Consider the following 57671-nt stretch of genomic DNA (forward strand, 5'->3'; position numbering starts at 1 on the left):
TTAGCCCAGGCTCTTATACCATTACCATATTAGATGCAAATGGTTGCGTTTTCCTTACTAACCCAATCACCATAGATCCGACCAACCCACCGGAAGATCTGGATTTTGCATTGAGCAATATTGACTGTAATTTCCAAACCGGGGATTTGGTTGTAACCGCCACTAATGGCACACAGCCCCTTACATTTGAAATTATTGCCCCTTCATCCGTTTCCCCCGACAGCAGTAGCGGCAATACCGCAACCTTTAACAACCTGGCTGCGGGCACCTATACCTTCCAGGTCTCAGACGTGGATGGTTGTAGCTATACCGAGAACTATACCGTCCCTGAAATAAGCCCTATTCAGGCCAATGGTTCCTTGTTCAGCAATGTAACCTGTTTTGGGGATGCCGATGGCAGAGTAGTGGTTCGCGTAAGCAATTTTGTCTCCACCTACAGTTATACCGTTAATGGAAATACCCCTGTTACCGGGCAGTCCGGAAGCATTATCAACCTTACCGGGCTTACTGCTGGGGACTATGAGGTTGAGGTTTTTGATGAAACTACCGGCTGTAGCGACCTGGCCAATGTAACCGTTACAGGCCCTGCCACCCCCCTCGCATTCACTTTTGATGCCACACAACCGAGCTGTGTTACAGATGGATTTGTAACTATTAGTGCCTCTGGTGGGTGGGATGGCTATGAATACGAGCTGGAGCAGCCCGACAACAGTATCCTGGGCCCCCAGACAAATTCACTGTTTTCAGGGCTTACTCAGGCAGGCACCTATACCATTACCGTACGTGACGGCGGTGGGTGTGAACTTACGGACACCTTTGTTCTGAACACCCCTCCCTTACCCACAGTAAGCCTTGATCCTACAACGGACCTGTGTTTTGACCCTTCAAATGGGGTTAGTTTAACAGCTACTCCAAGCGGAGGAACGGCACCTTACACCTATAGTCTCAATGGCAGTCCGGCACAAAGCAATAATGTCTTTACAAACCTGACGCCTGGTTCATACACGGTAGTACTCACCGATGCTAACGGGTGTACCGCAACCTCAGCCGCCGTAACGGTGGAGCCCCAGCTAACAGCAACAGGGGTTCTCACCAAAGAACTGGATTGTTCTGCATCTTCGGATGCTGTTATTGACATCACCATCAATGGTGGTTACGCCCCCTACACCTATGAAGTAAATGGAGGGGCAAGCACCCCGGTAGTTGGAAATACCATTACCTATACTACCCCTACAGCCAACACCTACACCTTCACCATTACTGATGCGGAAGGTTGTGTTGCCCAAACCAGTGTTGTAGTTGCTCCGATCAGTAACCCGGTAGCAACCCACACGCCTGCAAACCCAAGTTGTGACAGTGCATCAGACGGTTCCGTAACCATAAATATCGACCCTAACTTCGGCACACCGGCCTATGAGGTAGATTTTGACGGAAGCGGATTTAGTGCTCAGACAACTTATAATGGCCTTGCTGCAGGAACCTATTCCTATACGGTACGAGACGCCAAGGGTTGTACGTACACAGACAGTGTTACCCTTACGGCTCCTGCCCCGATTACGGCCGACGCTGTCCTCATCCAGGCCTATACCTGTCTGCAGGACGGTAGCATACAGGCACAGAACGTGAGCGGTGGTACTGCTCCTTACAGCTACAGCATTGATGGTGTAAACTTCGGTGCCGCAGATACCTTTACAGGCCTTACAGATGGTACTTACACTATTTTTGTAAGGGATGCTAATGGGTGTGTTTTCATCACTGCCCCTGTTGTGATTCCACCACTGGATCCTCCAACCGACATCAGTTTTGTGGCAACCCCGCCAAACTGCCCAACCCAGACCTCAGATGTAACCCTAACGGTTACCGGGGGAACAGGAGCTATTACTTATGAAATAATTGCGCCTGCCGCTGTTAATAACGGGGCCAGCAATGTATTTACAGGACTTGCCCCAGACACCTATACCTTCCGGGTAACAGATGCCAACGGCTGTGCCTATGACGAAAATCTTACAATCAATCCGGTTTCTCCTATTCAGGTAACAGGCATTCCGGTTAATGATGTTTCCTGTGTGGGAGCGTCCGACGGTGCTGCAGATTTCAATGTGTCCGGATTCAGCGGAACCTACGCATATACTGTAAACGGAGGCGCTGCAATTACGGGTCAGTCAGCCGCAACTATTAACCTTACAGGGCTTCCGGCAGGAAACCATACGGTAGTGGTAACGGATGAAGTTACCAATTGTACAGACACTGATACCATTACCATCAATGAACCTGCACTGCCTCTTTCCTTTACCTTTACCGTAACACCATTGACTTGTGTCGCAGACGGCTCGGTTACCATCAGTGCAACGGGAGGATGGGGAAGTTATACCTATGAACTGGAGCAACCAGACAGCAGTGTTCTGGGGCCACAATCCAGCAATGTATTTAATGGCCTTACGCAGGTTGGCAACTACACCATTACCGTAACCGATGCAAACGGATGTATCCTGACCGACACTTTTAACCTGGCGGCCCCGTCCAACCCGGTTGCAAGTATTGATGCCACTTCCAACCTTTGCTTTGATCCTGCTACAGGAGCTACAATTGTAGTTGGCGTTTCCGGAGGTTTGGCACCTTACTATTACAGCATGAACGGTGGTGCCACCCAGACTTCCAACACCTTTGCAGGGCTGGTTCCCGGCAACTATACGTTTACGGTTACGGACAGCAATGGCTGTACAGACACCATTGCTCAAACCATTGAACCACAGATTAACGGTAATGCCGTACTAACCAAAGACATAGACTGTACCGTATCACCCGACGCCATTTTGGATGTAACCGTCAGTGGTGGCTACGCCCCCTATACCTATGAAGTAGATTTCAATGGAGGTGGGTTTACCCCTTATGCCGGCGGCTTCCCGTATACAACAGCAGCGGACGGTACCTACCAGTTCCGTATTACCGACAGTGAAGGTTGTGTGGGTCTAACCAATATTGTGACGGTAAGCCCCGCGGTATTGCCCCAGGCAACCGCCTCAACCATTGATCCTACCTGTTTTGGTGATTCCAATGGAATTGTTGAAATAGAAGTAGATCCTAACTTCGGACAGGCCCCATATGAAATAAACTTCAACGGCCTCGGATTCAGCAACCAGACGGTTTATACCGGCTTGCCTGCCGGCACTTATAACTATACTGTGCGGGATGCCAAGGGCTGTTTGTTTAATGACAGTGTTACGCTTACAGATCCTGCGCTTTTTGACGCCACTGTTACTGTTACCGATGTATCCTGTAGCGGGGTGCCCGGTGGGGGAGACATTCCCGGGAGTATTGATATTTCAATCATCAGTGGCGGAGTCCCTAATTTTACCTATACGCTCTACGACCAGTCTAATAATATTGTACCTGTAACCGGTTCCAATCCAATAGTCAATACCCCAAGTACGAATGTGACCTTTGACGGCCTGCTTTTCGGGGACTACTATGTGCGGATCATCGATGCCAATGGATGTGAGTTTTACCAGAACCCTGTTCGGGTACGAGCCAATCCATTCTTAAGCCTGGATTCATCAGTGATTGCAGACTGTGCAACTGGTGGTACGGTAACCGTATCTGCCGATGGTGGTTCGGGAGATTATACTTTCAGCATCTACGGACCCGGAACCGCTCCTGACAGTGAAACAGCCGGTCCGGGCCCTCTGGAAGAACAAGCGGTATTCGGTGGCCTGAATGCAGGGCAAACCTATATTTTTGAGGCAATTGACAATTCAAGCCTTTGTACAAGTTACATCGAGGTTGCCATCCCTGCCCTTTCAGGTATTGAAGTAGTTCCATTTCCCTCTGTTACCGATGTAACCTGCTTTGGGGACAATAATGGCTCCATCGCTTTCCAGTTCCAGAATTTTGATGCTTCTGTGACGGATGTGAATTACAGTATTCTGGAAGCTCTGACCAACAACCCGACCGGTGTTAGCGGTACCGTTAGCGGACCAGGAGGAGGACCAACTCCTCTGGAAACCATCAACGGACTTTCCCCGGGAGACTATGTGCTTTACTTTGAAGAAGCTACCAGTCCCTTCTGTTCCAACACGTATGAGTTCAGGATAATTGAACCTTCCCCGATTACCTTTAACCTGGTAGACCTGAACAATGCAAATTGTAATGAAGATGCCCAGGTTACTGTACAAGCTACGGGAGGAGCCGGTGGCTTTACCTATGCCTTTGTCAGGGATGGGGTGCCGCCTGTGCCAGGAGATTTTGGGGCCAGCAGCTATGTAGAACTGGATCCGGCAATAGATACTGACTGGGATGCCTATGCAATGGATGTTAACGGATGTATGACGCCTCCGCTGGATATTACCATAAGCATGGATCCGGAACCGGTTATCTCCGGAGTCGCCAATAACTGTCTGGCTACAGAAGGTAACTTTGAAATTGAAGTAACCCTGGATGTTGCCGGAGTAGGGCCCTATTTCCTCAGCCTTAACGGCGGGGCTTTTCAGGCGTCAACCCTTGCAAATGCCGGAGACACCTACACCTTTACCAATCTCAACTCAGGAAACTATACTGTGGAAGTGAGGGATTCCAACAATTGTGGGAATACCATAAATATTGAAATCTACCCTCCTTCCTCCCTGAGTACCGAAGCGCTGGTTCAACCTACCTGTGCCTTGAATGACGGGCAGATTTTGCTTACCGCTTACGGAGGCTCCGGAGTATACGAATATGAATTATTCCTGGGAGCCGTTAGTGTTACTGGTGCTCCACAGGCCTCACCGCTCTTTACAGGTCTTGGGCCGGGTACTTATAACGCAGTTGTATATGATTTGGTAGCAACCGGTTGTAACGCCAGCTCAACTATCGTCCTAACAGTTCCGACTAACGTCTCCTTTACGGCAACAGCTACGGATGTAAGTTGTATTGGCGATTCTGACGGTACCATTACCGCAGTGCTTGATCCGGGTATGGACAACCCGCCTTATACCTATCAATTGTTTGATGCTTTAGGAGTATTGCCGCTTTCAGCCGTACAGACCAATCCAGTATTTACAGGCCTTTCGGCGGGTGATTACACCGTTCGGGTGACCTCAGGGCGGGCATGTACAGCAGATGAATTAGTAACTGTTGGTGAGCCTACGGCAGTAACGGCAAATGCAACGGCCACAGATTTTGCCTGTGCTCCGGATAATTCCGTTAATCAGGCCGTAATAACCGTAACTGCTGGTGGTGGAACAGCCCCGTATTTATATAGTATTGACGGAACGAATTTCTTTAGTTCGAACACCTTTAGTATCACGGATACCGGAGCAGTACAAAACTTTACTTTGACCGTAAGGGATGCAAATGGATGTATTGCCACAGATACTATCAGCATCAATCCATTGCCTGAGATTACCGATGCTGTGGTTTCTCAATTGACGGCCATCAGCTGTACCAATGACGAACAGGTAAGGATAACGGTTACCGGAGGTTCCGGGGATTTTGATTTTGATTTGCTCCCACTGGGAACTGTCCCCACACAGTCTCCCGGTGCCGGGGTATACACGGCAGATTTTACCTTAACGGCTCCCGGAGATTACACCTTCAGGGTAACCGATAACGTAACCGGTTGTTACTTTACAACCCTGCCATATACTATTGCCCCATACGACCTGATCGATGTGGTGGCAACAGCCATAACCCCTGTAGATTGCTTCGGAAATACTACCGGAGAACTTGAAATCCAGATCAATGATTACGTTGGGAATTATACCTATGAGGTTTTCTTTGCGGACGGGACTCCGGTTACAGGAGTAGTGCCTACGGACACCTCGGTAAACCCACGAACCATTTCTAGCCTGCCGGCAGGCAATCTGTATGTTGAGGTAATCGCCACAGATGCACCTTTCTGTGATGCCACCTCCAATACAATTACCATTGCCTCCCCGGATGCTCCCTTGAGCCTGACCGTGATTGCAAACACTAATGCCAACTGTTTCGGAGGAGCCCAGGTAAGTGTACTGGCGGCTGGGGGAACCCCTGCATATGCTTATGCTTTTGTTCCAACGGCCACCCTTCCGGTACCTGGAGATTTCGGGCCATCGGCGAGTGCAGTACTCAACCCGGCTACCTATCCTGCAGATTACGACGTTTATGTACAGGATGCCAATGGGTGTACAACCTTTATTACGATAACAGTTGATGAGGATCCGCTGCCAACAGTAACAGCCCCTCCTTATGCAACAGATCAGTGTACCTCTGACGGTACTTCCTACAACTTTACAGTGGTCGGAACCGGTCTGGCCCCATTGACCTACAGTATTGGTGCAGGCTTCCAGAGCAGCCCCGCCTTTACGGTAAGTGCCCCGGGCACTTATACTGTAACCGTACGGGATGCGAATGGATGTTTGGCTACAGATACAATTGATATCCTGCCTCCGCTGGGGATCACTCCTGTTGCCAGTGCCCAGCCTTCCTGTGCACTGAACGATGGGGAGATAACGATAACCGCCAGTGGTGGATCCGGCATATATGAATACGATCTGCTTGATTCAGGAGGAGCCAGTCTAACCGGCGGAGCCCGACAAGCTTCAAGTGTGTTTACAGGGCTCGCACCGGGCACTTATACCGCAGTTGTATTTGATACCAGCGGAAGTGGATGTGATGCCCAGGCACCGGTAAGTTTAGAAGACCCTACTCCGGTAGCATTCACTACTTCAGCACTGGATGTAAGTTGTAATGGCGCCGCTGACGGTTCCATAGAGGTAACTCTGGATCCGGGTCAGGATAATCCACCATATACCTATGAGTTATATGATAGCAGCATGGCACTGGTAGGTGGTCCTCAGGCCAGCCCACTGTTTACAGGGCTACAGGCCGATTCCTATACCGTACGCGTCATTTCTGACAGAAACTGTGAAGCAACCCAAATACAGGCAGTTGGCGAGCCAGCACCTGTTGTTGTTAATGCTTCGGCAACAGATTTTAGTTGTGCGGCTAACAATACGGTTTCTGAATCTATCATAACGGTGACCGCCTCAGGTGGTACAGCGCCTTACTTATACAGTATTGACGGTGTGAATTTTGTAACAGGCAATACCTTCAATGTTGCAGATACGGGAGTATCTCAGACCATTGATGTATATGCCAGGGACGCCAACGGTTGTGTCAGCACAACATCGGTTAACATAGAGCCCCTTAACAGCTTTACAGCTGCTGTTTCGCAGCTAACCGCTATTACCTGTATCAATCCGGAGTCTGTTCTTATTGAGATAACGGATAACGGCGATATAAGCAATGTATACACCTTTGAGTTATTGCCCCTCGGTAACCCCAACGGAATCCAAACGGGTGCTCCTGCCTACAACCAGGCTACCTTCGAACTCAGTGTACCGGACACCTATGTGTTCAGGGTAACAGATACAACAACAGGCTGTTATGTAGATACGGCCCCTTATGTGGTGCCTCCTTATGACCTGATGGACCCTGTAGCTGTGGCCAATACTCCGGTTAGCTGTTTTGGGGATGCTAACGGTTCCATTTCCCTGGATATTACCAATTATACCGGAAGCTATGATTACGAGGTTTTCGACGCCGCAGGAGCCAGCACCGGGATTATCGGTAGTGCGTCCACAGCAACCAACCCGCTTGTCATTAGCGGCTTGAGCGGCGGGAATTATTTTGTTCGAATCACCCAGACGGGAACCCCTTTCTGTAGCGAAGATTCGAATATCATTACCATCCAATCACCTCCTAGCGCCCTTACGGCAATTGTACAGGAAGTTGCTCCGGTAACCTGTTCGGATGATCTGGGTGAAATTCTGGTGGATCCGGAAGGCGGCTACGCTCCTTTTGATATTGTACTTACCCATACGGGTACCGGACAGGTATTTACAGCCAATGGGGTACAGGATTATATTTTTACAGGACTTTCTTCGGGCTCATATACCGTAGAAGTAACCGATGCTGGTGGTTGCGTTTATAACGATGCCATAGACCTGCTGCCTGCTGTTCCCGTAACAGCTGATATTACTGCTGCACCGGCTATGCTGGCTTGTTTTGGAGACACCAACGGCGAGGTAACAGCCGTAAATGTAGTCGGGGGATCTGGAACCTACCAGTACCAACTGAATTACTATGACGCCTCCGGTGCGGTGGTGGAATACACTTCCGGTTTCCAGACGAATCCAACTTTTACAGGCTTGGGTGCCGGGATCTACAGTATTACCGTGTCAGATTCCTGGGGTTGCGAGGTGGAAACCGTTCAGGTAACCATTAGCGAGCCTACCGAGATAATGAGTAACCTGGTGCAGACTGCCATGATGACCTGTACCAATAATGCCGAGATAGTGCTTACAGCCACCGGCGGCACAGGGCCCTATGAGTACAGCACGGATAATGTGACCTTCCTGCCTATGTCAGGCGGAAACACTCATACGTTTACGGTTACTGATGGGGTGTATCAATACTATGTAAGGGATTCTTTCGGCTGTTCAGCCACAATCTCCAACCAGGTTAGTATTGAAGCTGTAGCGCCATTGATGATCGATATTGACGATAGTGCTGCCATGATTAATTGTACCGGAGAAGCTACTGCCTCCCTGTTTGCCACGGCAACAGGTGGTCTGGGCAACTACCAGTACGAGTTATATACAGATGCCGCACTCACCAACCTTCTGGCCGGCCCTCAGTCCAGTGGTGACTTCAGCAACCTTCCCATGGGAAGTTACTGGATACGGGTAACCAGTGTGGATTGTGAAACGGTTTCAAGTGAAACGATTATCATGGAACCCGTTCCCCTGCAAATAGACAGGGAGGAGTTTACCAATGTTACCTGTGCGGGAGAAGAGGATGGTACTATTACGGTAGAGGTTTCCGGGGGAACCGGGAATATCCTCTATGCCATCAGTCCGAACCTGAACCAGTTTGATGATGTCAATACCTTTACCGACCTGGCCCCTGGAGTATACGATGTTATTGCACAGGATGTGAACGGATGTTTTATCCCATTCCAGTTCACCATCACGGAGCCACAGCCCCTGGATATTAGTGCCGTTGCTACTCCTGAGATTTGTATCGGAAGTGCCGACGGAATCATCGACATCACCATTTCAGGAGGTACGGCCCCTTACAGAACTGCCTTTAATTCCAATGCAGATGCAGATTTTGTGCCGGCCCAGACCACCTTTACGGACCTGGCAGCAGGAACTTACGTAATCTTTGTAAGGGATGCCCAGGATTGTGAAACCAATGTGATCGTGGAAGTGGAACCCGGCGTGAATTTGAACGCTACGGTTACCCCAATTTATGTGTGTACTGATAACCTGCCGGATAATTATCTGGAAGTGGTATTGGAAGATCCTTCCGTAGCTGCAGATGTGATGTATGCCCTGGACTCCACCGACCCTGCTGATATGCAGCTGGATGCAGACTTTAGCAGCCTTGCGCCCGGACCGCATTACCTGGCAATTTCCCACGCCAATGGCTGTGTGCTGACCATTGACTTTGAAATCACTGCTTTTGACCCGCTTACACTGGTGCTGGAGCAGCAGAATATCAATGAAATTACAGCCATTGCCACGGGTGGTGTGCCGGATTACACCTTCTATTTCAACGAAGATGACAATGGTACTGATAATACCTGGTATATCACGGAAACCGGCACTTATACAGTGCGGGTGGTAGACCAGAACGGCTGTATGGTTGAGGCTCAGATATTTATGGAATTTATTGATATAGAAATCCCTAATTTCTTCACCCCGGATGGGGACGGAATGAACGATTTCTGGATTCCGGAGAATCTTGAAGGCTTCCCTGAGATACTAATCAAAATTTATGATCGTTATGGTAGAGTAGTCGCTGAACTCGCATATGGTATGCAGGGATGGGACGGAATGTACGACGGCAGGGAATTGCCATCCGGAGACTACTGGTACGTAGTGAAATTAAATGGCGAACGCGATAATAGAGAATTTGTAGGGCATTTTACCCTATACAGATAATTTAATAACCCAATAAACAATGCGTAAGGGACTCTTGATATTTGTGCTGATGATGGGGATGCTCCGCCTGGGAGCACAGGAATTGAATTCTCCCCAACTGTCTCAGTACCTGGCAGACAACCCTTTCGTGTTAGCTCCTACTTATGCAGGGATTGGGGACCATGTCAAGATCCGGCTCAATGGCCTCAGCCAGTGGGTGGGTATCAAGGATGCTCCCCAAACCCAATCTTTGGCCGCCGATGCCCGTATCGGCAATAAATCGGGGCTGGGTGTCTTTCTTTACAATGACAAGAATGGATATACCCGGCAGCAGGGGGCACGTCTGTCCTTTGCCCACCACCTTACCCTGGACCGCTATGAAGACGAGTTCCTCTCCATGGGAATTTCCTATAACTTCAACCAGTTCAGGATCGATATAGAGGAATTCAGGAACCTTAACGGGGATCCTTCGGTAACAGATGATCGTTCTACCAGCAACCACAACTTTGATGTTGGGGTTATGTACCGTAAAAACAAGTTTTACGTAAGTGTGAATGCATCCAATTTACTGGACAAAGACCTGAGAAGCTTTAACCCTGTATTTGAGCCCAACCAGCTGCGTAACTATTACGTGTATACCGGTTTTCGCTATTCAAAAAACAAAAACAGCCGGGTAGAAATTGAGCCTTCGGTGCTGTATAAGCTCTTTGAAAGTGACGGGCGTTCCGAAACCGACCTCAACATGAAGGTCCGGCTTTATGATTTTGAAGATTATTACTACGGGGGGATCAACTATCGTTTCCTCAATGACCAGGTCGGTAAGCCACTTTATATCGCGCCCTTCGTTGGGTTTAAAAAGAGTAATTTTTACTTTGGGTATTCCTTTCAGATCATCCTGAATGAGATTCTGGCTTATAGTTATGGTACCCACGTTATTACAGTTGGGATGGACCTATTTCAGGGCCTTAGTAACTGCCGTTGTACCTATTGATCTTTCTTCCGCTTCCTTTTGCTTTTTTGCACTAGCTTTGCACTGATATGGAAGGCTTAATTGAACTTAAAAATATCCGGGTATACGCCTATCATGGTTGCCTGGAAGAAGAGTCTCTGATTGGATCGGATTACCGTGTAGATTTAACGGTGGGTGCAGACCTTGCCAGGTCTGCAAAAACGGATTCCCTGTCGGATACCGTAGATTATGTGCTGCTCAACAAAATTGTTGTGGATGAAATGCACAAACGTTCTAAATTACTGGAAAATGTGGCCATGCGCATCCTGGATCGGATATTTGAAGAGGAACCAGCCGTGGGGTATGCCGAGGTCGCGGTCTCCAAAATAAACCCACCACTGGGCGGAGATGTTCAACAGGTTAGCGTTTGTCTTTCGAAAAAGCGCTGATAATTTTTAAGGAAGCGCGAAAAAATAGTAACTTTGTGCACTTTTTAAAGGCATCGTGGCCGAGTGGCTAGGCACAGCTCTGCAAAAGCTTGTACAGCGGTTCGAATCCGCTCGATGCCTCAGAAAAACCCTGAATCACTTCAGGGTTTTTTTATTCATTAATAAGTTCGATTCCCTTCTCGATACTGAGTTTATCCTTGGGCAAAAATCCTTTGACAATCATTACAAGGCCGCAAATGATCAGTACAACCCCAAGGATTTTCTTAACCATTCCTATTCGTTCTCTTGTAAGTTTTTTCCGTAATTGTTTAGCCAGTAAGATTTTGAGGATATCCGTAGTCAAATAAGCCCCTAGCATAGCTGAAAAGAAAGTGATGATCCGATCGGGCTGATTATCCAGGCTTGGCCCGACAATTATGATTATCCCCAACCAGAAAACCAGTACTCCTATATTGATAAAATTCAAAAGGAAACCTTTTACAAACAAGCCCAGGTAGTCACTACCTTTAGTAACAATACGGGGTTCTTTTCCCTTGAAGTCGGAACGGAAAACAGTGGTAAGCCCATATACAAGCAGGATTACACCTCCAAACACGTACAATCCCGGCTGGTTGCTGAGGTTTTCAAGGAGTTGAAAACTGGAAAAATAGGCGATTACCAGAAAAAGAATATCTGCCAGAACAACCCCCAGATCCAAAGCGAGGCCGGCACGAAAGCCTTTGGTGGCTGCTGTCTCCAATAGTACAAAGAATACAGGCCCTACCATAAAGGCCAGTAAAAAGCCCAGTGGTATCGCTGCCTGTATATCCTCCATCATAATGGCTTACATCCTTTTAATAGTTCCCCCGAATACTGTTTTTTCGTCCATTTTAGCCGGATTACCGAACACCAAAACCTTTCCGCCGGCTTTTACCGTAGCCTGAACATAGTCGGTAGCATTAACTTCTGCAGTAGAACCTGCATTTACATTTACCGTACAAAAAGCGGTTTTAAAAGCTTTTCCGTTGTAAATACCTCCAGTATTGATCTGAACGTCCTGGTTTTGAGATTTTCCATCCGCAGTTATAATTCCCCCGGACACTGCCTTTACCAGGAACTGGGTAACGTCTGCCTTTACCCTTATCTCTCCTCCCTCCTGAGCTTTTACCTCCAGCACCTCCTGTTTGATAAGTCCTTCTGAAATGATTCGGGCATCTTCATTTACATCTATTACCAACAGGGGTTCTTTATAGAAAACATCCACAAAAGTCCGGTAGCCACTGAATATTTTTGTGATCTGCATCCGGATCTTCAAAACCCCATCATTATTGACAATAGCGACCTGTTCAGTGTTGGCCCCCCTGATAACCGCTTCGTTTTTGTCGCTGCGAATCAAAGACACAGAGATCCCGTCAAAGACCTTTATCTCCTGAAACGATTCCAGCTCTTGTGTGCTCTGAGCTACAAGTGCCCGCTGGCCCGAAAAAACCAAAAGGAGTGTTGCTATGAAGAATGTCTTACGGTACAAATACATTCTGTTTGTTTTTTCTGCCCGGATTAAAAGGGGTTATTTCTCCATTACCAGGCTAAAATCAAGGTGACGTTTTACTAAATCTGTATTCTTGACCATAACCGTTACCTCATCTCCAAGCTGATACATTTTACCTTTCCGTTCCCCAACCAGTGCATACTGTTTCTCATCAAAGGTATAATAATCGTCTTTTATATCCCGTATCCGAACCATACCTTCACACTTGTTTTCGATGATCTCCACATAAATCCCCCATTCGGTAACCCCTGAAATAACTCCCTTAAAGGGGCTGTCACGGTGGTCTTCCATAAATTTTATCTGCATGTATTTTATAGAATCCCGCTCTGCACTGGCTGCCAGACTCTCCATTTCTGAAGAGTGTTTTGATTTTTCATCATACTCTTCAGCCTTAGGGGGTTTTCCACCTTCCAGATAATGCTGTAATAGACGATGCACCATTACATCAGGGTACCGCCTAATCGGAGAAGTAAAGTGGGTATAATAATCAAAAGCCAACCCGTAATGCCCGATGTTATCCGTACTGTACACGGCCTTACTCATACTGCGAATGGCCAGTGTATCTACCAGGTTCTGTTCTTTTTGCCCCTTTACATCCTCCAATAACTGATTCAGAGAACTATTGAGCGCCTTTTTATTTTTAAAATTTAGCTGATGTCCAAAACGCTTGACGATTCCATTCAGGGCCATCAGTTTATCTTCATCCGGCTGGTCGTGAATCCGATATATAAAAGTTTTTTGAGGTTGCTGTTTTCCAATAAACTCGGCTACTTTCCGGTTGGCGAGCAGCATAAATTCCTCAATAAGCTTGTTGGCATCCTTACTTTCCTTAAAGTATACCCCAACCGGCTCATTATCTTTATCCAGTTTGAACTTTACCTCTAATTTGTCAAAGGAAATGGCACCGTGATCCATCCGCTTTTTGCGCATTATTTTTGCCAGGCGGTCCATGGTCTCAATGGCCTCCACTACTTCAGCAGCTATTCTGTACCCCCCCTCTCGTATCGAAATATCTGCTGGAATATCTGCTTTTTTACTTTCAATTACATGCTGCGCCTCCTCGTAGGCAAAGCGTTCATCCGAATGGGTAACGGTTCGGCCGAACCACTGGTTGCGGATCTCAGCCTGCGGACTCAACTCAAAAATAGCTGAGAACGTAAGCTTATCTTCATGAGGCCTCAGGGAACAGGCATTATTCGACAGAATTTCCGGAAGCATGGGTACCACCCTGTCCACCAGGTAAACAGAGGTTGCCCGGTTGTAGGCCTCCTCCTCAAGCAGAGTGTCGGGTTGCACATAATGGGATACATCTGCAATGTGAATACCCACTTCAAAATTGCCATTTCCAAGCTTTCTGAAAGATAAAGCATCATCAAAGTCTTTGGCATCCTTTGGGTCAATGGTAAAGGTTAGTACATCCCTTAAGTCTTTTCTTTTGGAAATTTCTGCAGGATGTATTCGGGTATCCAGCCTGTCTGCATCCCTTTCCACTTCTGCCGGGAAGGTGTATGGCAAACCGTATTCCGCCAGGATAGAATGTATTTCTGTATCGTGCTCACCTGGCTTTCCAAGTATTTCTGTAATCTTTCCGTAGGGTGAATCAGCATCATCCGGCCAGCTTGTAATTTCTACAACAACCTTTTCGTGGTTCTGGGCCCCATTCAGGTCTGAAAGTGATACAAAAATATCAGTATACATTCGGTTGTCCGTTGGACGGACAAAGGCAAATGATTTATACAGATCCACTATCCCTACAAAGCTGGTCTTTTTCCGGCTGATAATTCGGGTAATTTTCCCTTCAGGCCGGCTTCCCTTTCGTTTCTGGAATAACTGTACCTCCACTGTATCTTTGTGAAAGGCTCTATTTATATTAGGATAGTTAATAAATATATCCTGATCCAGCTCTTCTGTAGTGATGTAGGCATTTCCCTGAGAATTTACATCAACCACCCCTGTATAGGTATCCGGGCTGTGTTTGGCTTTGAATTTACCTCTTGATACTTTTTCAATCCTGTCTTTGGCAGTTAACTGCTCTAATTTCTTGATGAGGATATTACGTCTTTCGGTATCTGTGATTTCGAGTTTGGAAGCAATTTGCTTGTAGTTATAGCTGTTCTTTGGATCTGCTTCTAAAACCGTAAATATTCCTTTAGTAACTTCGTTATTCAAATGATTTGTTGCCCTTTTCTTTTTCTTCGACATTAATCTTTTTATTTCGGCGCAAATTACGAATAATATTGGCAGCAGTCCGTTATAGCCCTCATAATGCGCTGTTAAGAAATAAACATTCTATTATTAATCATTATATATTCTTTAATTAAAATAAATAAAATGGTCTATTATGATTGCTTGTTAATTGCGGTAAAAAATTATTGGTAAAAATTTGATTTATCCACAGTTAAAAAATTATTGACAATTTTTAAAATAAGAATAAGATAAGGATCAAGTAATTAGGCTATTTATTAACGTGTCTTTATAACAGGAATGAACAGGAATTTCTTTACAAATTTTCATTATCTGTTTGTTTATTTCTCTTAAAGAACTCACGTTCTTTTTCTGATAAATTTTCAGAATAACAGTTGCAATTAGATATTTAATTTCACAATGGACAAATTCGGGTTGAAATCAAAATGCAATTATTAAATAGTTATTCAAAATTCTCAACAACAACCCACTTTTTTAAGTTATTCATAGATAACACTTTAGGTGAAACATCTTTTTTATTGTTAACACTTGGATTTCGGATGATTCAAAATCGGTTTTGTACCTTTATAGGTGTTATAAATAGATGCAAATGAAAATTTCAATTGGGAATGACCACGCAGGCACAGAATACAAGCTGGCCATTATCGGATTGTTAAAATCTATGGATATTGAAGTCGAAAATTATGGTACAGACGGCACAGACAGTGTTGATTATCCCGACTTTATCCATCCTGTAGCCGAGGATGTGTCTTCGGGCAAGACAGATTATGGAATTATAATTTGTGGCAGCGGCAATGGCGCCACCATGACTGCCAATAAACACCAGAAAGTCCGGGCTGCGCTATGCTGGAATAAGGAGATCGTATCCCTGGCACGAGAACATAACAATGCCAATATTCTAAGTTTGCCGGCGCGTTTTATTGCCATCCCCCAGGCGCTCGATATGGTAAAGACCTTTTTAAACACTCCTTTTGAAGGAGGAAGGCACCAAAGAAGAATAGATAAGATTCCTTGTTATTGAAAAGGGTGCTTAATAGCTACCAATTCTAAAGCCTTTACAATATTATGGGGCATCACCACCACCATCATTCCAGTGAGATAAAAGGCAAAAATCTGCTGATTTCCATTATCCTGAATATTGTTATTACCGCGGCACAGCTGGTTGGGGGAATCCTTTCCGGGAGTCTGGCGTTGCTGTCAGATGCCTTGCACAATTTTAGCGACGTTATTTCTTTGATTATAAGCTATATAGCTAATATTCTATCCAGAAAAGAAGCTTCTACCAATAAAACATTCGGATATAAAAGAGCTGAGATCATTGCGGCCTTTGTTAATTCTGCCACGCTTATTGTAGTGGCCATCCTCCTGATCAAAGAAGCCATTGAACGGCTTATAAGTCCGGAACAAGTAGGCTCCGAGATTGTTATCGGCCTTTCCTTATTAGGTATTCTAGCCAATGGTTTTAGTGTGCTTCTCTTGAAAAAGGATGCAAACCGGAATATGAACATGAAATCTGCCTATCTGCATCTTTTTACAGATATGATGGCGTCAGTAGCAGTGCTGGTCGGGGGGATACTGATGTTTTTCTATGGCTTGTACTGGATAGATCCCTTATTAACGGTGCTTATTGCATTTTATTTGGTTTATATGGGTTATGACCTGCTCAGAACCTCCACCCGGGTATTGATGCTTTTTACACCTGAAACCATAGAGGTTCAGAAAATTGTTGAAAGTATTGCAACCATAAAACCTGTTAAGAATGTACATCATCTACATATTTGGCAGTTAAATGAAGATGAGGTTCATCTCGAAGCCCATATTGATTTCGAGGAAGATATAAGCCTGTCTCAATTCGATTCTATCTTGCTGGCTATTGAAGAAAAGGTTTATCATGAATTTGGAATAAACCATGTCAATATCCAACCTGAATACGGTAAATGCGACAGTAAACAACTAATAGTTCAGGACTGAATGAGAATACAGGTTAAATCATTTAGCGAGCTGAGCGTGGAAGAATTATACGCCCTCTTACAGTTGCGTTCCGATATTTTTGTGGTGGAACAACAGTGTATTTACCTGGATCTGGATGGCAGTGATTCAAGGGCGGTTCATGTTCTGGGGTATGAGGGAACAGAACTGGTAGCCTACACCCGTATATTCAGGGCAGGCGATAATATGGAACTGGCCAGTATTGGGCGGGTAGCCGTACAAAAAAATTACAGGGGCCAGGGCAAGGGAGTGGAAATAATGAAAGCCTCTCTTGAGGCTATTGCATCAGAATTCAAGGAAAAGGATGTGGCTATTTCAGCACAGACCTACCTTATTGAATTCTACGAAGGGCTTGGGTTTAAAAAAATAGGGGATATCTATCTGGAAGACGATATCCCGCATATTAAAATGATTCGTACCCCTGATTAGGAAATTTTAATCGGCTGTTTGTTTCCAAGGTTGAGCTCCTCCAAAAGTGTGTCTGTAAACTTGTAGTGACCTCTGAAGGTAATGATTCTGAAGCGGTTGGATTTCATTCGACTCAGCGTATCGAGGAAAAGCCATTTAGACTTAAGCATCACCGGTTTTTCCGATTTCAGGCTGATGTCAAAAAAATATTTCTGACCATTCTTGGTAGCCGTTATGTCTGGCGTTACAGGATTGCCAGTGCTTTTCTTAATGTAGGACTTCGGGGTTTCATAACCCTCCATATCTGCTTTGATATTGTCAAACCCCCGGGACTGAAGATGTTCTACGGACCGTTCCAGAACATCCAGATTATCTTGTTTTTCTAGTTTTATCATAACTAGTAAAATAATAAAAAATAGGAGAAATGCAAATTTTAGAAGGGGTTTAACAAAGATTTAATGAATTAAAAATCAATTCTTTAATCCAGATAAATAGTCTTTCCCTCCCGGATGGACCGGTCTGCCGCCAATACAATTTTTAAACTGTTGACCGCATCTGTCAAATGAGCGGATAAATCCAGATCACTTTTGATGGCATCGTAAAAGAACTGTTGTTCCAGCTCACAAAGTTGTTGATGAGTGGGTTCATCTTCCATTTGAAATAAACTATCTGCATGAAGGAAGTCTCCCTGAGCGTTTGTCGCAGCCTGATGCAATCGCAGTACGCCTGTTTGTGTGTGCCCTTCCAGGTCATCTGTTGCCTTTTCCGGCAAATCTTCCATTGAAACGGACCCCAGGGGTCCCATTACATCTTTAATGAAATGTGCATTAGCGCTGATCATTGGCCCCCAGCCAGCCTCATACCAACCTACGGAGCCGTCCTCGAAGCGAACCTGCAATTGTCCGTAATTGTACATCTCCGGTCCGATTTCGCCACTCAGGCGCGCTCCAATAGCGTTTACACTCAGGGGCCGGGAAGCGGTCATCTGACACATTACATCCACATAATGAACCCCGCAATCTACTATTGGTGACATAGATTGCATCAGTTGCCGGTGCGTATACCATTGAGGCCCGGAACTCTGTTGATTGAGATTCATACGCATTACCAGTGGTTTTCCCAGGGTCTTTGCCAGTTCAATAAAGCGGTTCCATGAGGGGTGCACCCGGAGAATATAGCCTACCACCAGTTTTAAATCTTTGTCTTTTGCCAGTCTGAGAAGCCCTGAGGCCTCTTCAGCGGTTAGTGCAATGGGCTTTTCAACAAACACATGGCAGCCTGCGTTCAGGGCTTCTTTAACCAGGGGACCGTGGCTGTCCGGATATGTATTGACGGAAACGGCTTGTGCGTTGGAGTGCTTAAGAGCTTCCTGCAGACTGGAAAAAGTAGGGTATCCCCCAAGTTTTTTTGAGAGTTTGTTTCGGCTTTCCGGACTCCGGCTGACCAGGGCTGCAATTTCAAAGCCCGGAAGTTGCTGGTAGGCCAGGGCATGGCTGCTGCCCATATTGCCGCAGCCTACAACAATAACAGGGATCTTATTTTTCACTTGTCTTCAGGCTAAATGCGATTATTTTATTGCCTTTGGGTGTCCCGAGTTTTTCACCCCCGCAGGCCAGGGCGATGAATTGCCTTCCATCCGTCTCGTAGATAGCAGGGGTTGCAAAGGCCGGAACTGGCAACTTGTATTCCCATAATAGTTTGCCATTATGACGGTTAAAAGCCCTGAAGTAACCATCTTTGGTAGCTGCTATAAAGAGCAGCCCATTTTCTGTAACTACTGGTCCGCCATAGTTTTCCGAACCGGTTGGGGCCCGTCCTTTTTCCTTCAGCTCAGGGGTGTCACCCAAAGTTACCGACCATATATATTCCCCCGAATTAAGGTCAATAGCATGTAGCGTTCCCCATGGCGGGTTAATAGCCGGCCGGCCGTTTTCATCCAGGAATTTATGGTAGCCCAGGTGCTTGTAAGGCAGTTCTGGCTGAGCCAGACCAGCGTCGGCTACCCGTACTTCCTTTTTATCTTCTTCTCTGTTATAGAGGAAAGCCAGTAGAGCTTTTTCCTGCTCGGGCTTAATCTGTGGAAAACCAGGCATCATTCCTTTTCCCTGTCGGATCAGCAGGCTCACCTCTTCAGTACTTTTGCGCAACTCCAGCCCCTGAAGGGAAGGAAACCCGCTCTGTGGCATCCCTGAACGGTCTGCCCGGTGACAAACCAGGCAATAGGTATTGTAAAGCTGGGCCCCTAAAGATCCTTCCACTTCGCTTTCGGTTTCTGACATCTGGAGGAACCAGGCCATTTCATTAGAGTTAACGTAGAGGATGCCCTCTTGCGGATCTGCAGCAGCCCCTCCCCATTCTGCACCCCCATCGTAGCCCGGCAATAATAATACAGGATCCAATCCGGGCGGGGCGTAAAGCCTTCTATCTAAGGAACGCAGCAGCGCTTTGAGACCTTCGGGATTGGGTGCATAAGGGCTGATATCATTTTCAGTGAGGGATTGGGCCTGGCGCGCAAAAGGGAGGGGTTTTTTCGGAACGGGTTGAGTGGGCCAGGCAGCTTCCCCACGCAGGTCTGATTCCGGGACCGGACGTTCTTCAATTTCAAAAAGCGATTCACCAGTGAAACGATCAAACACGAAGACGTAACCCTGTTTGGTTATCTGTGCAACTGCCGGTATAGTGGCACCCTGGCTGTTTTTAACGGATAAGAGGTTCGGCGGCGCCGGAGGATCCCGGTCCCAAAGATCGTGATGGGTAAACTGGTAATGCCAGATCCGCTCCCCTGTATTGGCATTAAGGGCAAGCAGGCAGTTTGAATAAAGATTGGCCCCTTTTCGATTGCCGCCGTAGAAATCCGGGGCAGCAGAGCCAGTAGGGACATATATAATTTCATTTTCCGCATCCAGGGCCATCCCGGCCCAATTGTTGGCTCCTCCGATAAGGCTGTTGCGAACATTTTCCAGCTCCCATGTTTCTGCCCCGGCTTCACCGGGATAGGGCAGGGTGTGGAATACCCATGCCAATTTCCCTGATAGCACATCAAAAGCCATAATATCTCCGGGGGCAGCCCCGGCCCCCTCTGCCACCCGGGTAGGCATAATAATAAGGTCCTTGTAGATGGTCCCCGGACTGCTTGAGGTTACAAACTTATCACGGGCATCAGTCGGCAGCCCGGATTTCAGGCTTATTTTTCCGGATTCACCAAAAGAATCTACAGGCTTTCCACTAAGGGCGTCCAGAGCCCATAAATCCGAGCCGATGGTATAGTAAATACGCCGGTCTTCTCCCTTTTCCCAATAGCTGACCCCCCTGCTGGTGGCATACCAGGCATTCAGGCTGTCGCCAAAGACCCACAGTTCCTTTCCGGTTCTGGCATTAATGGCAAATGGCCGCATTGCCGCGCTTACACCATACAAGACAGAATCAACAATTATGGGATTCATTTGCATCTGTCCGGTATCCGGGGTTTCATATTCCCAGGCAACTTCCAGCTGTGTAACATTATCAGGGCTAAAGGCCGAAAGAGTGCTGTAGTGACTCCTTCCGGGATCCCCCAGATAATGGGCCCATCCTGTATAAGAATCCGGGTTAGTAAGCCCCTTTTCGGGCTGACATCCGAATACTAAAACAACAAGGAGGAGGCAGAAAACATACCCAAAACAATAATTGCGCATGGCGGTGGGTTTACCACTTAAAAGTAGCGAATTCACAGCAAATGTGTGGAAGGAATTAACCAATAGAGAACAATTCCCTGCTGCTTTGTCGCACCGCCGAAAGATATCCGGTTCCGAAAAGGTTAAGGTACACCAGTAGGTAGTATAACTGGTAAAGCTGCTGTCTTTTTTCCCAACCGTGTTTTTGGGGTCTCAGGCTGTAATACCCCCGGTAGAAGCTTTCCGGAAAACCACCGAAAAGGCGGCTCATCGCCAGGTCTACCTCGGCATGCCCGCAATAAACGGCAGGGTCGATAAGAAAAAAACGGCCTCCTGAATACTGATAGTTTCCACCCCAAAGGTCTCCGTGTAGCAAAGAGGGTTGCACCTCAGGTGTCATGTTTGCAATGGCATCCAGTAAAATATCTGCCTCAGCAACCCATGCATTTTGAAATAGACCCTTTTTTACTGCCAGCTGATATTGCGGCAGTAATCTTTCAAACACGTAAAAGGAGGCCCAATCAGGATGGGGGTTGTTTGGCTGGGGAAGGGATCCGATAAAATTAGGCCTGGCCCATCCAAAACCGGGCTGTTGTTGATTGTGCATACAGGCCAGGTCCCTGCCAAAGGAACCGAAGTCTCCGGGAGGGGAATCAGGCTTCAGATATTCCAATAGCAGTACCGCCCCATTTGGAATACGGGAACAGGCCAACACTTCGGGAGCCGGGAGGCAATTGAGCCTGCCAATGGCCAGCAGGCCTTCCTTTTCTGCATCCAGCATTTTAAAGGCATTTTCCCCTTTCAGCACCTTGGCAAACAGGTCTCCCTTCTCTGTTTTCAGCTGCATGGCTTCTGCAATATCCCCGCCACTAAGCCGGATGGCAGTTTTAATTTTTATTCCAAAGCTGGTGCTGATGTGTTCTATGAGAGAGGTGTCGCCCATTTACAAAGCAAACTTTTGACCCTCACGGGCGATGTTGTAACCTGCAGCCTCAATGGTTTTGGAGGCGCTGCTTTGGGGGTCCAGCAACGGATTGGTGTGGTTAAAGTGGATGAAATGTATCTTGCTTCGCTCTGCATCAGGCAATCCATCCAGAAGATTCCGAGATTCCACCACAAAAGGATGGGGGATTTCAGCCATGTCCCGGTACCCCAATTCTGCAGCATCGTAAAAGGTGGCATCTATAAAGGCCAGGTCAACGCTTTTAAGTTTTTCTATCAGGGAGACTTTCCAACGATCCCACTTATCGATATCCGGGATAAATAGCAGGCTTTTGTCCGGGCCTCTGATTTCAAAACCAACCGTTTCGGAGTATTCATCCCGATGCGGAACCCGGAAGGGAATTACCATTAATTCATCAGATAGTACCTGGGGTTGCTCCTCCTGTAGCGGATGCAAAACAATATTTTCTAATTCAACCAGCTGATTCCAGGGGCCGTTTTCCCTTAGGAAGCTTTCCATGCCTGGCATGGCAAAAACAGCTATTCCTTGAGCATTTAGTGCTTCCCTTCCCAGGAACATCAGGCCGGAATAATGCCCTATATGGGCATGTGTCAGGAATATGCCATCTGTGCGTTTGCCAGACCCAAAACCAGCATAATCGCTCAATTCCTGAAGTTGTGAACCCAGGTCCGGAGTGGCTTCAAACAGATAGGACTTTTGGGTATTTCGGTCGATAAGCCCAAGGGAAACGACCTTTCTGGAAGCGTCTTGATTCTGCCACAGCATCTTACAACAATCCCTGTTGCAGCCAATATGCGGGGAACCTCCATCCTGTACGTTCCCAAGGATTACCAATTCAACTGCCGGGGAAGACTCCGCTTCAGGAACGGGGGAGGGCTTTTCCCGCTCTGCCCCCATACACCCCAGTAACAGGATCAGGGACACAAAAGCCGAAAGTGCACTGCCCTCAGTTTTCATAGCCGCCTATTGCAGGATCTTTTGGTAGCTTGCAGGGTTGGCAAGCACTTCTCTCGCAGTAGTAATGGCCTCGTCGTGATTCAGGTAGAAATCGTAGAGCCCCTCGCGATAGGCATAGCGCTTGACTATTTCATCTTCAAGCTTTTTCCCGATCTCACGGGAATAGCGATTAAGCCCACTCAGTTTGCTCTTGTCAATATCGGCCAGTAATTTTTCAAAATCGGCCTTTATTTCCGGCGTAAAGATCAGGGCTTCCTTATCTGTAAGGGCATCCCGCAGCGATTTCTCTGTTTTGGTTTCGAAGGAAAAATCACTTTCACTTACAAAGGAGATAAAATCCTGATACAACCCATCTGACATACTAAAGTCTGCAGGCTTTGTTTCCGGATGGCTGTAATAATAATTTGTGGCAAAATCAAAAATAAGGTTGTTGCCGTTCAGGGCGTCTATGAGTTCATTAGAGCGCAGGGCCGTAATCTCTATATCGGGCATAACCCCGCCGCCATCTGTAACTTTGCGGCCGTTGCGGGTGGTAAACTCCTGGAATTCGGTGTTGCGAACTGCCTTTCCGGAAGCATCCCGGTTCCAGTAATCAAGGGCCTGTATACAACGTCCCGAAGGCGTGTAGTAACGGCTTATGGTTACTTTTAGCTGGGTGCCGTAGGTGAGTTTCAAAGGCCTTTGAACGAGGCCCTTTCCAAAACTCCGGGCTCCTACAATTACCGCCCGGTCCAGGTCCTGAAGCCCGCCGGATACTATTTCACTGGCCGAGGCGCTCTGGCCGTTTACCAGCACTACCAGTGGGATGTTTTCGTCAACTGCATTTCCGCGGGTCCGGTATTCCTGGTTGAATTTTTTCACCTTGGATTTAGTGGTTACGATCAGCTCTCCTTTAGGGACAAAAAGGTTGGTTACGTTGATGGCTTCGGAAAGCAGGCCTCCAGGATTGTTTCTCAAATCCAGAATCAGGCGTTCGGCACCCTGGTCTTTTAACTCCAGAATGGCATCTTTGGTTTGGTCTGATGCCTTTGCATTAAATCGGGAAAGCACAATATAGCCTGTTTTATCATCGGCCATTTTGTAGAAGGGTACCGCATCGATTTCAATAGCATCCCGTTGAATGGTTGCCGTGTTGATTTTCCCTTGTCGCCTGTAAGTAACCTGAACATCAGAATTGTTCGCACCCTTCAGCAGGTCTGCCGCGTCATCCTTGAAATCGGCAACGGAAATATCCCCGATCATGATGATTTCATCTCCGGCCTTTAGGCCGGCCTTATCTGCCGGATAACCTTTATAGGGCTCCACAATCAGTAATTTGTTTTCATAGGAGCGCACCAGCGCTCCAATCCCGGAATATTCCCCTGCATTGTTGATTTTATATGCCTCAACATCCTGCTCGTTTAAAAACTGCGTATAGGGGTCCAGGTCTTCCAACATGTTTTTGATCGCCGTATCCATTAACTCAGCGGGATTGGTCTCATCCACATAATTCATGTTGAGTTCTTTGAACAGGGTCGTAAAGATCTCTATTTGTTTGGCGATTTCGAAAAAATCGCTCTTAAAGCCAGAGGCCGTGAGCAATACTGCAACGGCGATCAGAGGGATAAGGACTTTAGTTTTGATGTATTTTTTCATTTGAACAGAACTTTTGCAACAGCTGATAAACAGCCTTTTCTAATTGATGGTATTCCGGAAGCTTTTTTCCAAGGTATAAAAATACCAACGCATAGCTTCCTTCAGTATTGTTAAAAAATTGTGGCTTTTGTGTCCGATAGGCTTCCCGGAGGTGTCTTTTGATACGATTTCGGTCTACTGCTTTTTTTACAGACCTTTTTGGTACTGCAAAACCGGCACGGAACCCTGGGGGGTCTGATTTTTCTGCCGGGAGGTAGTAGAGGCTCAGCGGAAATGCTTTTAATTGCTTGCCCTCCCGAAAAAGCAACTCCCAGCGTTTTTTGCCGGACAACCTTTCAGATTTGGGAAAGCGGGAAGTAACCATGCTTCAAAAGTACCAAAATATTCCGGTTGGGGCAGGCTGATAATTATCATATAAAACCCTGTGTTCAAGCAGTAACTTGCCTGAATCAACCAAACCCAGACAGACGGGTCAAATCTTGGATTCTTATGGGAATTTTAAGCGTTAAGCCCCTTAACACCAGTGCTGACAGAGCCGAATACATCAAACAGTTACTGACCGATATTAAAACACTGGAAACCATGCTAAAGGAGCAGGTTTTCGAGAATGAGGCCATCCATATTGGGGCGGAACAGGAGTTTTGTCTCGTAAACGAGGATTGGGAGCCTTCCAATCAGGCTCCCGAAATCCTGAAGGAAATAGACGAAAAGCATTTTACAAATGAACTGACATGCTACAATCTGGAAATAAACCTGGACCCCCTGAGGCTGGAAGGCAGCTGTTTTTCGCAAATGCACAAGCAACTGAACGCCTTGCTTGACCGGGCTCAAGAGGCTGCTGATGTGTTTCAGAATAAAATTATCATTACGGGAATCCTGCCTACTATTCGCACGGAACACATGGGCGAAGACTATATGACCCCTGCCAAACGGTATAAAGTGCTCAATCAGGCAATTAAGGCAATCAGAGGGGCAGATGTGGAATTACATATCCGGGGGGTGGACGAGATTAACCTGCATCACGACTCCATTATGTACGAAGGCTGTAATACCAGCTTCCAGGCCCATTTGCAGATCAATCCGGAGACCTTTGCCGACACATACAACTGGGCCCAGGCCATAGCTGGTCCAATCCTGAGTATTTGCACCAATTCTCCCATGCTGATGGGACGGGAATTATGGGCGGAAAGCCGGATTGCGCTGTTTACCCAGAGTGTCGACACGCGTAAGAGCACTTTTCTATTGAATGAACGAGAATCCCGGGTGGGTTTTGGAAGTGCCTGGGCAAGCGGTAGTCCGGCCGACTTTTTTAAGCAAACAATTGTTCGCTTCAGAAGTCTTATCACCGCAGATTTTGATAAGGAGGACAGCTGGCAGCAGTGGAAAAAAGGGAGCACCCCCAGCTTATCTGCCCTTAGTCTTCACAACGGAACTGTCTACCCCTGGAATCGTCTTTGTTACGGCAGCGGCAAAGGGAAACCGCACCTGCGAATCGAAAACCGTTACCTCCCATCCGGGCCCACCACCTCGGATGAGATCGCCAATATGATGTTCTGGGTAGGGGTAATGCAGGGAAAACCCGGAAAATGGGATGATATCCACACAAAAATGGATTTCAGGGATGCCAAACACAATTTTTTCAGTGCTGCCCGATATGGAATGGGGGCTCAATTCCATTGGGACGGGAAGGTTCTCCCGGGCCGGGAGCTCCTTTTGGAGATCTTCCTGCCCATAGCCTATAAGGGATTGCGCAAACTGCGGGTGGACTCGGCCGATATTGAGCGTTACCTCGGTATCATTGAAAATCGTATCTTCAATCAGAATGGCTCGGATTGGATGGTGCAGTCTTTCAGGAACCTGAGAAAACAGCATAATATTCCGGATGCATTAAAGGAAATGACCGCTAGTCTTTTCGAACGTTCTTATAAAGGATATCCTGTGGATGCCTGGAAGCCCGCAAGCGGTAGCCAGTACAGGCTCAACCGAAATGAGCCACTAGTCAGGGACCTGATGAGCACCCGTATTATTACGGCACAGGAAGAAGACAGCGCGGCCCTGGTGGTTCACCTGATGAAATGGAACCGAATCCACCACCTGCCTATCCTCAATTCGGACAGTGAATTTTCAGGTTTGCTGAGCTGGAAAGACGTATCAGGGATTGCCAATACAGAAAGAATATACGATACCAGCATCAGGGCGTTGATGAAAAGCTTGGTGCTTACCATCAAGGGCGAGACTCCGGCTGCTGAGGCAAAAAAACAAATGGAAGAATTAAAAATAAGTTGCCTGCCAGTTTTGCAAGGTAACACCCTGGTTGGGATACTAACATTGAATGACTTTGACAAATAGCAATATTACAGTGGAAAAAAGCCGACCGGTAATGGCAACAAACCGGCTTATCGGAAAGACGGGGACTTCAAAAGAAGGCCCGACCCTTGTTGTTTTTGGGGGAATTCACGGAAATGAACCTGCCGGGGTTAAAGCACTCAATGAGGTTTTTAAACAGCTTAAGGCTGCCGGCACCCCTCCAATCAGGGGTTCTTTTATAGGGATACGCGGCAATCCAGCTGCCTTAAGCGCCAACAAGAGGTTTTTAAAATCGGACCTGAATCGATTATGGACCAAGCCAAACTTAGCCCATATGCTCCTGAAGCGTCCGGAAGATCTTGAGCATGAGGAGGCTGAAGCCCTGGAAATCAGAGAACTGCTCTTTTCCATCCTGAAGCGAAACAGCCCACCCTTTTATTTTATAGACTTACATACTACTTCCAGCCCCACTCTTCCTTTTATTACCATTAATGATGCGATGATAAACAGGAAGTTTTCCAGGCTGTTTCCGGTTCCTGTAATACTCGGGATCGAAGAATTTCTGGAGGGCCCTATGCTAAGCTATATCAATGAACTGGGGTATGTTTCCCTGGGATTTGAATCCGGACAGCACCAGGACCCGGAGGCAATTGTGAATGCCCGGGCGTTTATCTGGCAAACGCTCATTTACACCGGTTTGCTGGAAGATTCTGAGGTGCCCCTGCTAAAGGAAGAAATAGGACATCTAAACAAAGCAAGTGGTGGCAACCGCACTTTTTACGAGGTATACCACCGGCACCTTTTGGACCGGACCCATGACTTTCGCATGGAAAAAGGGTTTGCCAGTTTTCAAAAAGTAAAAAAAGGCGAGCTCCTCGCTAAAAGCAGAGGGGGAGACATTCACATGTCAAAAGACGGGATGATATTTATGCCGCTTTACCAGGAACAGGGGGAAGAAGGCTTTTTCCTGATCCGTCCCATTCCGGACTGGGCGCTGCAATTTTCAGCCTGGCTTCGAAAAAGGAGGTTTCAGGATTTCCTGCACTGGTTACCCGGGATTAGCTGGCAGGATCCTGGCGGCGACAAAATCAAGGTTAACCTGCGGATCGCCCGCTTCTTCAGCAAGCAAATCTTCCATTTATTGGGATACCGTAGTAAACAGGCAGATGAAACCCACCTGATACTGAGTAACCGGGAACGCAATGCCCGAAATTCAGACTACTCCGTCACCAGCTGGTACCGTAATAAAGCCTGAGACCTATTCGGATGCCTGCCAGAGGTTATTTGAAAGATCCACATCTGCCATAAGCTGAGAGGGATCGATCACAACGGCCTGGATCTGGTCTATAGGGGCGTCCACCTCTATGGTATAGATGGGTCGCGCCCAGGGCCAGTCTTCGAGGACTTTGCGCTCAATCCCAGGATATGGGTTTCCTTTCTCGCCCCGCATCATCCGCAGCGGCATATACAGCAGTTTCCGGCTTCCGTCCTTATATACCAGCAGTAGGTCTATTGGCATGGGCATTTGCCCGATGCGTTCCAGCTCAATAGCGGTTTTGTTATTCCCGCCGGCTGATACTGACCGAATTCCGTAATCAATAGTATTGGTGGTCTGGGCAAAATCAGTCAGGTACCAGTCTAGTTCAAATCCGGAAACCTTCTCCGCACTCCGCTTGATATCATTGGGGGTGGGGTGCTTAAATTTAAAGTCCTGGAAGTATTTCCGCAGGCTCTCCATCAGCTTGTCCTGTCCGATTACATAACCCAGTTGCGCCAGGAAGACAGCACCCTTACTGTAGGCAGAAGTCCCGTAACCGGAATTAAAGTCATAACGGTCTGCATGGGTGGAAAGCGGCTGCTCCCTGCCCGATTCGACCAGGCGGTAATAACTCCTGTAGGAGCCTTCAAAAGGATTGGATTTTTGCTGGTCCATTATCTGATTCATACACAGGGCAGATATAAATGAAGTAAAGCCCTCATCCATCCACTCGTGTTTTGATTCGTTGGTGGCCAATAGGTGCTGGAACCAGGAATGGGCCAGTTCATGGACCATCACCCCCACCAGGCTTCCAAAACTGCGCTCTCCGGTAATCAGCGTGCTCATGGGATATTCCATTCCGCCGTCACCTCCCTGTACAACTGAGTATTGTTCATAAGGGTAGGCACCTACATTCCGGCTGAAGAACTCCATGGCTTCAGCTGTTTTGGGCTGTAACTTTTTCCAGTTTTCTTCCAGCTCCGGTTTATTTTTATAAAAGAAGTGCAACAGCGGGCCATTGGTTACCCTGAGGGTGTCGTGGCGATACTCAGGATCTGCCGCCCACATAAAGTCGTGTACCTTGGGGGCCTTAAAATGCCAGGTCAGGGTTTTTCCTTTTGTGCGCTTAACTTTTGTTCCGGGCGCCTGGTATCCATGCCCTATTTCAGACGGGTTTTGCAGGTACCCCGTACCGCCTACCACATAGTCTTTATCAATTGTGAGCTTCAGGTCAAAGTCTCCCCAGACCCCGTGGAATTCCCTGGCAATATACGGATGGGCGTGCCAGCCTTCGAAGTCGTATTCGGCCATTTTTGGGTACCACTGGCTCATGGACAAGGCAACGCCTTCCCTGTTATCGCGGCCCGATCTCCTGATTTGCAGCGGGACCTGCCCCTCAAATTCCATTTCAAAAATGCTGCTGGATCCCGGGGGGATGGGTTTCGCCAGGGAAACAACCAGGACGGTCCCCTCCAGCTCATAGGAAACAGCTGTTCCGTCCTGCAACAGTTTTGATGCTCTCAGGTACCCGATTTCATTTGGCTGCAGGTTGGCTATCCGGCTTTGCCCATTAGCCATCATCCGTCCGTCCGGGTCTTCTATGGATTGCAGGCGCAGATCCATTTCACTGCCCGGTTGAAAAGCGTTGAAATACATATGGTAGAAAACCCTGCTGAGGGTATCGGGAGAATTGTTGGTATAAGTCAGTTTCTGGGTCCCGGTGTAACGGTAGGTCTCCACATCCATGTTGACCTCCATCTTATAATCCACATGTTGTTGCCAGTATGCCTGGTTTCCCTGTGCCTGCAGCAGGCCGGTTCCCATTAAAAGATAAAACAGGTATTTCATGTCTTCTTATTTTTTAGATAATTCAACTGTTCCGGCTGCAACCCTGTCGGACAGGATGAGCGCGTTATAAGCATTTGCGATTTTTCCCGATTTGGAGGCTGCGGCAAAATCCCTTGAATTTTCCTGGGATCCGCCCAGGATCACAGGTGTTTTCAGGGGAAGCCCGGATTGCATAATGATTTGTTTGACCTGGGAAGCAGATAGTTTGGGGTGCCTGGACCAGATAAGTGCAGCCAGGCCGCTCACCGCTGGCGCCGCCATGGAGGTGCCCCCCTGAAAGGTGTACTCATTTTCGGGCATTGTGGAATAGATCTCCCCTCCCGGAGCAAAAATATCCACATTGCTGGTCCCGTAATTTGAAAAAGAGGAGATCATCTCTGATCCGTATTCGGGATCCAGAGCCCCTACCGTTAAAACATTATTGGCAAATTCGGCTTCAACCCCCAATTGGTCGTTCGGATAATTCTCATTTTCAGGATCATCAAGGTCCAGGGCATCGTTCCCGGCGGCGTGGACGATCAGTACATCTTTCTGGGCTGCGTACTTAATGGCTTCATAAACCCATTCTGCATTGGGTGAAAAGGATTTGCCAAAACTGGCATTGATTATCCGGGCCCCATTATCAACCGCATAGCGGATACCCAATGCAATATCCTTATCGTATTCATCCCCGTTAGGCACAGCACGGATGCTCATAATTGCCACATTATTGGCAATGCCGTCTACTCCTAATTTATTGCCCCTTTCGGCAGCTATGATCCCGGCCACGTGGGTACCATGCGATTCATCTTTAACCCGGTTTTTCGGGTTGCCATTCCCGTAGTTCCTATCGTTGAGGTCGTAAGGATTATCTCCTACAGGGTTGCGGCCATTAAAATCTACATTGAGGTGGTACTTTACCCGTTCGTTAAAATAGGTAACGCCTTCTTTGATCTGTTTGATTATTTCATCGATGCTGTCATCGAAGCTATACATTTGTTTTAAGACCGCCTGGTGCTGTAGCAGTGCGGCATCTGTGGTTTTAATGCCGTTAACATCCTCTTTGGTGTAATTCTCTGTATCTAAATGGGCCTTAACGGCGGCATCTGCATTCTGCACAGCCTGCAGAATTTGCTCATAGCGCTGCAGGTTGGAACTGGCTTCGTTAAGCTGTTCCTCCAGGGTGCTTTTGGCACGGGCCTGTAGGGCAGCATCCCCTAATTTTAATCTGAGGATACGGGCGTGTTCAAGTTGCTCATAAACAGATTCGCCCAGGAAATTGTAACCGTGTACATCGTCTATATAGCCATTGTTGTCATCATCTATTCCATTTCCTGCTTTTTCATCCTCGTTGGTCCAAAGCACTCCATCCAGGTCTTCATGGTCCAGGTCAATCCCGGAATCCAGGACCGCTACAATTACTTCTTTTCCCTTTTTATTTCCGATGAGTTCGGAATAAGCGCGGTCTACACTCATTCCCGGAATGGTATCCAGGACTAGGTCTGCATGCCCCCAGCGCTGAGACTGTGCTTCGCTTAATTCCGACACCTTCAGGGGGACTGTGTCTATTTTTTCCATGGGGGTGCTCACCAACTGCGTAGATCCACAGCCGCTAAGGATTATCGCTGCCGCCCACAACAGGGCAGTAGGTTTAGGAAGGAGATTTTTCATATAAAAGTTATCCATTTAATTCAATTAAAATTTGCGCCGGGGAAAGGGGTGCTGACTACTTCAAAGCAACCCCGGTCCGCCATTGTTATATAACAAAGGGTTCCGTCCCGGCCCGCAAAGGTAAGATTGCTGGGCTTTTTACCCTTCAAAAAGTATTCCTTTAACAATTTTCCTTCCGGATTCAGCACCAGCAGGCTACCCTTGTCATACCGTGCAATGTACAGATTTCCTTTGCTGTCACATCGCATGCCGTCCAGGCCGTAATCTTCAAAAGAGGCAAAAAGCTCTTTTTTGAGCAGGTCCCCGCTGTCCGAGAGGGTATACCGCCATATTTTGCGTTGTACAGACTCATTCACATAGAGGTAGCGACTATCCGGGCTGAGGGTGATCCCGTTGGTAGTGCCCATTCCGGTTTCCAAAACAGCAATGCTGCGATCCGGCATAACCCTCCAGAGCTTTCCGCTGCCTTTTTCCCAATTCGGGTCACTCAGGTAGATGCTTCCGTTGGGATGTATGCAGAGGTCGTTAGGCTGGTTCATCTCCGGGTGCGCAGCCCAAATTTCGGGCTGCCTGCTCCCGTTGGGAACCCGGTACACCCGATGGGCTGTGTAATCGGCAATAAACATATTACCCTTCCTGTCAAACTGTATACCATTACCTGTGCTTCCTTCAGGCAGGCGCAGAAATAATTCAGCCGTTCCATCCGGGCTGACCTTCCCTATGGTACCTTCCTCCTGAAAATTAACAGCATAGATATTTCCGGAAGCATCGGTTGCCGGTCCTTCGATCCCGGCGGTGAAGGTATGCTCAGGGAGCAGGTCTGAACTATCCGGCCCACAGGACGCCAATGTAACGGCCAGGGCGAAAACGGCAACAATAAACCTGTTATAGGTCATCAAAAGCGAAGGTTTTATCAAGGCGGACACCTTTTTCGGTATGCTTTAGCAGGGCACACTGGTTATGGGCGTCATGTTCAAAAAAGAGGATAAAGTTTTTATCGGCAGCGCGTTTTAAGAACGCATCTTTTTCTTTTAAAGTGAGCAAGGGGCGGGTGTCATACCCCATAACATAGGGCAGGGGGATATGGCCCACGGTGGGCAGCAGGTCTGCCATAAATACCAGGGTATGTCCTTTGTATGAAATATGGGGGATCATCTGCTTGTCTGTATGCCCGTCTACATACAACACGCCAAATCCCAGTTCCGTCCGGTCCTGGTAGGCCCCTGTGCTTCGGTTTAGAAACCGCAGTTGCCCCGACTCTTCCATCGGCAGGAGGTTTTCTTTTAGGAAAGATGCTTTTTCCCGTGCGTTGGGCTGTGTGGCCCACTGCCAGTGGGCTTCATTGGTCCAGAACTGCGCATTTTTAAAGGCCGGTTCGTATCCCGTCCGGTCTTTGTTCCACTGTATACTGCCCCCGCAATGGTCAAAATGCAGGTGGGTCATAAAAACATCAGTAATGTCGTCCCTATGGAAGCCGGCAGCTTTCAGCGATTTATCCAGGCTGTGTTCCCCCCAGCGGTAATAGTAACTGAAGAATTTTTCGGATTGCTTGTCACCCAGGCCTGTATCGATCAGCACCAGCCTGTTGCCATCTTCAATGAGGAGGCACCTGGCGGCTATGTCGATCATGTTATTCGAATCGGCCGGATTGGTGCGGTTCCAGAGCGATTTGGGAACCACGCCGAACATGGCCCCGCCATCGAGCTTAAAGTTTCCGCATTCTATAGGGTAGAGCCTCATCAGGGTAAAAATACAATGGTTTCTGAAAGTGCCGGAAGGATTAACAGGGATTTTAACAAATTCTGAGCAGTGATATGTCCCTGAAGAGAAAGTGAAGAACAACAATATTTGTCAGCGGATTAGGAGAACTGAGGATATTCGTTATTTTTGGAGGAATCACCAAGCCGAACCCTATGATTGAATTAGCCATGATTGTAATATTGGGAATTGTAGCCCAATGGGTAGCCTGGCGGCTAAAGCTCCCTGCAATTCTCCCGCTTATTCTCATCGGCTTGCTGGTAGGTCCTGTTTCTACTTTGTACACGGCAGACGGGGCCAAGCTAATTGAACCTATCTGGAATGGCAAAAAAGGGCTTTTCCCGGGGGATGGCCTTTATTATTTTGTTTCCCTGGCGATCAGTATCATCCTCTTTGAAGGCGGGCTTACGCTAAAGCGTTCTGAAATTGCCAATGTTGGCCCCATCATAACCAAACTGATCACCCTGGGGACGCTTACCACCTTTATCGGAGGGGGGATTGCCGCTCATTACATCATGGACCTCAGCTGGCAGATTTCTTTCCTCTTCAGTGGCCTGATCATTGTAACCGGGCCCACCGTCATTACACCGATCCTTCGGAATATCCCCTTAAAAAAAGACGTTTCCGCAGTCCTGAAATGGGAAGGCATCCTAATTGACCCTATCGGGGCATTGGTTGCCGTACTGGTATTTGAATTTATAAGCGTGGGGGAGGGGCAGGCCTACACCAAAACCGCCCTTATCGAATTCGGGAAGATACTGCTGTTCGGGACCACCTTCGGTTTTACTTTTGCACACGCCCTGGCTTTTGCCATAAAAAGGAATTTTATACCGCACTACCTGCTCAATGTAGTTTCGCTTTCAGTGGTGCTGTTGGTCTTTATTGAATCCGACATCTTTGCCCATGAATCGGGCCTGCTGGCAGTGGTGGTGATGGGGATGGTACTGGGCAATATGAACCTGCCCAACATCAAGGAACTGCTGTATTTTAAAGAATCCCTGAGCGTACTGCTCATTTCCATCCTTTTTATACTGCTGGCAGCCAACATCAACCTGGAAGACGTAAAACTGATCTATAACTGGGATACCGCCATCCTTTTTGCAATTGTCGTTTTTGCGATCCGTCCGGCGGCGGTGTTCCTGAGCGCCTACAAATCCAATCTGAAACTCAACGAAAAACTCTTTATTGGCTGGGTTGGGCCCAGGGGGATTGTGGCGGCGGGTATCGCATCACTTTTTGGCTCTAAACTTATTGCCAAGGGGGAACCCGGGGCGGAAATCATTACCCCCCTGGTCTTTACAATTGTGCTTGGAACGGTTCTGCTGAACGCCACTACGGCTCGTCTCTTCGCCAAATTGGTAGGGGTATTCCTTAACAAATCTGAAGGTATCCTGATCGTGGGGGCTTCCAAAGTCTCCAGGTTAATCGGCAGGTACCTGCAGCGCAATAACCGCCATGTGGTACTTATAGACAACAACCGCTCCAATGTGGAAAAGGCCAAAAACCTGGGTCTGGAAGCACTTACGGCAAATATCTACTCAGACAACCTCACGGATAATATTGAATTGAACGATGTGGGATACCTGATGGCCCTCACCGCAAATTCGGACATCAACAGTTACGCCATTGATAAATTCAGGTCTGAGTTCGGTGAAAATGGCTCCTTCCGTATTGTCAGCAGCGATGAGATGGCCGATCCTGAGAACAACCCGAAAGAAGGACTCTTCTCGCACACGGACGATTTTATTAAACTGATGGAGACCACCCGCAAATATCCGGCCATCCACGAGATAGAACTGACCAGTGAAGAACATTACCACGGGCTGATAGAACTCACCAGGAAAGATGATGATATAATTCCGCTTTTTATTAAAACCCCTAGCGGGTCACTCGAAATTATCGGGTCTTTTTCAGATAATGTTCAGGAAATAAGGGAAGGCTTTAAGCTGGTCTACCTGGGAAAAATGTTTGACCTGGATGTGGAAGATGAGGAAGAATCTGTAGTGATAACCGAGAGTGACTGATTCACTACACGTTTTAACCGTAAAAAGGCAGGGTCTTACTAATATCAACCTTAATATCTTCCAGAGCTATCTTAAAGGCATCCCCGGCCAGTAGTTTGTAGAAATGTATGGAAGATTCGCGCTTTATTTTGCCTTCCAGCAGTTCCAGATCTACCTCGCCCCCTTCCTGCTGCCAGGTAAATACAGAGTTCTGCTTTAGCTGAATAATTTTATGGGCGGCTGTAAAATGGGCAATATAGGTAGTCATGCAGGGGGATTAAAATTACTGGAACGAACCCGCTGTAAGAAAATTGTACTGTAAATGTAAGTTTTTTAAAAAAACCGGAAGCTAGTCATTGAGCTTTAAAACGGCCATAAAGGCTTGCTGCGGAATTTCCACGTTACCAACCTGGCGCATGCGTTTTTTACCTTTTTTCTGTTTCTCCAGTAATTTACGCTTACGGGAAATATCCCCTCCGTAACATTTAGCGGTTACGTCTTTACGCAGGGCTTTTATGGTTTCCCTCGATATTATTTTAGAGCCGATGGCTGCCTGTATGGGGATATCGAATTGTTGCCGGGGGATGAGCTCCTTGAGTTTTTCGCACATTTTTTTACCGATATGGTAGGCGTTGTCAAAATGCACCAGGGCCGAGAGGGCATCTACCGGTTGGGCGTTTAACAAGATATCTACCCGTACCAGCTTGGATACCCGCATCCCGATGGGGCTGTAATCGAAAGAAGCATAGCCCTTGGAGACGGTTTTAAGCCGGTCGTAAAAATCGAATACGATTTCCGCCAGGGGCATATCGAAATTGAGCTCCACCCTTTCGGTGGTCAGGTAGGTCTGATTGGTGATCTGCCCGCGTTTTTCGATACAAAGGGACATCACATTACCGACAAAATCTGCCTTGGTTATTATGGTTGCCTTGATGTAGGGTTCCTCAACGCGGTCTACGGTAGAAGGGTCCGGCAAGTCTGAGGGGTTGTTAACAATAAGCGGGACCTCCGGGTTCTTGGTAGTGTAAGCGTGATAGCTTACGTTGGGAACGGTGGTGATCACCGTCATGTCAAATTCCCGCTCCAGGCGTTCCTGAATGATCTCCATATGCAGCATCCCCAGGAATCCGCATCGGAACCCAAAGCCCAGGGCGGCACTACTCTCAGGGGTAAACACCAGGGAGGCATCATTGAGCTGTAATTTCTCCATGGAGGAGCGCAGCTCTTCAAAATCTTCTGTATCTACCGGATAAATCCCGGCAAAAACCATTGGCTTCACATCCTCAAAGCCTGCAATGGCATTTTTAGTAGGGTTAACGGCATCGGTGATCGTATCTCCCACTTTTACTTCCCGGGCATCCTTGATCCCAGTGATCAGATATCCCACATCCCCCGCGGAAATACTGTTTTTTGGCTGTTGCTTTAGCTTTAGGGTGCCTACCTCATCGGCATAGTATTTTTTGCCGGTTGCCACGAATTTGATCTGCTGCCCTTTCTTTATTGCCCCGTTTATTACCCGGAAGTAGGTTTCCACTCCTCTGAAGGGGTTGTAAACAGAATCAAAAACAAGGGCTTGTAAAGGCTGATCCGGATCTCCGGCAGGAGCCGGGATTCGTTCTATAATGGCCCGCAGGATTTCTTCAATCCCGATACCCGTTTTGGCACTGGCCGGGATCACTTCTTCCGCCTTGCAGCCCAGCAGGTCCACTATATCATCCGTTACTTCTTCAGGATTGGCACTGGGCAGGTCTACCTTGTTGAGTACCGGAATAATTTCCAGGTCGTTTTCCAGGGCCAGGTAAAGGTTTGAGATGGTTTGCGCCTGAATGCTCTGGGCGGCATCCACTACCAGCAGCGCCCCCTCACAGGCGGCGATAGAACGTGAAACTTCATAGGAGAAGTCTACGTGGCCGGGAGTGTCAATCAGGTTTAAAATATATTTTTCCCCCTGGTATTCATATTCCATCTGAATGGCGTGGCTCTTGATGGTAATACCGCGCTCCCGCTCCAGGTCCATATTGTCCAGCAACTGATCCTGCCGTTCCCGATCGGTTACCGAACCGGTAGAATCGAGCAGCCGGTCGGCCAGGGTACTTTTCCCGTGGTCGATATGGGCGATGATGCAGAAGTTGCGAATGTTTTTCATAGCAGCCAAAAATAGGGCCCAAAGATACTCAATTGACGGATCAATCCTGCCATTCGGCAATAAATAGATTGGTGTCGCGTGTTCCCCCGTTATTTCGGTTAGAGGAAAAGATAAGCTTTTGGCCGTCATTTGAAAAAACCGGGAAGGCGTCAAAGGTTTTACCATGGGTAACCCGCTCCAGGCCGGTTCCGTCTGTGTTGATCATATACAGGTTGAAAGGAAAGCCTCCTTCTGCTTCAAAATTACTGGAAAACAGGATCTTCTCCCCACTGGGATGGAAAAAGGGGCTCCAGTTGGCATTGCCCAGAAAGGTTAGCTGTTTAAGGTTGCTTCCGTCTGCATCACAGATAAAAAGTTCCATTTCCGTCGGCTGGACCAGGCCCTGGGCCAGCAACTCCTTGTATTCTGAAATTTCGGCCTCGGTTTGCGGCCGGGAAGCCCTGAAGATAATTTTGCTGCCGTCAGGCGAGAAAAAGGCCCCACCGTCGTATCCGAGCCCATCGGTGATTTGCTTTACATCGGAACCATCCAGGTTCATGGTGTAGAGCTCCAGGTCCCCGCTGCGGTCTGAAGTAAAAACGATTTTATCCCCCTGAGGCGAAACAGTGGCCTCGGCGTCGTATCCGGGCTCATCGGTAAGCTGGGCCGTAATATTCCCTTCGAGGTCTGCCACGAAGATGTCAAAGGAATCGTAAACAGGCCATACGTACTTACCATTTTTACGAAGTGGTACTTCCGGGCAGGCGGCGTCTCTTAAATGTGTGGAGGCGTATACAATATGTTTATTATCGGGCAGGAAATAACCACAGGTGGTTCGCCCCATACCTGTGCTTACCATAGGAGGCTGTTTATTTTCAAAACGCTCCTCAGCGCCCATTATAAACATCTGGTCGCAGCCCACGCCCCATTTCTCGTAATTGGATTGGAAAATGATGTGGGAATCGTCAAAACTCCAGTAAGCTTCTGCATTGTCGCCGCCGAAGGTTACCTGCCGTATGGATTTAAAGTGTTTCTCTCCGGGATAGATAAGGGAATCTGAGGTAATTGCCATTGGACTTTGCGATTCGCCTGTTTGCTCCGCTTCCGTTTTTCCCTGTTTACAGGAAATAATCAAAATACCTGAAAGCATTAAAAGAAAGATTCTCATGGTTGTGTATTTTTGGACAAAAATAACCGCTAGTTATGAGGTATTATACATTTTTTGCCGGAATTCTATTTTTAAGTCTTTCCTGTAAGCAGCAGGCTCCCGAAATCAGTATGCAGGAAGATGTGCGCATCCTGGCCAGCGACTCCCTGGGCGGAAGGGAGACCGGTACCGAAGGCGCCCGGATGGCTGCCGAGTACCTGGAAAAACGGATGGCAGACCTGGACCTTTCCCCGGCTGGGACCAAAGCCGGTTACCGGCAGGAATTCAGCTTTCGGGACAAGACTGACCCGCATGCCGAAGTTTCCTTTGAAAAAGCTTCAGACAGCAGCATTAACGGGATTAACCTGATAGGCTTGCTGGACAATGGCGGCTCCCGCACTGTAATTATCGGCGCACATTACGACCATTTGGGAATGGGCGGCAACGGCTCTCTGCACCGGGGGGATGCAGCCATTCATAACGGTGCGGACGACAATGCCAGCGGGGTAGCGGTGATGCTCCATCTGGCAAGGGCTCTAAAGCAGTCGCAAACGGCTAAGGATAATTATTTGTTCATCGCTTTTTCCGGGGAGGAAATGGGCCTTTTAGGCTCCAACTATTTCGCCAAGAACCCTACACTTTCCCTGGATGAGGTCCCTTTTATGATCAATTTGGATATGGTGGGCCGGATGAGGGAAGACCGTACGCTATCCATCAGCGGAACGGGTACCAGCCCCATCTGGAAACAGGAATTGAACGCACTGAACCCGGGCTTTAAACTCGTACTTAGCGAATCAGGCGTGGGGCCATCGGACCACACCTCCTTTTACCTGCAGGATATCCCGGTATTGCACTTTTTTACCGGGCAACATGAAGATTACCACAAACCCTCAGACGACGCCCCCAAACTGAACTATTCTGAAATGGATGCGGTATCCGATTATATCCTGAAGCTATTGCAGTCTATGGAGCAGCAGCGGGAAGTTGCCTTTCGTAAAACCAAAAACGAAAGCGAGGAAGTCCCCCGTTTTAAAGTAGCCCTGGGGGTGATCCCGGACTACCTCTTTGATGGGGAAGGGATGCGTATCGATGGGGTAAGCGAAGACAAACCCGCCCAACGCGCGGGCTTGCAGAAAGGCGATATTGTGATACAGTTGGGAGACAGCACCGTAACGGATATGATGAGCTATATGAGAGCCCTTTCTGTCTTTGAGGAAGGCGACAGTACCCGGGTAGTGGTAAGTCGTAACGGAGAGCAGGTGGAAGCCTCCATTAAGTTTTAGGGAAACAAAATTTAATCAGTGTAAGCAGAAGGGTAATTAACTGCAAAGCCAGTGTAGGAAAAATAATCTATATTTATATTCTTGACCCTAACCTACAGCCCATTGAAGTGTCCCCTCTTCATATTCCTCGGATTGCTGCCAGCCCTGTTTTTTGCCCAGGGATTTGAAATTTCCGGAACCGTAAAGGATGCGGACGGGAAACTCCTTCCCTATGCCAATGTAATGCTGCTAAGGGTGGCCGATAGTACCCAGATCAAAGGGGTTTCCGCAGACGAAACCGGCACCTTCCTTCTGGAAAAGGTCCCGGCAGACCTTTATTTTTTACAGGCGCGCTATTTTGGTTATCAGTCCGGGTTGATCCCCCTGGAAATCAAATCGTCCATAACTATAGGGGCCATAGTCCTGGAACCCGGCAGCGACTGGCTGGATGAGGTGATTGTAACCGGGCAGGTCCCAACAGTGGAACGCCTGGCAGACCGCATTGTCTTCCAGGTTGAAAATTCCATAGTGGCTGAAGGGAGCACCTGGGACATTCTTCGCAACACCCCTGGGGTGATCATGGTACAGGACAACCTGGAAATCCGGGGGCAGGCTGCAACCATTTATCTGAATGACCGAAAGATACAGCTAACCCAGACCGAGATACAGGACCTGTTGCAGGGCCTGGGGGGGTCAGCCATTGCCTCAATTGAAGTTATCCCCAATCCTCCGGCCAGTTTTGAGGCGGAAGACGGGCCAGTGCTCAACATACGTACGCGGGAAAATGTAACGCCCGGCTATAAGGGCAGCCTGAGAGGGGAGTTCACCCAGTCTGTTTTCCCGAAGTACAGCTTTGGCACCAGCCATTATTTTAAAAACGACCGGATCAGCCTTTTTGCCAATTACAGCATCAGTCCCCGCAAGGAGTTCAAACGGTCTGAAAGCAATATCAACTTTATCAATGCCGCGGACCAGGTATTTGCCCGCTGGGATACAGATTTGGAGAAAACCACCCGCTCCCAGGCCCAGCAGGCCAATCTGATGCTGGATTATAAGCTCAGCGAAAAAGAGTTGCTCAACCTTACCGCCAGCGGGAGCATATCCCCCAATAAGCGTTATACCAACCGGGTGCAGACCCTGATGCGCAATGGGGCCGGGGTGCTGGATTCCAGCCTGCAAACGATAAGCCCGCTGGAAGACGACTTGCTGAACCTTTCTTTTGACCTGAATTACGAGCGAAAACTCAAAAAGGAGGGGGAGGTCCTGAAGGCCAATGCGCATTATACCTATTACGACCTGAGCCGGATTCAGGCTGGGTCCAGCGATTATTTTGACGCAGCAGGAGGCTTCCTCAGGAATTTCAGCTTTTCCACAGATGCCGGACAGGATATTGATATTTATACCGGGCAGTTGGATTATTACCTGCCCCTGGGCTCAGGAAATTTCGAAGCCGGCCTTAAAGGCTCCCTGATCGAGTCGGGAAGTCGTATTGATTATTTTGACGTTAACGATACACAGCCGCCATTTGACATTGCGCTATCTGACGATTTCCGCTATAGGGAAGGAGTACTGGCAGCCTATGCCAGCCTGAGCCGGCAATGGGGAAGCTGGCAATTGAAAACAGGGCTGCGTGCCGAGCAGACAGACGTAAAAGCCCGCTCGCTAACCCTTAGCCAGACCAATATACAAAGCTATCTGGAACTTTTCCCTTCGGCTTTTATCAGTAAAGACCTGGGCAATGACAACAGCTTTTCGCTGGATTACAGCCGCAAACTGAGCCGTCCGAATTACGCAGACCTCAACCCTTTCCGCTATTTCCTGAATGAAAATGATTTTGACGAAGGAAATCCGAACCTGGTGCCGGCGTTCAGCCATAATTTTAACCTGAACCTCAGCCTGAAGAACACCTTTTTTATAGACCTTTACTACCGGGACAACGGGCAGTATATCAGTACACTCAGCTTTCAGGACAACCAGACCCAAACGCTGCGGCAGATCAAACAGAATGTGCAGGAAAGCACCTCCTATGGCCTGGATTTTACCGTGTCTACCTCCCTCACATCCTTTTGGTACCTCTACTCTTATAACTCCCTGTTTTACGAGGATGAGACCTTCCTGGCTGTGGAAAGCAACATAGATACCTTTACCAATAAGGTAAGCGGGTTTTACGGCTATCTCAGCAATTCTTTCACCCTGAGCGGGGATGGCACCCTTAAAGGGGAAGCTTCCCTGTTGTACCTCAGCGGGTTTCTAAACGGGTCTTACAAGATGTCGGAAACCATTCAGGTAGACCTGGGCCTGCGGAAATCCTTATGGGACAACCGGGCGGTGGTTTCCATTACGGCCGAAGACTTGCTGCGGCGCGCAAACGCCACCTATACTTCCCGCTATGCCAACCAGGATAACGCTTTTTTTGCCCGGCCGGAAACCCAGTTTGTGCGCTTTGCCTTTACCTACAACCTGGGGAATTACCGCCTGAGTAATCAGGTGCGCACAGCACAGCAGAGCGAGCTGGAACGCCTTGATAAAGAGTAAATTCGCACCAAGTCAGACTTTATTTATAATTTTGCCGCTCAAAGCACAACACCATGCCCAAAATCGGGGACATCAATTTACCGGACTTTCCATTGTTGCTAGCTCCCATGGAGGATGTAAGTGACCCGCCCTTTCGCACCCTGTGCAAGGAGCAGGGGGCCGATGTGATGTACACGGAGTTTATCTCTTCTGAAGGGCTCATCCGGGATGCCGCCAAGAGTGTTATCAAACTGGACATTTACGAGAAAGAGCGTCCCGTAGGGATACAGATTTTCGGGGCCGAGCTGGATTCGATGCTGCAGGCAGTCGATATTGTTACCGCCACCGGCCCGGACATCATCGACATTAATTTTGGATGCCCAGTTAAAAAAGTAGTCTGCAAGATGGCAGGGGCCGGAATCCTCAGGGATATCCCGCTCATGGTAAAACTGACCGAGGCCATGGTCAAGCGTACGCACCTTCCGGTTACGGTTAAGACCCGACTGGGCTGGGACCAGGATTCCATCAAGATTGTTGAGGTGGCAGAGCGGCTTCAGGATGTGGGTTGTCAGGCTATTTCCATCCACGGGCGTACCCGAGTACAGATGTATAAAGGTTCTGCAGACTGGAAACCCATAGCAGAAGTAAAAAACAACCCGCGCATGCATATTCCCGTATTTGGCAACGGGGATGTAAACAGCCCGGAGGCTGCTGTTCGCATGCGGGACCAGTACGGCCTTGACGGGGCCATGATCGGCCGGGCGTCCATTGGCTATCCGTGGTTTTTCAGGGAGGTAAAACACTATATGGAAACCGGGGAGCATTTAGCGCCCCCCACTATGGAACAGCGGGTAGAAGCAGCACGCCGCCACCTGCAAATGGCGATAGACTGGAAAGGGGAAAAACTGGGGGTCCTGGAAACCCGCCGTCATTATACCAATTACTTTAAAGGGATCCCGAATTTTAAACCTTACCGCACCAAAATGGTGACCAGCGATGATGCAGCCGATGTGTTTGAAGCCCTGCAGGAGGCAAAAGAGGCTTTCTCAGACCACATCTTTGCCTGATCAGGCATTCCAGCTCAGGAGTTTTTTATCGATGCGGTTGCTCGCGATACGGGAGGCAATCAGCCCCAGCACTACAATAGTGAGCAGAACCAGCAGTACATTGGTCAGTCGGTATTCTACCGGATAGGCAAGGGATGGCGTGATCTTCAGCCAGCCAAAAAGGAGCTGGGAACCAATCAGCAGGGAACCGATCAGCAAACCGATTAGCCCACCTGCACTGGTAACCAAAACGCCCTGTACAAAGTAAATCCTCCGCAGGTCCTTTACAGTCAGTCCCAGGGAATAGAGCGTTCGTGAATGCTGCTGCTTATCCAGGATCATCATGATGATAGCCCCCACCACATTAAACAGCGCAATGATCAATACCAGTGTAAAGATGAGGTAGGTGGCCACGTTTTCTGTATTGAGCATGCGATATAAAGTCTGGTTCAGCTCCCGCCTGTTTTTGAGTTGTACCGCAGGCCCCAGGATTTCGGATAACCGGGCCCTGAGGGCAGATTCATCTGCCTCCGGAATCAGCTTGAAATTGACCCCGGAGATCTGACTGCTGTCCCGTTCCAGCAAGGCCTGTACTAGCGGAAGGTCTGCAAAGACATATTTCTTGTCCAGGTTTTCTTCCAGCTGGTATACCCCGCTTAAGACCAGGGAGAGTTGGTTATAGGGTTTGTCTCCGAACCCCTGTGGGCTCAGGCTGCCTTTTCCCGGTTTGGGCGCCAGGATGATGAGTGGGCTGCGGTAATCCTGAACACTGAGGTTAAGCAGGTTGGCAATGGTGATCCCGGAGACGGCCTGCTGTGCGCTAAGGTCCCAGGAACCCACAAAGAGACTGCTGTCTATCCCGGTGGTGCGGGTGTAATTTTCATCTACTCCTTTCAGGTAAGCAATCCGGCTTTTCTGCTGGTGGGTCAGATAGACCCGTTCTTCCAGCTCACGGGAATAGGACGCTATTCCTTCAAGCTCGTTCAGGGCGGTCCTTTGGGTTAGATTCAGGGAAAAGGTTTTTCCGGTTAGGGGAACAGCCTTCAGGTCCGGATCTGATGTATTGCTGAAGGAAAGGCTGAAGGACTTCAAGCCTGAAAATCCGGAAAGCACAATAAAAAGGGCAGCGGAGCCGATAACGATCACCACAAAGGTTACCGCATTGATGATGTTGACCGCATTCTGACTGCTTTTAGAGCGGATATAGCGCTTAGCGATATACAGCGGAAAGTTCACCCTCAGGATTTTTTGCGTCTCGGCAACAGGTCCGGGTTTTCAATAGGGTTATCCCCACCCTGAAGCGATTTTTCGATTTGATCAATGTATTCAAGGGAGTCATCCAGCAGGAATTGCAATTCAGGGACGCGCCGCAGCTGGTTGCGGGTCCTTCGGGCCAGTTCATGGCGGAAGCGGGGGTTATCGGCCTGAATACCCTTCATTACCGCCCGGGCTTCCTTTACCGGAAAAATACTGACATATACCTTGGCTATAGAGAGGTCTGAGGTCACATTTACCTTGGAGACGGAGATTATAAGCCCTTTCAGCCCGGCATCCACAGCTGCCCGCTGCAGGATTTCGGCCAGGTCTTTTTGCAGAATCCCGGCAATTTTTTTCTGTCGCTGCGTTTCCATGGGTCAAAAATACGCACAATTAGGCGGATTTAGATAGCTCCAGGGCAGCTATCCTTAAAAATAAGGGGGCCTTATCCGGCCACCTGCATCATTTCTTGCAGTATTTCACTATCCAGGGGTTTGTGATAGGCCCGTTTCTCAAGGCCCCGCTGTTTTAATTCTTCCCGATCCACCGGGCTGAATTCGGAGCTCAACAGAAAGAGTGAGTGCTCGTTAAGTGTAATATTCTGGTCCCGAACGGCATCCAGGAATTCCCAGGCATCCATAATGGGCAGGTTGATGTCCATCAAAACCAGTGCGGGGGGTTCCGCATCCGGGTTTTGCAAGGTGGTAAGAGCGTCACCAGCCGAGGTGAAAGATATTATTTCTGATTCGGTAAAGGCTTTGCTAAGGTGCAGCTTATGCATGTAAAGCGTTACCTCGTCGTCATCGATTAAATAAATGATATGGGGCATAAGTTGGGGGATTTGGTTGGTTCTCGGAGATAAATAATTTCGCCTTTTTCAGACAGTCAGGATTTGCTGCAGGCGCTCTTCTGCCAGGGGCTTGGCAATGTAATCTTTCACCTGAGCATAATTTAGGGCCCGGGTTTTATCGCTGGGGTTGATGGAGGAACTCAGCACATAAATCTCCATGTTTTCTTTGCCGGGCATGGAAGACTGCTTCAGGGCCTCCAGAAAATCCCACCCATCCATAATGGGCATGGTCAGGTCCAGAAAGATCACCTGCGGTAAGGCCTCTCCTTTACTAGCTAAATGTTCAAGTCCTTCAATAGCGTCCTGCCCGTTGTTCCAGATTTCAGTGTCAAGGGAAATCCCCATTTGCTTCATCATCAGCTTCATCCCAAAGATCATTATGGGATCATCATCTATTATACAGGCTTTCTCTAGTGTTTTCATGGTATCCAATCAGTTCACAGGCGTTTTTAAAAAGACACTAAAACAACTTCCCGTCCCAGGGGTGCTTTGCACTGAAATACGCCCACCCATAGATTCGATCTGGTTTCGGGTAATAAATAAACCAATCCCCCTGCTTTCCGGATGCTGGTGAAAGGTCTTGTACATCCCGAAGAGCTTTGCCCCGTATTTTTCCAGGTCAATACCCAGGCCGTTGTCTTTAAAATGCAGGCAAAGCAGGTCTTTTTGTTCCTCGGCGGTTACTTCTATGGTACAGTCCTTGGCCGGATCCCGGTATTTTACACCATTGGTAATCAGGTTCAGGATGGTGCTTTCCACATAGGCGGCCACTCCCATCACCCTGCAGTTTGACGGGATGTTGAGGGTGAGGCTTACGTTGTTGGCTGCCAGAAGTGCTTCCAGGTCGCTTTCAACTTTGCGTACCATCAGGTTTACATCCAGAGGGACCATTTTCTTTTCTGCCTCCGTTTTGAATTGAACCACTTCATTCAAATGCGCAATGGTCTCATTCAGGCCGTTGGCAGCTTTCTTGAGCATTTCCAGGGTGTTAAGCTTTTCATCTTCGCCAATGCGATCGTTTAGCAGGAAATCGGTTAGCATGGAGAGGTTGGTGGCATGCGAACGGAGGTTGTGGGAAACGATGTGTGCAAAATTCAGCAAGCTTTCATTCTGATAGGTGGTGGTATTCAACAAAGCCTGCATTTGCTCCTCAGTCTGTTTTTGCTCAGTTACATCCCAGTTGGCCCCAATCATTTTTAACGGATTCCCTTGATCATCTCGCAACACGGTCGCCTCGGCATGTATCCAGCGGATTTCCCGCTCTTTATAGTTGATTCGGAAATCTATGTTGAAATCATTTTTTCCTTCGATGGCCTCGGCAACGGAAAGGGCAGATCGCTCCTTGTCCTCAGGAAGCACCGTGGCCTCCCAGGCTTCATAGACCCCTTCAAACTTATCTTTCGGGACCCCGTACAGTTTGTACATATTATCATCCCACTCTAGGCCATTATTGACTATATCGTAATCCCAGATCCCGATACGGGCCGCCCCAGTGGCGATTTCCAGTCTGTCGCTAAGAATGCGGGACTCAATTTCTGCCCGCTTGCGCAAATCAATATCCTGAAAAGTCCCTGAGAGGCGAACGCATTTGCCATTCACCATTTCGGCTTCCCCCTTGGCGCGAACCCAGATATCTCTCCCTTTGGCAGTAACCAGTATCAGCTCAACGTCCCAGGGCGTTCCCTTTTCTATGGCCTCAGTAACCAGCTTGCCAATAGTATCCCGGCTAAAGCCTTCTTTGTAGAAGTTAATCCCCGTTTCCAGGTTAGGCACAAAATCCTCAGGTACTTCATGGATCTCTTTGGTAATGGCAGACCAATTTACCGTGTTATCTAACAAGTTTACCTCCCAGCCGCCAACCCGCGCCATCCGTTGCGATTTACGGGAAAGGTCTTCGTTTACCTTTTGTTCAGTAACGTTTTCCAGGATGATGATGCTGCCCGTAGGCTGGTCTTCTGCCGGCTGCCAGGGGTTTAGTTTCCACTGGTACCAATCAAATTTACCATTGGAATGAACAAACCTCGCCGGCTCCGAATTAGTGCCAATCCCTTCCTGACACAGTTGTAAATCCAGATATAATTCTTCAGGAAGCTGGTTTAAAATTTTTTTAAACGACACCCCTTTGATATTTTCATCCAGGCCAAAGGTTTGCAACCAGATTTTAGAGAAACCAGTGAAATTCAGGTTGTGATCGAGGGTGGCCACCGGGAATGGGGCTTCGAAGAGCAGGGATGCGGTCCGAACCATATTCAATTTTTAAGTCTTACAATAAAAGTAGAAAATTCTTACTCGTGCTAGAAGATAGAACAACATTAATAGCACTTTATTGTATGCTTATGACTGTTTTATCCGCTATATAACCCGTGTTTAATTGAAAAAACAACGCGAGATATTCCTTACCAGACCAAACTGTCCCTGAAACCCTTATTTTAGTAATTCAAACCAAGTCCATGCGAAAAATAGAACATATCGGTATTGCCGTAAAAGACCTTGAGGCTTCCAATGCCTTGTTTACAGAGCTATTCGGGCAAGCGCCTTACAAAACGGAAGAAGTTGCTTCCGAAGGGGTCCGCACTTCCTTTTTCAAGGCCGGCCCCAATAAAATAGAACTGCTGGAAGCCACAAATCCCGATAGTCCCATCGCCAAATACATTGAAAAGAAAGGGGAGGGCATCCACCATATTGCCTTTGACGTGGCCGATATCCGAGCTGAGGTGTCCCGTTTGAAGGCCGCCGGGTTTAGCATCTTAAATGAGGAACCCAAAAAGGGGGCAGACAACAAATGGGTGGTGTTCCTGCACCCGAAAAGCACCAACAAGGTTTTGATTGAACTCTGTCAGGAGATCGATTAATTTTTAAGCTTATTTTGATTTGATCTTTCTTTCTGGGATAACCATAGCTATAAAAACATTACCGAAAACCTATTTATTATTCATTTTGGCTTGATCCAAAACGAATCAAAAAATCAAGAAAGATTAAAGGAAATTTTTAGCTGCGCTAAAATAGCAACAAGGCTTTGCTGCATGCTCTTTTTTTGCAGGTGCAAAAACGCACTTCCGCTGGCCTTGTTGCTATTTCTGGAAATCTTTCGCTGGCTTTCGATTAATTTATTAGTTCCTAAATATATTTGTGACCTAATAAACAGCTAATGGCATCAGGATTTTTTGCGATTTTGGATGATGTGGCTACCCTGCTGGACGATGTGGCCACTATGAGTAAGGTGGCCACCAAAAAGACGGCCGGGATCCTGGGGGATGATTTGGCCGTAAACGCCGAAAAGGCATCCGGGTTTGTTTCCAAACGCGAGCTCCCCGTGCTTTGGGCTATCACCAAAGGGTCGCTGCTTAATAAGATCATCATCCTGCCCATCGCCTTTTTGCTGAGTGCCTTTGCCCCCCTGGCAGTAACGGTAATCCTGCTACTCGGGGGCCTGTACCTCGCTTATGAAGGAGCCGAAAAGATTTACGAGTTCTTTGTACCGCACGCCCACGCTTCCATTCCCAAAGACACTGCAATACCTTCCAAAAAAGATATCCTGGCCCTGGAAAAGGAAAAGATCCGGTCTGCCATCCTCACAGATTTTATCCTCTCCGTTGAAATTGTGATCATAGCCCTGGGGACTGTTATGGAAGAGCCCCTTATCAACCAGGTGTTGGTGGTTTCCTTAATTGCTCTCCTTGCTACCGTTGGGGTGTATGGCCTGGTGGCCCTAATCGTTCGGATGGATGAATTTGGCACGCATTTGATATCCATTGACGACGAAAAGGATGGTTTTTTGGCCCGGATCGGGCGGTTTTTTGTAAATGCCCTGCCCTGGGTGATTAAAGGCCTTTCTGTGATCGGCACTCTGGCCCTGCTCCTGGTCTCCGGGGGTATCTTTGTACACAACGTATCCTTTTTACACCATCTCTTTCCTTCCATCCCCGGTTTGATCGTGGAGTTTGGGGTGGGGCTTGTGTTTGGAATACTGGTGCTGTTGATTTATAAAGGGGTAAAGAAACTTTTTTTGCGTAAATAGGCTAAAAGCAGGCTTCCGATTCGCTTTTAGTCCTTTAAAAAACACTCTTAATGAATGGAAAAAGGAGGTTTCGTTGGCCCTGAATGCTTTAAAAATAATTGAACTGTTGTTTTCGCAATCTTTCTGCATTCCATTCGTTGGCATAGTAGCAACTTCCAACGAATTTCGCTATGCGCCTGATAATTCTAGTATTGATTGTCGTTCTTTCGGGGCTGTCTTCTTTTGGGAATTCAAACTATGAAGCCGTTTATATCTGCAGGGGAAAATACAGCAAGAAATACCATTATGACAAATACTGCCGCGGCCTTTCCAATTGTTCCACTGATATCTACAGAGTGGACAGGGAAGATGCCAAAAGAATAGGGCGGACCCTTTGTGGGTGGGAAGATTAACACTTCGAAGTTGTACATATTATGTTGCAACATCTTAAAATATGTAGTAATATTGCAGTCCCTCAAAAAGGGTCCTATCCCAAAGCAGAGCAAAGCACGCTTCGGGACAGCGGACAAAACACAAAAGTTCTTTACTTACTTAATAAAATTGGTCCTATAGCTCAGCTGGTTAGAGCACCTGACTCATAATCAGGGGGTCCCTGGTTCGAGCCCAGGTGGGACCACCAGACCATGAGTCCAGCCCCTTCGGGGACTGGGCTCTAAAGGTCTAAAATCCCAGCTATACTTATACTTTCCGAGTTTATTTGCAACTACTTTAAAAGTCAACATGTCATCTTATTTGGGTCGTTTTAGGTGTCCCTACAGGTGTCCCGCTGTGAAAAAATAGGTGTCCCATTCCACATTTCGGGAATTTCAGGTGTCCCATTTTTCACAACGAATTGTATGCCAATTGTTTAATCTTAATTCAATTGGTCATGAATCAAAAATCTATCTCCATTCTGTTCTATCTGAACAAATCAAAAACAAACAGTAGGGGGGTATGCCCTATTAAGTGCAGAATAACCTATCTGGGGAAGCGAAAGGAGTTCGCTACAGGTGAGTTCATTAACCCAAAGCACTGGATATCCAAAAAGCAAAAAGCATCTCCTGAAACGTTCCAAAACCAGCAAATCAACTTGCAGTTGGGGATCATTACGTCCAATCTGAAGAAAGAATTCTTGCGTCTACAAGTACAGAGCAAGGACTTCACTGTTCTAGACATATGGAAAGGCTATTTCAAAGTATCGGAAAGGCAAAAGTATGTACACGTGATTGCTTACTTTCAGGAGTATTTGAATAAGGAAAGAAAGCTTGTTGGAATAGATTTAAAGGAAGCTACTTGGAAGAAATTCAATTATGCTTGTCTCCAAGCCAGAGATTTTATCAAATGGAAATATGGCCAGGGAGACCTGCCTATGAAACAGTTAACACTCCAGTTTTTACAGGACTTTGAATATTACCTGAAGACGGAACGAAACCAACGGCAAATAACTATAAATAAATGTATACAACGCTTTAGAAAGCCTGTTAAGATTGCTGTGGCTGAAGGCTATTTAAACAAAGACCCATTTATGCTACATAAGCCAAGAAGAGTAGTAAAAGAGGTTGTTTTTCTTACTCAGGATGAATTATCTGTATTTGAAAGCCACACCTTTACCCAACCCAGGTTAGAACTGGTAAAAAACTTGTTTGTGTTCTGTTGTTATACAGGACTTCCATACAATGAAATGGCCAATCTGAAAAAGGAACATCTAGTTAAAGGCTTTGATGGGCATCTGTGGATTAAGATTAAAAGAGGTAAAACAGGTAAAATGGTATCTGTTCCTTTGCTACCTAATGCCAGGGAAATATTAAAGCTCTACAACTTTGACTCAGAATACTTGCTTCCTAGAATGAGCAATCAGAAGATCAATTCTTACTTAAAGGAGATCGCAGGAATATTAGGGATTAAAAAACGAATTACTCATCATACTGCAAGGAAGACCTTTGCGTCTACAGTTCTACTAAACAATAATGTACCGATGGAAGTGGTAAGTGAATTGTTAGGACATTCCAGTATTAAGATTACCCAGGAATATTATGGAAAGATTGTTCAGAGGAAAGTGAGCGATGAAATCAAGAAGGTTCGGAGTAAACTTAAAGGATAACAAATTAAAATATCATTAATAACCTTCTACTATAATATCCTGCGGCAGCCCTACTCTCATAAAATATCGAGCGAAAGCCTGTGACATATGTTCACGATAAGGAGGCTGCAACCTTATTCTGCCTGAGATTTTTTCTACAAATGATTGTAATGATTTAAAATGAACCCCATAAACATTTCGGAAGTCAACAACTTGATAGTCACTAAGGAAAGCCAATTGGTCGTCTTTATTCAAAAGATGATAACCAGGTAAATTTCCCTTTCTTAAATTTTCAATTACTTTTTTTCGTGCTTTTGACCCTTGTTGTTCCTCAGGTAATCCTTCAAGAAATGATGATAAGCTTCTATAGGGGCAAACAAGGACTATTTCAAGCTTGCCATGGACTAAATCACAGGACTGAGAAAGAATTATAGAATCAATGAAAGTGATTTCGATATCGTTCTCTCCTTCAAAATTCATTTCGGCAGGAGGAACAAGAATTGGACAGTCAGGTATGAAATCACCTTGCTGTAAATCATTAACAGAGTCCTCTATAATAGTATACCAAGGAAAGGACATTAATCTATTACGATTGTTGGATTAAAGCCTGATTTATGTATTCTAGCCTTAATTTTTCTACTGTTTTTAAATGTAAACTTGGATATTATATCATAATCATCAGTAAGGTGGTTCTCATCATCTAATAAATCCAGCGGCCTCTGCCTATCTTCAAAAATAGATGTGAAAACCGAGGAGAGAAAGTCTGCATATACTGGTGTATTAAGTTCCCAATGATGAGTTCTTAGTTTAGGCTTTTCTTCCTTGAACATAGTTGTGGACGAGTCTCCATCAAGCACTAAATCTCCGAACATAGGTCTTTATTTAAATGAATCGTATAATTCTCCAGCTGTAATATCCTTGAACAATTGGCTTGAGAATGCATGAGCTTTATTTAGCCAATCCAGAATTTCGCTCTTTTCAGACATAGAAGTGTTGGACTTTAAACCATTAGTCACAAGAACCCCTTCTTCTTTTTTTGAATTTTGTCCTCTTTTGAACAAAACGTCCAGTTTGCCAAGTTCAGTATTATAGTAATATCCAATATTCAAATTATATGGATTTCCAGTGTCTTTTAAAAATGACTGGTCGATAGTTAGGTTGAATTGATTATTCAAATAATCATTTACATTGTCTGAGTTAAAATCAAACCTAAAAAAGTCTAAATAAATAAGGCTAGGAGTAAATGTTTCTGAATCAAAAGAAAACACCTCCATAAAATCGGATAATAGCTTGTTAGACCAATCATAGAATTCCTCCCAATAATAATTATCATCAATAGTATTGAGAGTAATCAGACCAGGCCCGATCTGTACAAGTGGATATTTATTTTGTCCCGCTCTAAATCTGTGGGCAGGTTTGTTAATCAAAATATCTGAAGGTATTTCAGGTGGGACTAAAGATTCCCTGTAAGGAAACCGATCACTGATTTTTGAATATAAATCACCTATCAGATATTGATATTTGGTTAGATCAGATTTTTCTTTAATCTGCCATCTCAATTCAAAAATCACCTCGATTAAAGGTGCCTTTGGCAGTTTACTCATTTATTGCTAGCTATTACTGGGTTACACCAAATTTAGAAATAAAAAACGATGAATCACAGGAAGCCTGCCTGAACTTCATTCACAAAAGACCAATCAACAGCAACCAATTACCTTTCCAATGGTATCTTAAATTCATATCATATGGTGGGAAGAAGATGTGAATTCTATTTTGAAAATCAATTCCTAAAATTAAGAGTAATCTAACCTAAAAGTCACCCCCCACCCTTTTTGGATTTTGCGGGCTCCCCCGCATCAATCTTTTATTAATAATCTAAAAAGTAAAAACTATGGTTACGATTGCAGATTACAAAACGTATCAAAGAGAAGACGGAACGGATTTTCAGGTTCTGGTAGTCCAAGGTGAAGTCGAAGCGGTCAAAAGTAAAGAAACAGGTAGGCTTTACCTAACCGCCAAAACAGCCAATGTGGCTTGTACTTTCGATGCCCCTATGTGCCAAGCCTTAATAGGTACAGAAATGGATGGACGGATCAAGAAGGTTTCGGTCGATCCATATGAGTATGCCATTCCTGAGACAGGCGAAATGATCACCCTTAGCCATCGCTATGAGTTTGTGAGCGAATTGGATGATCTTGAAGAAAAGCCTCAAAAACCTATACTCACAGCAGCATAATCCCAATTTTTCAAATATCAGCAAGGGACTCCACACGGGGTCCCTTTTTTTTACACATCAGGAGTATGATACGGCATCATAAAGAAAATTATTAACCCTCATAAACATCAAAAAATGAAATTACAACAAGCAAAGCGACACCAGGTAAAACTGCGGATTGGCCTTAGTGGAGCCAGTGGTTTTGGCAAAACCTATTCAGCTCTTCTATTAGCACATGGGATCACCAATGACTGGGCCAAAATTGCCGTAATAGACACTGAAAATAACAGCGCCAGCCTGTACGCTCATTTGGGCGATTTTAATGTGTTACCACTAATTGAGCCTTTTACGCCAGAACGCTATATAGAGGCCATTAAAATGTGTGAGAGAGCCCACATGGAGGTCATTATCATTGACAGTATTACCCATGAATGGCAAGGAAAAGAAGGATGCCTGGAACTCCACCAAAAACTAGGAGGACGTTTCCAGGATTGGGCCAAAATTTCTCCCAGGCACCAAGCATTTTTAGATGCTATTTTGAATTCCTCCTGTCATGTAATTACTACCACCCGACGTAAAATTGATTATTCACTTGACCTGGGTTCTAATGGGAGAACTAGGGTTATTAAACACGGCACCAAAGAAATCACCCGTGAAGGGTTTGAATACGAGCTTACAGTGAATTTTGAGCTTATTAATGACCAGCACTTGGCCAAAGCAAGTAAAGACCGTACGGGGCTCTTTATGGACAAACCAGAATTTGTGATTAACGCAGCTACGGGAAAGAAGCTCATGCAGTGGTGTAGTATGGGGATTAGTCTTGCAGACGCTAGGAAAGAAATAGACACCTGTTCAAGTGTGGATGGCCTCCACCATTTATACACCAAGTATCAGGGTATTAAAGGAGAAATAACCCCATTGCTTCTACAAAAGAAAGAAGCACTGGAGCAGGAGCTAACAAATGAAAAAGAATCACTCACATCCTCTAAAATTCAAAACAATGGGAGCATTAATAAATAGCAACGGACAGGTTGTCCAGAATCAATCCGAACCTCCGTCAATATCCTCCAGTGGTTTTATAGAAGCCAATACGCAGGAGGTATCTCTAGAACACTTACGGAATGACTGCATTATCCCTGTGTTTTCAAAGGACAATGAATCCACAATAAGTCACTCCCAATTTATAAACCAAGTCTATGAAGTTGTTCAGGAGTTGTATCCTGAATATGAGGTATCACCACCAAGTATTCGGGTGAGTCATATGATTAAGGGGCGTATCCCTTCTGCTGTGGGAAAACCAGCCAAGGAGTTACTAGAGCATGAGAAAACCATTTATTATGAGCGTTGTGCTTTTCTGATTGACATTCCTAGAATTACTGAAACAGTCAATGGAAATACTCTTGGTTTAAGTATTGGTGGGGTTAGAGCCTACAACCAGGAAAACCTCTACAGCAAGAAAAGCCTGGAGAAATTCAAGGTCTTTATAGGATTTAAGAATTGGGTGTGTACCAATCTGTGTATTTCTACAGATGGGTTTTCCAATAAGATTCGTGTTGGTTCTATAGGGGAGCTTTCTGAAGCAGTTCTAATGCTAGTAAAGGGGTATAATGCGGAAAAGCACCTGGGCATGATGGAGCGGATGAGTGGATTTAGTTTAACAGAACGTCAATTTGCCCATTTAATAGGGAAACTTCGGATGTATCCATATCTAGGTAAAGAAGCTGAAAAGGGATTTCCCATAGCTATGAATGATAGCCAAGTAACTCGTGTGGTGAAGGAGTACTATGGATGTCCAAATTTTGGAAGGGATGGAGACGGTTCCATCAATCTTTGGAATTTGTATAATCTGTTCACCGAGGCCAACAAATCTTCCTATATAGATCACAGCTTTGAACGCTCCGTAAGTGCATACGAACTAGTGAATATGCTCGGAAATTCAATGCAAAATGGCAGCCAAAACTGGCTGCTGTCATAAGTATTCTATAGCTATTCATGTAGAATAATGTCCCTGTGGAAGATACTTCAAATTAAGTAGCTTATTATGATGATTTAGTGCAGAATTATCTATGTTGTATAATGTTGTATATAATATAAAGGGACATAATTCTGCACTAAACATTTAATTCAGAGACAATTTCATAATAATTTTCGTCGACAATGGTATGCTGTAGCAGTGTATTGTTGTTTATGATTCTTGTATTGGTATTTAAGTCCATAACTTCAAATTTCATGCTGACGCCATCCCATTTCAATATTTTGGTGGTGGCATGTATTGCATTCAAATCCCTTTTTAAAACTTTATTTTTAGTCTCAATTTTCGGAGGAAGTGAACTTTCAAACAAGTAGCTGCTTTTTCGCCTTCCATTGTGTGTCCTGTTCTTGTATCCAGATTTCATATAAAAAAGACCGTTGACCAAACCGTAAAGAAAAGCATTAGAAATCCTTACTATTTTGTTTTCAGGATCAATCATCAATTGATCTAAGGGGAATACCTCATTTTCAGTTTCTTTTATTCTATAGTTCTTTAACCTGTGAATAAGGTAGTTTTCTAAATCCTCATAATTAATGAAATCATTATTCGTGCAGTATTTGAATGTGCTTTTTATTAAAAATTGAACGAGCTTTTCTCTTTTTGAGAAAACTTCTCTTATTAAATCCCTCTTTATTTTAATAGTTGGTGGGTTACCGTTTGCTGGTCCAGACACTTTAAAGAACCTATTAAATTCCTGGTTAATATAAAAAGCTAACTTCAGACGATTACGTTTGTTCTTTGCTACCTTTTGAATAATATAGAGTGTTTTTCCTCGAGATTTAGTAAACTCTTCATAATCCATTAGAGGAATCAGAACTTCTTTTATGAATAAGGGGTTTTGGATTTTTTGAAGTAGTGTTTTGTCCAGCTCCACATCTCTCAACTTTCCAAAATACAAGTGCCTTTTAAACTGTGATAGAAGGTAATAATTATTGGAATGGGCAAGGTAATACTCTATTGCCTTTAAGTATTCCAATTGTTTGATCATGAAATCGTTGGTTACTTCAACTAACCAATTGTTTCGGTCCTTTTCTATATTTAAATTAATATGTGCATCATCAAGCTTTAATTCCTCATAATAACTAGCATTGACTGATATAACATCATGATAATTATTGAGAACCTTTGCCAAACTTGCAGAAGAATTATAGGTCTCATTAATCTTGTCAGTGTAATAGACTTCTTGGATAAGACTACGCTCAATAATTTTATCAATCAACTCGTCTGGAGACCCATGGTTGATATCGTAAAAATCTGGATCAAATGATAGGAAACTGAGGCTGTTCTGGGTGAGAGTGATTATACTTTCTATTAAAGCCTTGAAGTAATTTCGTTGTTTCCCCCTTTTGTCTACTAAATTTATTCTTCGCTTTACTAAATCCATTTCAAAGGAAGGCACCCTATTGACCACATCAACCCTCAAATCCATTTTTTTCCGAAACCTTTTTGAAAATTGCTTGATTTCAATAGGGTTGTATTCGTTAAGCATAAGGGCATTCCCCACATTGCCATTTAAAATATTAGCCCCAGTGCTAATAACATTTGTTGTTATTAAAAACTCTATGTCCTGAGGAATAAGGGACTCATTTACTAATTTTTGATACACTTTTGATTGCTTGCTTTCCGAGGTTAGAACAAAAG

Annotated in this window: 45 protein-coding genes and 2 tRNA genes (2 of these 47 running past the window's edge); 21 read left to right on the forward strand and 26 right to left on the reverse strand. The window is 46.5% G+C overall.

The window, feature by feature from the left end; translation table 11 throughout:
- The 4 genes from ACT6NV_RS06175 to ACT6NV_RS06190 form a co-directional block, all read left to right on the forward strand.
- Positions 1-9965: the 3' portion of a T9SS type B sorting domain-containing protein gene (locus ACT6NV_RS06175; RefSeq protein ID WP_445386381.1), read on the forward strand. 3511 nt of this gene lie to the left of the window's left edge; the window shows 9965 of its 13476 coding nt (coding positions 3512-13476); the start codon falls outside the window, past its left edge; it ends in the stop codon at positions 9963-9965.
- 19 nt (positions 9966-9984) lie between these two features.
- Entirely contained in the window at positions 9985-10935 is a 951-nt protein-coding gene (locus tag ACT6NV_RS06180) for a PorP/SprF family type IX secretion system membrane protein (protein ID WP_445386382.1), read from the forward strand.
- Positions 10936-10982: 47 nt separating this feature from the next.
- Positions 10983-11342, forward strand: a complete 360-nt coding sequence (gene folB, locus ACT6NV_RS06185; RefSeq protein ID WP_445386383.1) for a dihydroneopterin aldolase — start codon at positions 10983-10985, stop codon at positions 11340-11342.
- Positions 11343-11391: 49 nt separating this feature from the next.
- Positions 11392-11462, forward strand: a tRNA-Cys gene (locus tag ACT6NV_RS06190).
- Between the two features lie 31 nt (positions 11463-11493).
- Here the strand turns inward: ACT6NV_RS06190 and ACT6NV_RS06195 are convergent.
- From ACT6NV_RS06195 to rnr, 3 genes are read right to left on the reverse strand one after another with little or no spacing between them, the layout of a single operon-like run.
- Positions 11494-12159, reverse strand: a complete 666-nt coding sequence (locus tag ACT6NV_RS06195; protein ID WP_445386384.1) for a LysE family translocator — start codon at positions 12157-12159, stop codon at positions 11494-11496.
- Positions 12160-12165: 6 nt separating this feature from the next.
- The gene (locus ACT6NV_RS06200) at positions 12166-12855 is read right to left on the reverse strand and encodes a head GIN domain-containing protein (protein ID WP_445386385.1); all 690 of its coding nucleotides are present in this window, start codon (positions 12853-12855) and stop codon (positions 12166-12168) included.
- 33 nt (positions 12856-12888) lie between these two features.
- Positions 12889-15072, reverse strand: a complete 2184-nt coding sequence (rnr, locus tag ACT6NV_RS06205; RefSeq protein ID WP_445386386.1) for a ribonuclease R — start codon at positions 15070-15072, stop codon at positions 12889-12891.
- A 592-nt stretch (positions 15073-15664) separates the two neighbouring features.
- Between rnr and ACT6NV_RS06210 the strand changes: the two genes are divergently transcribed.
- From ACT6NV_RS06210 to ACT6NV_RS06220, 3 genes are read left to right on the forward strand one after another with little or no spacing between them, the layout of a single operon-like run.
- Positions 15665-16096: an RpiB/LacA/LacB family sugar-phosphate isomerase gene (locus ACT6NV_RS06210; RefSeq protein ID WP_445386387.1), complete on the forward strand. Its 432-nt coding sequence runs from the start codon at positions 15665-15667 to the stop codon at positions 16094-16096.
- 44 nt (positions 16097-16140) lie between these two features.
- On the forward strand, positions 16141-17046 hold the full coding sequence (locus tag ACT6NV_RS06215) for a cation diffusion facilitator family transporter (protein ID WP_445386388.1): 906 nt from the start codon (positions 16141-16143) through the stop codon (positions 17044-17046).
- Positions 17047-17493 carry a GNAT family N-acetyltransferase gene (locus tag ACT6NV_RS06220; protein WP_445386389.1) on the forward strand — a complete coding sequence of 149 codons (447 nt, stop codon included), beginning with the start codon at positions 17047-17049 and terminating at the stop codon, positions 17491-17493.
- Here the strand turns inward: ACT6NV_RS06220 and ACT6NV_RS06225 are convergent.
- From ACT6NV_RS06225 to rnpA, 7 genes are all read right to left on the reverse strand, one after another.
- Positions 17490-17867 (reverse strand): hypothetical protein, encoded by a 378-nt coding sequence (locus ACT6NV_RS06225; RefSeq protein ID WP_445386390.1) that lies wholly within the window; start codon positions 17865-17867, stop codon positions 17490-17492. The genes ACT6NV_RS06220 and ACT6NV_RS06225 overlap by 4 nt on opposite strands.
- An 83-nt stretch (positions 17868-17950) precedes the next feature.
- Complete coding sequence (locus ACT6NV_RS06230) at positions 17951-19018, reverse strand: Gfo/Idh/MocA family protein (RefSeq protein WP_445386391.1); 1068 nt, start codon at positions 19016-19018, stop codon at positions 17951-17953.
- Positions 19008-21146 (reverse strand): pyrroloquinoline quinone-dependent dehydrogenase, encoded by a 2139-nt coding sequence (locus ACT6NV_RS06235; protein WP_445386392.1) that lies wholly within the window; start codon positions 21144-21146, stop codon positions 19008-19010. Before ACT6NV_RS06235 ends, ACT6NV_RS06230 begins: the two co-directional genes overlap by 11 nt.
- A gap of 55 nt (positions 21147-21201) precedes the next feature.
- Positions 21202-22068, reverse strand: coding sequence for a fructosamine kinase family protein (locus ACT6NV_RS06240; protein WP_445386393.1), 867 nt, complete (start codon positions 22066-22068; stop codon positions 21202-21204).
- Positions 22069-23046 carry an MBL fold metallo-hydrolase gene (locus ACT6NV_RS06245; protein WP_445386394.1) on the reverse strand — a complete coding sequence of 326 codons (978 nt, stop codon included), beginning with the start codon at positions 23044-23046 and terminating at the stop codon, positions 22069-22071.
- A gap of 6 nt (positions 23047-23052) precedes the next feature.
- A complete protein-coding gene (locus ACT6NV_RS06250) occupies positions 23053-24681 on the reverse strand; it encodes a S41 family peptidase (RefSeq protein ID WP_445386395.1) in 1629 nt (542 codons plus the stop codon).
- Positions 24659-25045 carry a ribonuclease P protein component gene (gene rnpA / locus ACT6NV_RS06255; protein WP_445386396.1) on the reverse strand — a complete coding sequence of 129 codons (387 nt, stop codon included), beginning with the start codon at positions 25043-25045 and terminating at the stop codon, positions 24659-24661. Before rnpA ends, ACT6NV_RS06250 begins: the two co-directional genes overlap by 23 nt.
- A gap of 125 nt (positions 25046-25170) precedes the next feature.
- On the opposite strand from rnpA, the gene ACT6NV_RS06260 reads away from it, so the two are divergent.
- Complete coding sequence (locus ACT6NV_RS06260; protein WP_445386397.1) at positions 25171-27030, forward strand: CBS domain-containing protein; 1860 nt, start codon at positions 25171-25173, stop codon at positions 27028-27030.
- A gap of 31 nt (positions 27031-27061) precedes the next feature.
- Positions 27062-28243, forward strand: coding sequence for a succinylglutamate desuccinylase/aspartoacylase family protein (locus ACT6NV_RS06265; protein WP_445386398.1), 1182 nt, complete (start codon positions 27062-27064; stop codon positions 28241-28243).
- A 3-nt stretch (positions 28244-28246) separates the two neighbouring features.
- Here the strand turns inward: ACT6NV_RS06265 and ACT6NV_RS06270 are convergent, their stop codons facing one another.
- Genes ACT6NV_RS06270 through ACT6NV_RS06285 form a run of 4 tightly spaced genes read right to left on the reverse strand, consistent with a single transcriptional unit; the run spans position 28247 to position 33484 of the window.
- Positions 28247-30094, reverse strand: coding sequence for a M1 family metallopeptidase (locus tag ACT6NV_RS06270; protein ID WP_445386399.1), 1848 nt, complete (start codon positions 30092-30094; stop codon positions 28247-28249).
- Positions 30095-30100: 6 nt separating this feature from the next.
- Positions 30101-31744, reverse strand: a complete 1644-nt coding sequence (locus tag ACT6NV_RS06275; protein WP_445386400.1) for a S8 family peptidase — start codon at positions 31742-31744, stop codon at positions 30101-30103.
- 20 nt (positions 31745-31764) lie between these two features.
- Positions 31765-32640 carry an SMP-30/gluconolactonase/LRE family protein gene (locus tag ACT6NV_RS06280; protein WP_445386401.1) on the reverse strand — a complete coding sequence of 292 codons (876 nt, stop codon included), beginning with the start codon at positions 32638-32640 and terminating at the stop codon, positions 31765-31767.
- Entirely contained in the window at positions 32630-33484 is an 855-nt protein-coding gene (locus ACT6NV_RS06285; RefSeq protein WP_445386402.1) for an MBL fold metallo-hydrolase, read from the reverse strand. Before ACT6NV_RS06285 ends, ACT6NV_RS06280 begins: the two co-directional genes overlap by 11 nt.
- A gap of 173 nt (positions 33485-33657) precedes the next feature.
- Between ACT6NV_RS06285 and ACT6NV_RS06290 the strand changes: the two genes are divergently transcribed.
- Positions 33658-35526: a cation:proton antiporter gene (locus ACT6NV_RS06290; RefSeq protein WP_445386403.1), complete on the forward strand. Its 1869-nt coding sequence runs from the start codon at positions 33658-33660 to the stop codon at positions 35524-35526.
- A gap of 13 nt (positions 35527-35539) precedes the next feature.
- On the opposite strand, the gene ACT6NV_RS06295 is transcribed toward ACT6NV_RS06290, so the two are convergent.
- From ACT6NV_RS06295 to ACT6NV_RS06305, 3 genes are all read right to left on the reverse strand, one after another.
- On the reverse strand, positions 35540-35773 hold the full coding sequence (locus ACT6NV_RS06295; RefSeq protein WP_445386404.1) for a GTP-binding protein LepA: 234 nt from the start codon (positions 35771-35773) through the stop codon (positions 35540-35542).
- Between the two features lie 81 nt (positions 35774-35854).
- Positions 35855-37651 carry a translation elongation factor 4 gene (lepA, locus tag ACT6NV_RS06300; protein WP_445386405.1) on the reverse strand — a complete coding sequence of 599 codons (1797 nt, stop codon included), beginning with the start codon at positions 37649-37651 and terminating at the stop codon, positions 35855-35857.
- 40 nt (positions 37652-37691) lie between these two features.
- Positions 37692-38798 carry a TolB family protein gene (locus ACT6NV_RS06305; protein WP_445386406.1) on the reverse strand — a complete coding sequence of 369 codons (1107 nt, stop codon included), beginning with the start codon at positions 38796-38798 and terminating at the stop codon, positions 37692-37694.
- Between the two features lie 35 nt (positions 38799-38833).
- Between ACT6NV_RS06305 and ACT6NV_RS06310 the strand changes: the two genes are divergently transcribed.
- From ACT6NV_RS06310 to dusB, 3 genes are all read left to right on the forward strand, one after another.
- The gene (locus tag ACT6NV_RS06310) at positions 38834-40060 is read left to right on the forward strand and encodes a M20/M25/M40 family metallo-hydrolase (RefSeq protein ID WP_445386407.1); all 1227 of its coding nucleotides are present in this window, start codon (positions 38834-38836) and stop codon (positions 40058-40060) included.
- A gap of 102 nt (positions 40061-40162) precedes the next feature.
- A complete protein-coding gene (locus ACT6NV_RS06315; RefSeq protein WP_445386408.1) occupies positions 40163-42574 on the forward strand; it encodes an outer membrane beta-barrel family protein in 2412 nt (803 codons plus the stop codon).
- A gap of 53 nt (positions 42575-42627) precedes the next feature.
- Positions 42628-43620, forward strand: a complete 993-nt coding sequence (gene dusB, locus ACT6NV_RS06320; protein ID WP_445386409.1) for a tRNA dihydrouridine synthase DusB — start codon at positions 42628-42630, stop codon at positions 43618-43620.
- On the opposite strand, the gene ACT6NV_RS06325 is transcribed toward dusB, so the two are convergent.
- The 5 genes from ACT6NV_RS06325 to ACT6NV_RS06345 form a co-directional block, all read right to left on the reverse strand.
- Positions 43621-44835, reverse strand: coding sequence for an ABC transporter permease (locus ACT6NV_RS06325; RefSeq protein ID WP_445386410.1), 1215 nt, complete (start codon positions 44833-44835; stop codon positions 43621-43623).
- Between the two features lie 2 nt (positions 44836-44837).
- A complete protein-coding gene (gene rbfA, locus ACT6NV_RS06330; protein ID WP_445386411.1) occupies positions 44838-45230 on the reverse strand; it encodes a 30S ribosome-binding factor RbfA in 393 nt (130 codons plus the stop codon).
- 71 nt (positions 45231-45301) lie between these two features.
- Positions 45302-45685, reverse strand: a complete 384-nt coding sequence (locus ACT6NV_RS06335; RefSeq protein WP_445386412.1) for a response regulator — start codon at positions 45683-45685, stop codon at positions 45302-45304.
- A 48-nt stretch (positions 45686-45733) separates the two neighbouring features.
- Complete coding sequence (locus tag ACT6NV_RS06340) at positions 45734-46129, reverse strand: response regulator (protein ID WP_445386413.1); 396 nt, start codon at positions 46127-46129, stop codon at positions 45734-45736.
- Between the two features lie 9 nt (positions 46130-46138).
- Positions 46139-47953 (reverse strand): PAS domain-containing protein, encoded by a 1815-nt coding sequence (locus ACT6NV_RS06345; protein WP_445386414.1) that lies wholly within the window; start codon positions 47951-47953, stop codon positions 46139-46141.
- A gap of 203 nt (positions 47954-48156) precedes the next feature.
- On the opposite strand from ACT6NV_RS06345, the gene mce reads away from it, so the two are divergent.
- The 5 genes from mce to ACT6NV_RS06370 all read left to right on the forward strand — a co-directional run bounded on the left by mce (position 48157) and on the right by ACT6NV_RS06370 (position 51804).
- Positions 48157-48558, forward strand: a complete 402-nt coding sequence (gene mce, locus ACT6NV_RS06350) for a methylmalonyl-CoA epimerase (protein WP_445386415.1) — start codon at positions 48157-48159, stop codon at positions 48556-48558.
- A gap of 296 nt (positions 48559-48854) precedes the next feature.
- Complete coding sequence (locus ACT6NV_RS06355) at positions 48855-49724, forward strand: DUF808 domain-containing protein (RefSeq protein ID WP_445386416.1); 870 nt, start codon at positions 48855-48857, stop codon at positions 49722-49724.
- Positions 49725-49894: 170 nt separating this feature from the next.
- A complete protein-coding gene (locus ACT6NV_RS06360; RefSeq protein ID WP_445386417.1) occupies positions 49895-50116 on the forward strand; it encodes a hypothetical protein in 222 nt (73 codons plus the stop codon).
- A 150-nt stretch (positions 50117-50266) separates the two neighbouring features.
- A tRNA-Ile gene (locus tag ACT6NV_RS06365) sits at positions 50267-50343 on the forward strand.
- Positions 50344-50592: 249 nt separating this feature from the next.
- Positions 50593-51804, forward strand: coding sequence for a tyrosine-type recombinase/integrase (locus tag ACT6NV_RS06370; RefSeq protein WP_445386418.1), 1212 nt, complete (start codon positions 50593-50595; stop codon positions 51802-51804).
- Between the two features lie 15 nt (positions 51805-51819).
- Here the strand turns inward: ACT6NV_RS06370 and ACT6NV_RS06375 are convergent, their stop codons facing one another.
- Genes ACT6NV_RS06375 through ACT6NV_RS06385 form a run of 3 tightly spaced genes read right to left on the reverse strand, consistent with a single transcriptional unit; the run spans position 51820 to position 53387 of the window.
- On the reverse strand, positions 51820-52362 hold the full coding sequence (locus ACT6NV_RS06375) for a hypothetical protein (protein WP_445386419.1): 543 nt from the start codon (positions 52360-52362) through the stop codon (positions 51820-51822).
- Positions 52362-52655, reverse strand: a complete 294-nt coding sequence (locus ACT6NV_RS06380) for a hypothetical protein (RefSeq protein WP_445386420.1) — start codon at positions 52653-52655, stop codon at positions 52362-52364. Before ACT6NV_RS06380 ends, ACT6NV_RS06375 begins: the two co-directional genes overlap by 1 nt.
- Before the next feature lie 6 nt (positions 52656-52661).
- The gene (locus tag ACT6NV_RS06385) at positions 52662-53387 is read right to left on the reverse strand and encodes a TIGR04255 family protein (protein WP_445386421.1); all 726 of its coding nucleotides are present in this window, start codon (positions 53385-53387) and stop codon (positions 52662-52664) included.
- Between the two features lie 287 nt (positions 53388-53674).
- On the opposite strand from ACT6NV_RS06385, the gene ACT6NV_RS06390 reads away from it, so the two are divergent.
- The 3 genes from ACT6NV_RS06390 to ACT6NV_RS06400 all read left to right on the forward strand — a co-directional run bounded on the left by ACT6NV_RS06390 (position 53675) and on the right by ACT6NV_RS06400 (position 55973).
- The gene (locus ACT6NV_RS06390) at positions 53675-54019 is read left to right on the forward strand and encodes a hypothetical protein (protein ID WP_445386422.1); all 345 of its coding nucleotides are present in this window, start codon (positions 53675-53677) and stop codon (positions 54017-54019) included.
- Between the two features lie 114 nt (positions 54020-54133).
- The gene (locus tag ACT6NV_RS06395; protein WP_445386423.1) at positions 54134-55018 is read left to right on the forward strand and encodes an AAA family ATPase; all 885 of its coding nucleotides are present in this window, start codon (positions 54134-54136) and stop codon (positions 55016-55018) included.
- A complete protein-coding gene (locus ACT6NV_RS06400; RefSeq protein ID WP_445386424.1) occupies positions 54999-55973 on the forward strand; it encodes a DUF3871 family protein in 975 nt (324 codons plus the stop codon). The genes ACT6NV_RS06395 and ACT6NV_RS06400 overlap by 20 nt, the downstream gene beginning before the upstream one ends.
- 136 nt (positions 55974-56109) lie before the next feature.
- On the opposite strand, the gene ACT6NV_RS06405 is transcribed toward ACT6NV_RS06400, so the two are convergent.
- Positions 56110-57671: the 3' portion of a DEAD/DEAH box helicase gene (locus ACT6NV_RS06405; RefSeq protein ID WP_445386425.1), read on the reverse strand. 829 nt of this gene lie beyond the right edge of the window; 1562 of the gene's 2391 nt are visible here — the last part of the coding sequence; its start codon lies beyond the right edge, outside the window — the gene reads right to left on this strand; the stop codon is at positions 56110-56112.

This window comes from Robiginitalea insularis, from assembly GCF_052497835.1.

Excerpts from the sequence above, each read along its gene's own strand:
- ACT6NV_RS06225 (WP_445386390.1), bottom strand. The coding sequence starts at position 17,867 with ATGATAAAACTAGAAAAACAAGATAATCTGGATGTTCTGGAACGGTCC.
- ACT6NV_RS06235 (WP_445386392.1), bottom strand. The coding sequence starts at position 21,146 with ATGCGCAATTATTGTTTTGGGTATGTTTTCTGCCTCCTCCTTGTTGTT.
- ACT6NV_RS06360 (WP_445386417.1), top strand. The coding sequence starts at position 49,895 with ATGCGCCTGATAATTCTAGTATTGATTGTCGTTCTTTCGGGGCTGTCT.
- ACT6NV_RS06285 (WP_445386402.1), bottom strand. The coding sequence starts at position 33,484 with ATGAGGCTCTACCCTATAGAATGCGGAAACTTTAAGCTCGATGGCGGG.
- ACT6NV_RS06345 (WP_445386414.1), bottom strand. The coding sequence starts at position 47,953 with ATGGTTCGGACCGCATCCCTGCTCTTCGAAGCCCCATTCCCGGTGGCC.
- ACT6NV_RS06280 (WP_445386401.1), bottom strand. The coding sequence starts at position 32,640 with ATGACCTATAACAGGTTTATTGTTGCCGTTTTCGCCCTGGCCGTTACA.
- rnr (WP_445386386.1), bottom strand. The coding sequence starts at position 15,072 with ATGTCGAAGAAAAAGAAAAGGGCAACAAATCATTTGAATAACGAAGTT.
- ACT6NV_RS06210 (WP_445386387.1), top strand. The coding sequence starts at position 15,665 with ATGAAAATTTCAATTGGGAATGACCACGCAGGCACAGAATACAAGCTG.
- ACT6NV_RS06310 (WP_445386407.1), top strand. The coding sequence starts at position 38,834 with ATGAGGTATTATACATTTTTTGCCGGAATTCTATTTTTAAGTCTTTCC.
- ACT6NV_RS06270 (WP_445386399.1), bottom strand. The coding sequence starts at position 30,094 with ATGAAATACCTGTTTTATCTTTTAATGGGAACCGGCCTGCTGCAGGCA.
- ACT6NV_RS06250 (WP_445386395.1), bottom strand. The coding sequence starts at position 24,681 with ATGAAAAAATACATCAAAACTAAAGTCCTTATCCCTCTGATCGCCGTT.
- ACT6NV_RS06400 (WP_445386424.1), top strand. The coding sequence starts at position 54,999 with ATGGGAGCATTAATAAATAGCAACGGACAGGTTGTCCAGAATCAATCC.
- ACT6NV_RS06340 (WP_445386413.1), bottom strand. The coding sequence starts at position 46,129 with ATGAAAACACTAGAGAAAGCCTGTATAATAGATGATGATCCCATAATG.
- rbfA (WP_445386411.1), bottom strand. The coding sequence starts at position 45,230 with ATGGAAACGCAGCGACAGAAAAAAATTGCCGGGATTCTGCAAAAAGAC.
- ACT6NV_RS06395 (WP_445386423.1), top strand. The coding sequence starts at position 54,134 with ATGAAATTACAACAAGCAAAGCGACACCAGGTAAAACTGCGGATTGGC.
- ACT6NV_RS06385 (WP_445386421.1), bottom strand. The coding sequence starts at position 53,387 with ATGAGTAAACTGCCAAAGGCACCTTTAATCGAGGTGATTTTTGAATTG.
- ACT6NV_RS06180 (WP_445386382.1), top strand. The coding sequence starts at position 9,985 with ATGCGTAAGGGACTCTTGATATTTGTGCTGATGATGGGGATGCTCCGC.
- ACT6NV_RS06215 (WP_445386388.1), top strand. The coding sequence starts at position 16,141 with ATGGGGCATCACCACCACCATCATTCCAGTGAGATAAAAGGCAAAAAT.
- ACT6NV_RS06305 (WP_445386406.1), bottom strand. The coding sequence starts at position 38,798 with ATGAGAATCTTTCTTTTAATGCTTTCAGGTATTTTGATTATTTCCTGT.
- mce (WP_445386415.1), top strand. The coding sequence starts at position 48,157 with ATGCGAAAAATAGAACATATCGGTATTGCCGTAAAAGACCTTGAGGCT.
- ACT6NV_RS06380 (WP_445386420.1), bottom strand. The coding sequence starts at position 52,655 with ATGTTCGGAGATTTAGTGCTTGATGGAGACTCGTCCACAACTATGTTC.
- ACT6NV_RS06370 (WP_445386418.1), top strand. The coding sequence starts at position 50,593 with ATGAATCAAAAATCTATCTCCATTCTGTTCTATCTGAACAAATCAAAA.
- ACT6NV_RS06260 (WP_445386397.1), top strand. The coding sequence starts at position 25,171 with ATGGGAATTTTAAGCGTTAAGCCCCTTAACACCAGTGCTGACAGAGCC.
- ACT6NV_RS06245 (WP_445386394.1), bottom strand. The coding sequence starts at position 23,046 with ATGAAAACTGAGGGCAGTGCACTTTCGGCTTTTGTGTCCCTGATCCTG.
- ACT6NV_RS06335 (WP_445386412.1), bottom strand. The coding sequence starts at position 45,685 with ATGCCCCATATCATTTATTTAATCGATGACGACGAGGTAACGCTTTAC.
- lepA (WP_445386405.1), bottom strand. The coding sequence starts at position 37,651 with ATGAAAAACATTCGCAACTTCTGCATCATCGCCCATATCGACCACGGG.
- ACT6NV_RS06240 (WP_445386393.1), bottom strand. The coding sequence starts at position 22,068 with ATGGGCGACACCTCTCTCATAGAACACATCAGCACCAGCTTTGGAATA.
- ACT6NV_RS06265 (WP_445386398.1), top strand. The coding sequence starts at position 27,062 with ATGGCAACAAACCGGCTTATCGGAAAGACGGGGACTTCAAAAGAAGGC.
- dusB (WP_445386409.1), top strand. The coding sequence starts at position 42,628 with ATGCCCAAAATCGGGGACATCAATTTACCGGACTTTCCATTGTTGCTA.
- ACT6NV_RS06275 (WP_445386400.1), bottom strand. The coding sequence starts at position 31,744 with ATGAAAAATCTCCTTCCTAAACCTACTGCCCTGTTGTGGGCGGCAGCG.
- ACT6NV_RS06290 (WP_445386403.1), top strand. The coding sequence starts at position 33,658 with ATGATTGAATTAGCCATGATTGTAATATTGGGAATTGTAGCCCAATGG.
- ACT6NV_RS06390 (WP_445386422.1), top strand. The coding sequence starts at position 53,675 with ATGGTTACGATTGCAGATTACAAAACGTATCAAAGAGAAGACGGAACG.
- rnpA (WP_445386396.1), bottom strand. The coding sequence starts at position 25,045 with ATGGTTACTTCCCGCTTTCCCAAATCTGAAAGGTTGTCCGGCAAAAAA.
- ACT6NV_RS06375 (WP_445386419.1), bottom strand. The coding sequence starts at position 52,362 with ATGTCCTTTCCTTGGTATACTATTATAGAGGACTCTGTTAATGATTTA.
- ACT6NV_RS06195 (WP_445386384.1), bottom strand. The coding sequence starts at position 12,159 with ATGATGGAGGATATACAGGCAGCGATACCACTGGGCTTTTTACTGGCC.
- ACT6NV_RS06220 (WP_445386389.1), top strand. The coding sequence starts at position 17,047 with ATGAGAATACAGGTTAAATCATTTAGCGAGCTGAGCGTGGAAGAATTA.
- ACT6NV_RS06200 (WP_445386385.1), bottom strand. The coding sequence starts at position 12,855 with ATGTATTTGTACCGTAAGACATTCTTCATAGCAACACTCCTTTTGGTT.
- ACT6NV_RS06295 (WP_445386404.1), bottom strand. The coding sequence starts at position 35,773 with ATGACTACCTATATTGCCCATTTTACAGCCGCCCATAAAATTATTCAG.
- folB (WP_445386383.1), top strand. The coding sequence starts at position 10,983 with ATGGAAGGCTTAATTGAACTTAAAAATATCCGGGTATACGCCTATCAT.
- ACT6NV_RS06355 (WP_445386416.1), top strand. The coding sequence starts at position 48,855 with ATGGCATCAGGATTTTTTGCGATTTTGGATGATGTGGCTACCCTGCTG.